Below are 57671 nucleotides of genomic sequence, written 5' to 3'. Positions count from 1 at the left end.
GACCGCGGACTTCCACCACGACGGCATCGCGGACGACGGCGAAGGCATCTTCGGGCGGCTGCTGGGAATGGTGCGCTCAGTCCGCAACTGAGCGGATCCGGAAAACAGAAAACCCCGGCCACCCATGCGGCCGGGGTTTTCTGTGCGTTGGGCGGTGCGGGAGCCTAGTCGGCGTCGCTCATGCTCTTGCGGGCATCCTCTTCGAGGCGGGCGTCCACCTTCGCCTGTGCGGCCTTGGAGCTCACCAGGCTGGCAATCACGGCGACGATGATGGTGCCGACGATGACGGCAAGGGACACGAACGTGGGGATTTCCGGGGCCCATTCGATGTGCTTGCCGCCGTTGATGAACGGGAGCTCGTTGACGTGCATCGCGTGGAGGACCAGCTTGACGCCAATGAACGCCAGGATGAAGGACAGCGCGTGCTTCAGGTAGATCAGGCGGTTCATCAGGCCGCCCAGCAGGAAGTACAGCTGGCGCAGGCCCATCAGGGCGAACAGGTTTGCGGTGAAGACGATGAACGGACTCTGCGTCAGGCCGAAGATCGCCGGGATGGAGTCAACAGCGAAGAGCAGGTCGGTCAGCCCGATCGTGACGAAAACGATCAGCATGGGGGTGAAGACCTTCTTGCCGTCAACCGTGGTGCGCAGCTTGCCGCCGTCGAACTTCTCCGACATCGGAATCACCTTGCGGAGCTTCGCGATCAGCGGGTTTTCCTTGTCCTCTTCGTCTTCACCCTCGTCCTGGGCCTGCTTCCACGCGGTCCAGAGCAGGAAGGCGCCGAAGATGTAGAAGACCCAGCTGAACTGCTCGATGACGATGGCGCCGAGCAGGATGAAGATGCCGCGCAGGATCAGCGCGATGATGATGCCCACCATCAACACTTCCTGCTGGTACTTACGGGGCACCGAGAAGCGCGCCATGATGATGATGAACACAAAGAGGTTGTCGATGCTGAGGCTGTACTCCGTCACCCAGCCAGCAACGAACTGCCCGCCAAATTCCGGGCCCGTGAAGGCAAACATCGCACCCGCAAAGACCAGGGCCAGGGCAACATAGAACGTGACCCACAGGCCGGCTTCCTTCATGGAAGGCTCGTGCGGGCGGCGCAGCACCAGGAGGAGGTCGAAAGCGAGGATGAGGCCGAGGACGACGAATGAGCCGACCTCAAACCAAACGGGTAAATCGAGCACAGGGATGCCTTTCGCAGGGTACAGAGATGCGGTGTAAGTCTCTCCGGCTTGCCTGTGCACTTGGTGCTGAATCGGCAGCCCGCTACGCCCGGCAGGGCATCTATGCCGTGCGTGTTGACGATCGTAGCGCTTGGGATACTCCCCTACGTGACAATAACTTTACCCTAGGCGTGCCCCGCTGCCTGCATCTGCCGCAGTTCCTTCTTCAACTCCCCTACTTCATCACGCAGCCGGGCCGCGAGTTCGAACTGGAGTTCGCCGGCCGCGGCGTGCATCTGTTCCGTCAGCTGCTCGATGAGTCCAACGAGGTCCTCCGCCGGCGCGGCCGCCAGACCGTCCGCGCGCACAGTCGACGGGCCCTTGCCCTTGCCGCGGGTCTTCCCGGAGGCGGCGAGCAGTTCGCGCGTGTCGGCGTCCTCTTTGGCGAGCTGGTCGGTGATGTCTGCGATCTTCTTCCGCAGCGGCTGCGGGTCGATGCCGTGTTCAGTGTTGTAGGCCACCTGGATGGCCCGCCGGCGGTTGGTTTCGTCGATGGCGTGCGCCATGGAGTCTGTGATGCGGTCGGCGTACATGTGCACCTGTCCCGAGACGTTACGGGCTGCGCGTCCGATGGTTTGGATCAGTGACGTGGAGGAACGCAGGAAGCCTTCCTTGTCCGCGTCCAGGATGCTCACGAGGGAGACTTCGGGCAGGTCCAGGCCTTCGCGGAGCAGGTTGATGCCCACCAGGACGTCGAAGACACCCATGCGGAGTTCCCGGAGGAGTTCCACGCGGCGGAGCGTGTCCACGTCGGAGTGCAGGTATTCCACCTTCACGCCGTGGCCCAGCAGGTAGTCGGTGAGGTCCTCGGCCATCCGTTTGGTGAGGGTGGTGACCAGGACGCGTTCGTTCTTCGCGGTGCGGGTCTTGATCTCGCCCAGCAGGTCGTCGATCTGGCCCTTGGTGGGTTTCACTACCACCTCGGGATCGATCAGGCCGGTGGGCCGGATGATCTGCTGCACGAATCCGTCGGACTTGCCGAGTTCGTACTTGCCGGGGGTGGCCGAAAGGTAGACGGTCTGGCCCACGCGCTCCTGGAACTCGTCCCACTTGAGCGGCCGGTTGTCCATCGCTGAGGGCAGGCGGAAGCCGAAGTCCACCAGGTTCCGCTTGCGGGACATGTCGCCCTCGTACATGGCGCCGATCTGCGGAACGGTGACGTGGGATTCGTCGATGACCAGCAGGAAGTCGTCGGGGAAGTAGTCGAGGAGGCAGTGCGGCGCGGTTCCGCGGGCGCGGCCGTCGATATGCGAGGAGTAGTTCTCAATGCCGTTGCAGAAGCCCATCTGCTGCATCATTTCGAGGTCGTACGTGGTGCGCATCCGGAGCCGCTGGGCCTCGACGAGCTTGTTCTGGCTTTCAAGCACCTGCAGCCGCTCGGCGAGCTCGTCTTCGATCCGCTTGATGGCCCGGCTCATGCGTTCCGGACCGGCCACGTAGTGCGACGCCGGGAATACGTACATCTCTTCCTCATCCCGGATCACTTCGCCGGTCAGCGGATGCAGGGTGTGGATGTTCTCGATTTCGTCACCGAAGAACTCGATCCGGATGGCCAGTTCCTCGTACATCGGAATGATTTCCACGGTGTCGCCGCGGACCCGGAACGTGCCGCGGTGGAAGTCCATGTCGTTGCGGGCGTACTGCATGGAGACGAACTTCCGGAGCAGGTCGTCGCGGTTCATCTCAGCCCCCTTGCGGAGGGTCACCATGCCGGCGATGTACTCTTCCGGCGTGCCCAGGCCGTAAATGCAGGACACGGTGGCCACCACGATCACGTCGCGGCGGGTCAGCAGCGCATTGGTGGCGGAGTGTCGGAGCCGTTCGACTTCCTCGTTCACCGAGGAGTCCTTCTCGATGAAGGTGTCCGTCTGCGCCACGTAGGCCTCGGGCTGGTAGTAGTCGTAGTACGACACGAAGTACTCGACGGCGTTGTTCGGGAGCAGTTCCCGGAATTCGTTGGCCAGCTGCGCGGCGAGGGTCTTGTTCTGCACCATCACCAGGGTGGGGCGCTGGACCTGCTCGATGAGCCAGGCCGTGGTCGCGCTTTTGCCCGTACCGGTGGCGCCAAGCAGCACCACGTCCTTTTCGCCGTTCTTGATGCGCTCCGTCAGCTCAGCGATGGCGGCCGGCTGGTCGCCTGCCGGCTTGAACTCGCTGATGACCTCGAACGGAGCCACGACGCGGTTGATTTCCTGGGCAAGACTCATGAATCTAATCTACCGCCGGGCACCGACATCGTGCCGTGATTCAGCTTTGGGCGGTACTGCCGGCTGTGCCTCCGCCTTCCCCGATGTCGGCTGGACCGCCGGCCACGCCGGCGGCTATGGGTGTGGCATACGACGGCGGCTGCCATCCCGTGCGCCGCACCCACGCGTCCATCCGTTCGGCGGCGTGCTCGGAAAACCATGCTTCCTTGTCCGCCGCGTAACCCGCGGTTGACTTGTCCACCCTGTGGAGCGCGGCAACCCTCCGCTTCTCCGCCAGGTAGTCGGCCCTTGCCGCAGCGTCATCGCGAAGCCAGTCCCGGAAAGACAAAGCGAACCGCCACCCCGGCGAGCCCGCGGGCCGGATGTGCAGGTTCACGGGACGGCCGGGGTCCGCGTTTCCGTGCAGGCGTTTGGCCCAGTCCGCCGGATCAGGGTGCGAGGGCTTGGGGCTGTCGGCAAAAACGCCGGCCCACAGCGGAAAGCCCGCCGCGGCAAGCAACGGTGCGATCCGGTCGGCCGTTGCCAGGTCCGCAACAGTCAACTGGAGGTCGATGATGTCCTTGGCATCGAGCCCGGGGACCGCCGTGGACCCGATGTGATCGACCGCCAGGATGTCCGCCGGGACGGCAGCCGCGATCCGGCCGGCGAGCCGCGCCGCCTGTGTTCCCCACGTGGGATCGGCCGGGGCAAGCACCGGGCCGCCCGTCCGCGGAGCCGGCCGCTCCTTGCTGATGTTGTCCGCATAGGGGGCCAGCCGGCTGGCCCACAGCACGTCGACGGCAGCCTGCAGTTCATCAACGGTTCCGGAGTTGTCCAGCACCACGTCCGCCGCGGCCACGCGGACGTCCCTGGCGGCCTGCGCCGCCATCCTGGACCGCGCCTGCTCCTCGGTCATGTCCCGGTATTCCACCATGCGCTGCACCCGTACCTCGTCCGGGGCATCCACCACCAGCACCAGATGGAAATTGCTACCCTGGCCCGTCTCCACCAGCAGGGGTATGTCCTGCACGACGACGGCGCCGCGGGGGGCGGCGCCGATCATCGCTGCGGCCCGCTCCCGGACCAGGGGATGAACGATGCTGTTGAGAACGGCGAGCCTGTCCGGGTCGCCGAACACCAGCGCGCCAAGCCGCGCCCGGTCCAGCCGGCCGTCGGCACCCAGCATGTCCTCCCCGAAGGCCGCCACCACCCGGGCCAGGCCGGGGGTACCCGGCTCCACCACTTCACGGGCCAGGGCGTCGGCGTCGACCAGCACGGCCCCCAGCTTCCGCAAATGCGAGGCAACAACTGACTTCCCTGAGGCGATACCGCCCGTCAACCCGATCTTCAGCACCCCACCAGACTAAACTGATCCGGTGGTGGAAGAGGCTGAACCCAGGGAAAGCAGGGCAACTGCCTACACGACCCTTGCGGCCGGGCCCGACTTCCGCCATGAGCTGGAGGTCAAACGGTCGCGGTTTATCACGGTGATCCGGCGCACCGGTGACGAGGACGGCGCGAGGGCGCTGGTGGCCGGACTGCGCAAGGAGTTCCACGACGCCCGGCACCACTGCTCGGCGTTCGTCCTGGGACCAGACCGGGACATCCAGCGTTCGAGCGATGACGGAGAACCGTCCGGAACCGCGGGCATCCCCATGCTGGAGGCCCTCCTCCGACGCGAAACCGCGCCGGGGGTGACCGACCTCAGCGACATCAGTGCCGTCGTCGTCCGCTATTTTGGCGGGATTCTCCTGGGAGCCGGCGGACTGGTGCGCGCCTACTCGGAGTCCGTGTCGTCCGCCCTGGACCTGGCACCACTGGTTCGGCGGAGCCGGCTGAGGATCTGTTCCGTGGAGGTGCCGCATTCGGCGGCCGGGCGCCTGGAAAACGACCTCCGCGCTGCCGGCTATGTGATGGCGGAAACCAGCTACGGGGCCATCACCACGGTCCTCAGGCTCGCCCTGCCCGATCATGCGGACGAACTTGAGCGGGCCGGCGAACGGCTTGCTTCCATGACTGCGGGCAGCGCCGCCCTGCGGCCGGGTGAAACGGAGTGGATCGATGTGCCCTTCTGAACCGATGTCTCCTTCTTCACAGTCATCCCTCGCAGGCTGCGTGGAGCTGCTGGACGTCACCGAGGAGATCCTGGCGAAGCTGCTGGACGTCGCCCTCACGGACGCCGCTGCCGACGACGTCACTCCCACGCTAGGTGCCACCCCCGGCTGGAACGCGGAGCGGATCGGCTGGTTCCTCAACTACCACCGCGCCGCGGCGGCCGGCCTCGACGGACCCGCCGCGCAGAAGTCCTGGGCGATCAGCTGCGATGGACGGCTTGCCGGTTCCATCCGGCTCAAGCGCGCCGGAACGGCAGCATCGGCCGTCACGGCGCTGGAAACCGGGCTCTGGCTGGGACGCAGCTTCCGGGGCCGGGGCATCGGCCGGGAGGCGTTGAAGCTCGTGTGCACCGTGGCTGCAGCTACAGGCGCCTCGGTGCTGCAGGCCGAAACGACCGCCGGAAATTCGGCGGCGCGGGCACTCTTGCGCTCGGCCGGTGCCGAGCTGGCCGGGGACGGCGTGACCACGCCCCTGACGGCCCGCATCAGTCTGCACTGACCCGGTCCTTCTCGGGGGTATCCCTGAGGCGTGAGTACACGAACATGTCCCGGCGCCGGCTGGCGTTTCCAGCACGGGCAGGTGGTTGGATGGACTGATAGTGCCCAACTGAGTTAGGGAGGCAACCCGTGGAAGATCCCTTCAACCTGGAACGGTTCGTGCAGGCCCAGGACGCCAACGGAACCTATCACAGGGCACTTGGAGAGCTAGCCGACGGGTCCAAGGAAAGCCACTGGATGTGGTTCATCTTCCCTCAGGTCTCCGGCCTTGGGCAGAGCCCCACCTCCCGGAGGTACGCGATCACGTCCCTGGCCGAGGCCAGGGCCTATCTGGGCCACCCCGTGCTCGGTCCGCGGCTGCTTGAGTGCGCCCGGGCCGTTGCTGCCCACACCGGGGTCAGTGCTGTCCGGATCTTCGGCGGGATCGACGCGCGGAAGCTGCAGTCCTCCATGACCCTCTTCCTGCGCGCAGACCCCGCAGAGCCGGTCTTCCAGGAAGTTCTGGACCGCTACTTCGGCGGAACCCCGGACCCTGCGACCGACCGGTTGCTGGGCTAAATAGAGGTGCCTGGATAAACAAAAGGGGGCCGCCCCCTTTCGGGGACGGCCACCTTCAGCGTGCTAACTGCCTGGGCCCTCCGGAATCAGGTCCGGAAGAGAACCGGGAAATTAGTTGCCGGTCAGCTTCTCGCGCAGTGCTGCAAGAGCCTCGTCCGAAGCAAGCGTGCCTGCACCGGTCTCGGCTGCAGCCGGCTCGGAGGAGTAGCTGGTGGTGCCGGAATCGCTGTCACCGGACGTTGCAGCTGCAGCGTCGTCGGCAGCGTGCTGGGCAACCTGCTTCTTGTGTGCTTCCCAGCGGGTCTGGGCGTCAGCGTACTGCTGCTCCCAGGCTGCGCGCTGGTTCTCGTAGCCTTCAAGCCACTCGTTGGACTCCGGGTCGAAGCCCTCCGGGTACTTGTAGTTGCCCTCTTCGTCGTACTCAGCGGCCATGCCGTAGAGAGCGGGATCGAATTCGGTGCTGTCGGCGTCAACGCCCTCGTTAGCCTGCTTGAGGGAGAGGGAGATGCGGCGGCGCTCAAGGTCGATGTCGATGACCTTGACGAACAGCTCGTCACCAACGGAGACAACCTGCTCTGCCAGCTCCACGTGGCGGACTGCCAGCTCGGAGATGTGAACGAGGCCTTCGATGCCGTCTTCGACGCGAACGAACGCACCGAACGGAACGAGCTTGGTGACCTTACCCGGAACAACCTGGCCGAGGGCGTGGGTGCGGGCGAAGGTCTGCCACGGATCTTCCTGCGTAGCCTTGAGCGACAGGGAAACGCGCTCGCGGTCCAGGTCGACCTCGAGAACCTCGACAGTGACTTCCTGGCCAACTTCGACAACCTCGGACGGGTGGTCGATGTGCTTCCAGGACAGCTCGGAAACGTGAACCAGGCCGTCTACGCCGCCCAGGTCCACGAAGGCACCGAAGTTGACGATGGAGGAAACGACGCCGGGACGAACCTGGCCCTTTTCCAGCTTGTTGAGGAACGTGGAGCGGACCTCGGACTGGGTCTGCTCGAGCCATGCACGGCGGGACAGCACAACGTTGTTGCGGTTCTTGTCCAGCTCGATGATCTTGGCTTCGATCTGCTGACCGATGTACGGAGCAAGGTCGCGCACACGGCGCATCTCGACGAGGGATGCGGGCAGGAAGCCGCGCAGACCGATGTCGAGGATAAGACCACCCTTGACAACCTCGATGACGGTACCGGTGACGACACCGTCTTCTTCCTTGACCTTCTCGATGTCGCCCCAGGCGCGCTCGTACTGAGCACGCTTCTTGGAGAGGATCAGGCGGCCTTCTTTGTCTTCCTTGGTGAGCACCAGGGCTTCGACCTGATCGCCAACGGAGACGACGTCTCCGGGATCAACGTCGTGCTTGATGGACAGCTCGCGGGAGGGGATGACACCTTCGGTCTTGTAACCGATGTCGAGCAGAACTTCGTCGCGGTCGACCTTGACGACGGTACCTTCGACGAGGTCTCCGTCGTTGAAGTACTTGATGGTGGCGTCGACTGCTGCGAGGAAGTCCTCAGCGGTACCGATGTCGTTAATCGCGACTACGGGGGTACCGGGCTTCTCGGTGGAGGTGATGGTCATGTAGTAGGGGCTCCGTTGTGGATAGTTAGTCGGTCAGGCGGACCGCCGCACACCCGTATGGACGGGGGCGCGGGTGATGGCTGACCACATGGGTCTGCCAGGTTCATCCTGATTTTGTGGATTCTAGACACGTGCACGTAGTACACGCCCGTTTATTCTAGTCGCCGCGGCCAACACCGGTCAAAGCGGCCGGCATGGTCGCCGGCCGCTTTGACGTCGCTCGTGCCGCGGGGGGCCGGCCGGTATCGGCTTAGAAATGCGTCAGGCAGTGCGGCGCCCGTTCGACGGCGAACATCAGCCGCGCCCGGACGGCGGCGCCGGGCGCGTGTTCCCGGATCCGTCCCGCCGCCTTCAAGGTCACCGGACACACAGCACCGAGGTAGATGGAGGCGAGGTCGGCCACGTCCATCGACAGCTCCGGCAGGACATCTGCCGGCGCCGCCGAGACACTGGCCTCGCCGCCGCTGACGTCCAGGATGAACGTGCCGCCGGCGAATCCCATGGCATCTTCAACAGCGAGCACCAGCCGGCCGTCAGCGGAGTAGCGGCGGGCGCCCAATGCCTTGCCGGCGTCCAGTATCCGCAGCCAGAGCATGTCCCGGTGGTCGGAGGCCTCAACACAGCGCGGGTCCGAGAGGGCCCACACCAGCGGATCATCCACCGGTGCGTCCGCCCAGCTGACCCGCTGGATCAGGTCGATGCTGCCCAGGAACTGCCAGAGCTCCAGGTACGCGGCATCCGTTCCTGCCACCAGGTCCACCACTTCCACCGTGTAGGGCTTGGTGTCCCAGCCGGCGAACTTGTACGAGACGTAGCCGTCCACTGCTCCAGCGGCGTCGTAGTGCAGCGCACACTTGATGGCTTCATCTTCGTTGCCGTCACGGCCCACCGTTCCGGATACGTTCTGCCGATAGGCGTCCTGGCGGACGATGGAACCCGGGGTGTGCCGGTGCACCCGCTCAAACACTTCAGGGGCCAGGTCGAGCAGCACCTTCCGGTCCGCGATCTCCACCGCGCCGGAGGGCTGGTGACGGAGCCCGAACCGTGGTCCGGTATCCACCTTGATGCTGCGTTCAAAGGTGGCAACACCGTAGCCGAACCTGCCGTAGATGGAACCCTCCGAGGCGGTCAGGGCGGCCATGGCCAGGCCGTCGCCCTTCGCCGCGGTCAGGTCCTCGGTCATCATCCGCCGCAGCAGCCCCTGGCGGCGGTGCGTTCCCCGCACAGTCACCGCCGTCACCATATGCGTCAGCAGCTGGCGTCCGTAGCCGACGTTCAGGTCCCTGCGGAGTGTCCCGAAGGTTGCCACCGGAATGCCTGCGCCCAAAGCATGCGGTGCGACCTCCCCCGTCTGGTAGACGCCGGTCAGCACGCGTCCGTCCGAGCGGTACATGGACATGATCTTGTCCACGAATTCATCGCTCCTGCGGGTGTCGTGGAATCCGAAGCCCACGGCCTGGATCCAGTCGGTTCCCTCTTCGTAGCCGGGCGCACCCTTCTCTGCCGCCCCGAACCGCCGGATCTCATACTTGTCTGCCACGTAATGCTCCCCCTTGAACCGAATGAATGACCCATGCAGGACGCCCGCGCAAGGCGTCCTGCATGCCTTGAGACTGCTTAGTGACCGGCGTCGTACCAGCTGGGCCCGACGCCGATCTGGACGTCCAGCGGCACGCTGAGGTCCGCGGCGGAGCCCATCTGCTCCGTCACCAGCTTTTCCACCGCTTCCCGTTCACCGGCGGCAACTTCAAGCACCAGTTCGTCATGGACCTGCAGGAGCATCCGTGATTTGAGGCCCTGGGCCTTCAATTCAGCATGCACGCCCAGCATGGCCCGCTTGATGATGTCCGCCGCGGAACCCTGGATGGGTGAGTTGAGCGCAATGCGTTCCGCGTTCTCGCGCAGCTGGCGGTCCGTGCTGGTGAGGTCCGGCAGGTAACGGCGGCGCCCCTCGATGGTGGCCGTGAAGCCGTCGATCCGGGCCTGGTCCACCACGCCGCGGAGGTAGTCGCGCACGGCTCCGAAGCGGTCGAAGTATTCCTTCATCAATGTCCGGGCCTCGTCAACAGAAATTTCCAGCTGCTTGGACAGTCCGAACGAGGTCAGGCCGTAGGCCAGGCCGTAGGACATCGCCTTGACCTTGGACCGCATGGCGCTTGTGACCTGGTCGGTGGGCACGTGGAAGATGTTCGATCCCACAAACCGGTGAAGGTCTTCGCCGTCCCGGTAGGCCTGGATCAGGCCGGCGTCCCCCGAGAGGTGGGCCATGATCCGCATCTCGATCTGCGAATAGTCCGCGGAAAGGAGGCATTCATAGCCCTCGCTGACCACGAAGATGCCACGGACGCGCCGGCCCTCTTCGCTCCGGATGGGGATGTTCTGCAGGTTGGGGTTGTTGGACGAGATACGGCCGGTGGCTGCGACATTTTGCGCATAGGTGGTGTGGATGCGGCCGTCCTCGGCGACGGACTTCTTCAGCGACTCCAGCATCTGGCGGAGTTTCGAGGATTCCCGGTGCGCCATCAGCTGGACCAGGAATTCGTGCCCGGTCTTTTCCAGGAGGTTCTTGAGCGATGCGGCGTCGGTGGTGTAACCGGACTTGATCTTCTTGGTCTTGGGCAGCTGGAGTTCGTCGAACAGCACGGTCTGCAGCTGTTTGGGTGATCCGAGGTTGACCTCGTGTCCGATGGCGGCGAAGGCAAATTCCTGGGCGTTGTCGATCACCTTGGCAAGGTCGGCCAGCTGCTCATCCATCCGCTGCATGTCGATGGCGATTCCGGCGAGTTCCATATCCGCCAGTACCCGGCTCACCGGAAGTTCCAGCGTGGACAGCAGCTCCTCGGCCTTGCGCTCCTTCAGTTCCGCCTCGAAGTAGCGGCTGAGGGCGTGGACGACGGCGGCAGCGTGGACGAGTTCACCGGCGGCGGCGGAGTCATCGCCGTCGAACGACAATTCCAGCTGCCCGGCCTTCGCCACGGCGGTGGAGATTTCGATGTTGAGGTGGTGCTGCGCCAGCTCCGCGAGCTCGTAAGTGCGGCGGTCGGGCTGGATGAGGTAACCGGAAATCGACGTATCGTCGACGACGCCTTCCAGTTCCAGTCCGCGGGCGCTCAGGGCCTTGAGGGCGGCCTTGAAGCCGTGCATGACCTTGGGCGCTTCCGGGTCGCGCAGCCAGGCCGCCAGGACGTTTTCGGCCTCGGCATCCTGGCCGGAAAGGTCGATGTATACCGCGGCTCCGTCCCGGACGATTGCCAGCGCGGCGGCATCCTCGCCGATGCGTCCGGGAACAAGGTCGACGGCGACGGCGGACCGCTGACCGGCGCCCGCAGCCAGGAATGCGCTCAGCTCGGCTGCTCCGGCGGGCGTGCTGTAATCCGGGATGTCGAGGCTCTCACGCTCGGCGAGGTCCACCTCTTCGGCGCCGTAGAGGGCAAAGAGCCGGGTGCGGATGGTCTTAAACTCCAGCTCGTCGAACAGCTGTTCCAGCGCCGCCTGGTCCGGCCGGGGGTCGGCGAGGTCGTCCAGGGTCACGGGAAGCTCGAGGTCGGTGTGGAGCCTGTTCAACCGGCGGTTCCGCTTCACGGCGTCCACGTTTTCGCGGAGGGAGTCGCCCACCTTGCCGCCGATCTTGTCGAGGTGTTCCAGCACGCCTTCCAGGCCGCCGTAGAGGTTGATCCACTTGGCGGCCGTCTTGGGACCAACGCCGGGCACGCCGGGAAGGTTGTCCGCAGACTCGCCCACCAGGGCGGCCAGGTCCGAATACTGGGCGGGGCTGACAAAGTACTTTTCCTGGATGGCGGGGGCATCCAGGCGGGGAATGTCGCTGACGCCCTTCCTGGGGTAGAGCACAAAGACGTTGTCCGTAATCAGCTGGAAGGCGTCGCGGTCGCCCGTCACCAGCAGCACTTCGTAGCCTGCCTTTTCCCCCATGGCGGCGAGCGTAGCCAGGACGTCATCCGCTTCGTAGCCGGGCATCTTGATGGTCTTGATGCCCCACGCGCCCATGACCTTGTCAATAAGGTCGATCTGGCCGCTCATCTCACGGGGAGTTTCGTTGCGGCCGCCCTTGTACTCGCTGTACTCGGCCTTCCGGTGGGTGGTCTCGTCAGAGACGTCGAACGCCACAGCTACGTGCGTGGGCTTCTGTTCCTTGATCAGGTTGATGAGCATGGACGTGAAACCGTGGATCGCGTTGGTGTGCTGCCCCGCGGCGGTGGAAAACTTGTCCGCGGGCAGCGCGAAGAACGCCCGGAAGGCCATCGAGTGCCCGTCCAGCACCAGGAGGCGCGGCTGGTCGGTGATGGGAATCACGGGGGCCTCGGTGGCGGAAACCGGCTCCGCGGTGCGTGTGGTTTTCCGGGCGGGTTTGGCCGCAGTCGCTGATTCGGCCTCAGCTGCCGGGAGGATGTCTGCAGCAGTGTCTGCCGAAAGGGGGGCAAGGGCCGGTTTGGTAGTTTCGCTCACAGGTGCCAGCCTAGTTCCCATGATGGACAATTTCACGCCCGGGCCGTTCGCTGACGAACTGGCAGCCGCCGGAATCCCGAAGGAAATGCATGAGTGGCTGGGCGAATACGGCGTCGGTGCGCTGGTGGTGAAGATGGGCATCCACTTCCTCGAAATGAGCCCCGAACGCACCGTGGCAACCATGCCGGTGGAAGGCAACACGCAGGTGGCCGGGATCCTGCACGGCGGCGCCCACGTGGTGCTGGCCGAGACGCTCGGCTCATTCGCTGCAGGCATGCACGCCGGCCCGGGACGGCAGGCGGTGGGCATTGAGGTGGGGGCAACCCATCACCGCGCCATTGCCTCCGGCACTGTGACAGGAACCTGCATCGCGATCCACCTGGGGCGCACGCTGACCACGCACGAGATCGTGATGACCGATGAGAAGGGCCGCAGGCTCTCCACCGCCCGCATCACCAACCTGATCCGGGACATCGCACCCTGAGGCTTGAGCCGGGCCGGTTCAGCCGAGCCTGTACCGCAGCTCGACAATTCCCCTGCCCATCGTGCTGGACGCCTCCAGCTCCAGCGGCCGGGTTGGCCCTGTTTTGACGGGCAGCACAGGCTTTCCGGCACCGAGGACCACCGGGATGATGGACACGATGATTTCGTCCAGCAGGCCTGCATCGGCGAATTGGGCCGCCAGCTCTCCCCCGCCAACCAGCCAGACGTTCTTGCCGCCGGCATCTGCCCTGAAATCGTCCATGAATTCTTGGACGTCGCCGCGGACGAACGTGACATCGGCTCCCCGGGGCGCGGAGTGTTCGTGGTGGGTAAAGACCCAACACGGAGTGTCAGGGTAGGGCCAGTTGTCCGGCTCGTGCTCCATCAGCCAGGCGTAGGTGTCGCCGCCCATGACGATGCAGCCGACCTCGGACATAAAGGCTTCGTAGCTTTCCCGGCCGCCTTCGAACCCGTCGAACTGGAGGAGCCATGCCAGGTTGTCATCGGACGTGGCGATGAATCCGTCGAGGGATGAGGCCACGAAATATTGGAGTCTGGACATGGCCCCAGCCTAGTCATTTGGACTCGGGGTTCCCATACTCCACGCGCATGCCCGGATCATCACGGAGCACCACCACCTTGCCGCTCCGAAGCGTCCAGCCCTCGTTGAGCAGGAAGACGCGGCCGCCGCTGACCACGAGCAGCCGCAGGCCGCTGTACTGGTACACCGGATGTTCCGCCGTGCCGCTGGATTGTTCGGTGACGTTGGGCGCACTGATTCCCAGCCGGTCCTTGCTGTACACAACGGCGGTGGGCAGGAGCGCGGACCGTTGCTCGTAACTGACCGCAAGTCCCCGGCCCAGCGCCTGGGCGTAGTCGGAAGTGCCCCAGAAGAGCAGCAGCGTCACCAGGCAGAAGATGAGCGTCTTTTCTGACCCGCGGGACAGTGCGGCCACGTTGCGCCCGGGTGCTTCGGCGGACCGCCGCCACAGGCTCAGTCCCCAGGCGGACAGGAGTACGCCGCCGGCCATGATGTACGGCACGAACAGCACGGTGCGTTCGGGCTGGAGAATCACCACGATCCACATGGCAGTCGCGCAGGCCAGTCCAGCAACCAGGATCACGGCGGCGAGCCTCCGGATGCCCGCACGCCTGCCGGCGTTGAGGCGTCCGGCGAGGAACCTGTCCACGGAAAGCCAGACTGAAGCCACGATCAGCAGCCAGACCAGCGGGATGAACAAAGACGGGATGCTCCTGAGGACAAAGTCCTGAACGGTGAAGCCGAAGAGGCTGACATCCAGCCCCATGGCCTTCGCCTGGGCATCCGTGCGCGCCCAGCCGAAGTAAACCAGCAAAGCAGTCGCGATGGTCAATGGCGGGCCGATGACCGCCAGCATGTCGACAGCGCGTTTCCAGCGGGGATCCGCCTCCGGTTCGCCGCTCATGATGTTGGTCCTGCCGACGCCCCGGACGGCGGCGGGGAAATGTCCGGCGGTGACGCGGGCGGTGTGGCCGGCGTGGACGGCGTCGGGTCAGCATAACGGAGCAGGGCTTCACCGGACACCGGGGGCGTTGCAGCCACTGTCACGGTGGCGGACGTGGCGCCTGATGCGGTCGGCGGCGCGTAAAACTCGAAGGGGCCGAACTGCGGGCCTTCGACGTCAACCGGATTGCCGTCCACCAGGACTTTGTCCACATTCACGAAGAACCCCTGGAGGCGCACCCGGGCTCCGCCGACGGAGGAAACGGATGGCGGGGCTGTGCCGGCAGAGGGCCCGTCGAGGACCGTCAGGCCTGTCAGTCGACGGGGGCAGTCGTCGCCTGCCCCTGCTGCGTTCACCACGAGCTTGACCCCCGGGTTGGCGGTCCGCAGTTCCACTGCCTGCTGCAGCGATTCCGTGACTTTGTTTTCCCAGCACCGTTCGGGCGGCAGGCCGGGAACCCCGGCCAACGCAGCCTGTGCCTGCTGCCAGTCCGCCGGCAGGTCCGTGGACAGTGCCTGGCAGGTGGCCTCCGCGGCCTTCCAGACGGCAGGAAACGCCGTGTTCAGCTTTGACTCGCGGAGGCCTGCGCAGTCGAGGCTGCGCAGGAGCTCGTACAGCGTCCCCTCGGGCGGATCGGTGGGTGCGGCCGGTCCAATGGGGACCCACCGGATGACAGGGGCGCCGGCAACAGGAGGTCCGTCAACCGGACCGGGCAACGGTGCAGCCGTGGGCGGATCATTCGGGGAGGAGGACGAAGCGGCCGGATCCGGGGCTGCGGGTGGTGCCGCCGTCGTCGAACTTGCCTGGGATTCCGGTGGCGGGGATGGCGGAGCGGCGCAGCCGCCCGCAAGGAGCAGCAGGCACCAAGCCGCGGCGATTCCTGGAAGTCCGGCTGCTAGCCGGGCTGCTGCCCCGGTTCGACTGTGCATGACAGACCCGCCTGCTTGCGGTTCCCGGCAGGGGAACCGGCCTGGATAAACCCTTCGGGATGGCTCCCGGCATCGGCCGGCTGCGGAGCCGGACCAAACACGCTGAAACAGTGTTAACTATTCCCCCGTTGGGTCATATCCGCCAGAGCAGTCCCGTGCGCTCCACAGGTAACTGCCTGAAGCTACTACTTGCTGAAGTACGGAATGATCAGGTACAAGCCGAACAGCACCGCCAGGCCGCACAGCCCGAAGCAGGCGTAGGCGAGCGATTTCATCCACCGGGGCGTGGCCTGCTCGGGATCACCGGCGATGGCCGTGAAACGAACGCCGATGGAGTAAAGGACCACTACCGTCACGGCGGCAAGGAGCGTGGCACCGGCCACCTGCACCAATTCCAACCACTTCACTTAGTTGCCATCCTTAAACTTGTTGGCGCGGCTGGCGGCCATTGCCTTCTTTTTACGGAACCGGACGGCCTGCCCTGCTTCCTCGACCTCCACGGCATTGTGGTGGCCCACATGGGACTTGCGGGACTGCACGAACATGAACAGCACGGCGCCGGTCCCGGCAACGGCGGCAATGACAACACCCACCGGTCCGGTCATCACGAGCAGGGCCGTCAAGGCGCCCACGATCCCGGCGGCCGGGAGGGTGAAAAGCCAGCCGACGGCGATGCGGCCGGCAGTGCCCCAGCGCACCGAGGTGCCCTTGCGGCCCAGCCCGGAACCGATCACGGAGCCGGAGGCCACCTGCGTAGTGGACAGGGCAAATCCAAGGTGGGAAGAAGCAAGGATGGCTGAGGCCGTGCTGGCTTCCGCTGCAAAGCCCTGGGCGGGCTTGACGTCGGTAAGGCCCGAGCCCATGGTGCGGATGATCCGCCAGCCGCCGGCGTAGGTGCCGATGGCAATGGCGAACGCACAGGCTGCAATGACCCAGAACTGCGGTCCGGATCCCGGCGCCTGCGTTCCGGCGGAGATCAGCACCAAGGTGATGATGCCCATGGTCTTCTGCGCATCGTTGGTTCCGTGTGCCAGGGCCACCAGGCTGGACGTGAAGATCTGGCCGGTCCGGAAACCGCCGCGCTTCTGCGTGAGCTTGCTGCCGGTCTCCGGATCGTGCCGGGATGTCAGCGCGTAGGCCAGGCGGGTGCAGACGTAGGCCACTGCGCCGGCGATGACCGGGGCGAAGATGGCGGGAAGGATGACCTTCTGCATGAGGGATTCGAAGTTCACCGAATGGATGCCGATGCCGGCGATGGCGGCGCCGATCAGGCCGCCGAAGAGGGCGTGCGACGAACTCGACGGCAGGCCTTTCAACCACGTGATCATGTTCCAGAGAATGGCGCCCATGAGGCCGGCGAAGATGATGTCCGGGGTGATCTGGATGCCGTCTGAACCCTCTTTGATGATGCCGCCGGACACCGTCTTGGCCACTTCCGTGGAGAGGAACGCTCCGACCAGGTTCAGGACCGCTGCCAGGGCAACTGCCGTCTTCGGTTTGATGGCACCGGTGGCAATGGGTGTAGCCATCGCGTTGGCGGTGTCATGAAATCCGTTGGTGAAGTCGAAAAAAAGTGCCAGCGCTATAACCAGCGCCACCATAAAGGTGATTTCCACCTGTTGCCCAATCTGCAGAGTCGACGGTCAGCAGTTCCACTTCCCCATTGCCCCTGACCGCACGCAAGTTACCGCGGCATTTGCCGGCAGTTAGTGCGGTGTTGTTCGGAAGGGGCTTGAAACCCTAACGATCGTACGCGTCAACGCCCTGAGGACAAAACACCGGGCGGTCAAAGGAAAGCACGGACTGCGTCCAGTTCAACCGGGGACAAGCCCCGCCTCGGATGCGGTGAAATCAGCAGCAGGCGCCCGCGGAGGACGGAGGCCCATGCGCGGGCCTCGGCTTCGTAATCGAGTTGGTCGTCGATCCACACGGCCCGGTCCGGAGCGCATGCCTCGAGGTCCCGTTGCAGGGCCTGCAGTTTCCACCAGCCGTCGCCTCCGCCCGGCCCGTCACTGGCAAGAACGGGCCATTCCCGCCCGGCCAGGCCGATGGCGGGGCACAGGTATTCCGGTGCCATCTCCTCCCAGCTGGTGAGCCAGACGCAGCGAAGGCCAGGTGTCATGGACAGCGTGTTGAGGGACTCCACGAGTTCACCGGCGTAGGTCACTTCGAGGAGGCCGGCATCGGACGTCCGCCAGCGGCTCCCCCAGTCCGTGGTGCCCGAGGCGCCGAACGGGCAAATCACGCCGTCCACGTCCAAATAAAGGGAGACATTCCTCACGGCGGCGTCCTTTCCTCCGGGAGCTCCACCCAAAACGTTACCGAGGGGCCGGAGGGCCGGCAACACACCGTGCCTAACGAAAAGTGCCGGACACGGAAGACGTGTCCGGCACTTTTCAGGGTGCAGAGCTAAGCCTGGACCGGTGGATCAGGCGGGGACTTTCACCGCGGTCTCCTTACGGACGGCGGCAGGAACTCCGTCGCCGGCCTGGCCGTACAGCCAGTCGTTGTACTGGAAGTCGTTGTCCTTCCGGCTCTTAAAGAGCAGGTTGCGCAGGGTCCGGGCCAGTCCGGAGACATGCCAGGATTCGCCCCAGACGCGGGCGGTGCGCTGGACCCGGGCGGTGCGGCCGGCGCGGATTGCGTTGAACTCCTTGATGGCGCCGTCCCAGGCTTCGGGGTTGACGCCGTCCGCGGTGAAGACGGTGCCGGCGCTGACATCCTGCAGCACGGCTGCGTCCTCGAGGGCCTGGCAAGCGCCCTGCGCCAGGTACTGCAGCATCGGGTGCGCGGCGTCGCCCATCAGCACCATGCGGCCGGCAACCCAGTTCTCGATCGGGTCACGGTCGTACATGGGCCAGCGGATGCCGGTGGCCAGGTTCTTCAGCGCTTCCTGAACCGCCGGGACGCAGTCCTTGTAGGCTGCCTCGAGCTCGTCCACTCCCCCGTACTGTTCGACGCCGGCTTCGAAGGACGGCGACTTGAAGACGGCCACGGTGTTCAGCAGTTCGCCCTTGCGCAACGGGTACTGCACCAGGTGGCAGTCCGGTCCGAGGTAGACGATGACGTCTTCAAGGTCGGCCTTGGGTGTGTTCTCGGTGATCGGCACCGTGCCGCGGTAGGCGACGTACGCCGAGGAGACGGGTTCGTCGTTGGCCACGAGCGGACGGAGGGTGGACCGGAGACCGTCGGCGCCGATAACGACGTCGGCCTCGTAGTCAACGCCTCCGGCGGTGTGGGCCACGCCGCGGCCGTTCACAGTCTCAACGCTCTCCACCATGACGTCGTTGACGAGCTTGACCCCGGCTGCTTCACAGCCCTCGAGGAGGACCCGGTGGAGGTCGCTGCGGTGGATCACGACATACGGCGCGCCGTAGCGTTCCTCGAATTCGGCGCCGAGCGTCTGGCGGGTGAGCTCTTCTCCGGTGACGGCGTCGCGGAAGACCAGGTGCTTGGGCTGGACACCGATTTCGAGCGCTTTCTCCAGCAGGCCCCAGCTCCGGAGGACGCGGGAGGCGTTGGGGGCCATCTGCAGCCCGGCGCCCACCTCGCCGAACTCCGGTGCCCGTTCCACGAGGGTGACGTCGGCACCGTTTTCGCGCAGCGCGAGGGCTCCGGCGAGTCCGGCCATACCCCCTCCGATGACGAGGACATCGGTGGACGTGGCGTGCTCAGACATTGATTGCTCCTGTTGATGAGTGTGAGGGTGAAATTGAGAGTTTCGACTTGAGTTTGAGGCCGACGGCGGCCAGCAGGACCGCTGCGATGGCGGCTGCACCGGCGAAGGCGAGGAAATTGGAATTGACGCCCAGTCCGGCTGCCAGCAGGAGTCCGCCCACCTGCGGCGCGACGACGGCACCGATGCGGCCCGTCCCGAGCGCCCAGCCCAGCGCGGTGCCCCGCAGGTGTCCGGGATAGTGGCTCGCGACGGCGGCAATGATCAGGCACTGCGTGCCGTGGGTGCCGACGCCGGCGAGGACCAGCATGAGGTACACGACGGTGACAGACGGCCCCGTGACGAGGACCACCAGCGCAGCGGCGGCGACGGCGGCAGCGGCGATCGCAGTCGGCACCGGACCGAAGCGGGTTCCGGCCCAGGCCGTGATGACCGAACCGGCCACCGCACCCAGGTTGAGGGCCAGCGCGAAGGTCAGGGCGGAACCCAGGTTGTAGCCCGCCAACTGCATCAGGTTGGGCAACCAGGTTCCCAGTCCGTACCAGGCGAACAGGGTGGCGATCGTCGCCAGGGCGAACAGCATGCTGACACCAAGGTACGGGGCACGGAGCAGGGACGAGAAGCCGGACGGTTCCTTGACCGCACTGGCATTGCCGGCTGCCGTGCGGGCAGCCTTCTCTGTTGCACTGCCTGTGGCCCGGACCGGGGCAAGCGTCTCCGGGAGGTATTTCACTCCCAGGGGCACCACGATCACCAGGGCCAGCACGGCCACCAGGAACATGGCCTGCCAGCCGAAGGCGGGAATCAGCTGGATGCCGACGAGGGCGGCGATGGATCCGCCGATCGGAACACCGGACATCATCAGGGTGGCGATGGTGGACCGCCACTTGGTGGGGACAAGTTCGGCAACAAGGGCGTTCGCCGAGGGCACCAGCCCGCCGAGCCCGATGCCGGCGAGGAGCCGCAGGCCGCCAAAGACGGTAGCGCTGGGAGCGAAGGCACAGAGGGCGGTGAAGATCGAGAACACGACGGCGCAACCCAGGATGGTGCGGCGGCGACCCCACGAGTCGGCCATCCGGCCGGCGAAGATCGCGCCGATCATCATGCCGAGGAAGGCCATGGAACCGATGGTTCCGGCGGTGGCCTTGTTCAGGCCCCAGCCGGTCTCGGAGATCAGCGAAGACTGGACAGTGCCGTAGACGATCAGGTCGTAGCCGTCGAAGACCACCAAAAGCCAGCAAACGAGGACGGCCGCGGCCGACGCTTTGGAGAACCGCGATGCAGGCCCATCAGCGGAAGTGGGGGCGGCGTCCCCGGGGGAGGACCGGTGCGGCGCTGCAGCGGATGTTGTGTGAGTCATGCCACTACTGTCATGACTGCGCGTGGCGAACGACAATATAATTCTGATGTGCAGAAACAGCCCAACGCCAATCCGGCGTCCAAATCAGCCCGGAAGCCCGTACAGAAGCGGCCAACCTACTCCATTGAGGCCGTGGACAATGCGCTGCAGCTCCTGCAGCTGCTTCGTGACGGCGGCGCGCTGCGCCTCAAGGACGCCGCCGAGGAGCTGGGCGTGGCCCCGTCCACTGCCCACCGCCTGCTGGCGATGCTGGTCTACCGGGGGTTCGCCGTCCAGGATGAGACCCGGCGCTACGTGCCCGGCCCGGCAATGGGCGTCGGGCCGGCAGGGCTGAGCTGGACCAGGCTGCTCCGCTCGCTCGCCCAGCCTCATATGGAGCTGCTCTCCGCGCAGCTGAACGAGACCGTCAACCTCATGGTCCGGGTGGGTACGAAAGTGCGTTTCCTGGCCACCGTGGAGGGAAATAATGTTTTGCGCGTCGGTGACCGCCAGGGGACGGTAATGCCTGCAAACAAAACCTCCGGGGGCAAGGCCATGCTCGCCGAACTGGAGACTCCCATGGTTGACCAGCTCTTCCGCAGCAATAATGCCGAGATCGGCGGGGACACCATCCCCGCCGTGGAGTACCCGGCGTTCCTGCGCGAGCTGGAGTCGATCCGCAACAACGGTTTCGCCGCCAATTTTGAAGGCACTGAGGAAGGTGTGAGCGCCCTCGGGATCGCCCTGCACAACAGGCACGGGAAGGTGGTGGGCGCGCTCAGCGTGGCCACGCCCGCGACCCGCTTCCGCAGGGTGTTCGATGCCGGACTTGTGCCTGCCCTGCGGGAAACCTGCCGGCAGCTGGAGATCGACATCGCGGCCAATCCGGCCGAGCCGGACTGAACGTCGGGGCCGGGCGCCCCGCCGGAACGGGCCAGGAATTCTGACTAGCAGAATATGCTGGGGGCCACATGTCGGCATCCGTAGAGTCGAGCTACGCCAAGAACTGTTCTGACCTACCGAGGAGGCCCACGTGTCCATCAGCGCCGAGAACACGACTCATGAATCAGTGGCCGCGGGGCACACTGCTCCGGAGCCGACGCCTGAAGAAGCTGCCCAGCTCAAGGAGCTGTACCGGGATTTTGACCGGGAGAACCTGATCCCGTTGTGGACTGAGATCGGTGACCTGATGCCGATGGTCCCCTCCCCGAAGGCGGTGCCGCATGTGTGGCGGTGGAGCGACCTGTACCCGCTGGCCGCCCGCGCCGGTGACCTGGTGCCGGTGGGCCGCGGCGGGGAACGCCGCGCCATTGCCCTCGCCAACCCTGGTTTGGGCGGCACGGCCTATGCCACGCCCACTCTGTGGGCAGCCATCCAGTACCTGGGCGGCCACGAAACAGCCCCCGAGCACCGCCATTCCCAAAACGCGTTCCGCTTCGTCGTCGAAGGTGAAGGCGTGTGGACCGTGGTGAACGGGGACCCGGTCCGAATGTCCCGCGGTGATTTCCTGCTGACCCCGGGCTGGAACTTCCACGGCCACCACAACGACACCGATGAGCCGATGGCCTGGATCGACGGCCTGGACATCCCGTTCGTGCACTACGCGGACGCCGGGTTCTTCGAGTTCGGCACCGAACGGGTCACCGACGAGGCCACCCCGGACATCTCCCGCTCCGAGCGGCTCTGGGCCCACCCGGGCCTGCGCCCGCTCTCCGGCCTGGATGACACCACCAGCTCCCCCATCGCCGCGTACCGGTGGGAATACACCGACCGTGCCCTGGCCGAGCAGCTTTTGCTCGAGGACGAGGGCCACCCGGCCACCGTGTCCCAGGGCCACGCCGCTGTCCGCTACACCAATCCCACCACCGGCGGGGACGTGATGCCCACCATCCGGGCCGAATTCCACCGCCTCCGGCCCGGCGCGTCCACCCAGGGCGTCCGCGAGGTCGGCTCCAGCGTCTGGCAGGTCTTCGAAGGGACCGGTGCCGTTGTTCTCAACGGCGAACCCCGGACCCTGGAAAAGGGCGACCTCTTCGTTGTCCCGTCGTGGGCTGAATGGTCCCTGCAGGCTGAGAGCGGGTTTGATCTGTTCCGGTTCAGCGACGCCCCCATTTTTGAACGACTGAACTTCAACCGCACCTACATCGAAGGACGCAAGAACGCATGAGACTCCTCACCCTCCGCACCTCTGTCGGAGACAAAACAGTAACGAAGGCTGTCCGCCAGGACGGGACCACCCTGACCGAAATCGACGGCTTCGCCGACGTCGGGGCACTCCTGAAAGACTCCGCGTGGGAATCCATCGCCGCCGCAGCGAACGGTGCGACGCATCCGCTCGAGGGCGCGGACCTCGCGCCGGTGGTGCCGTTCCCGGGCAAGATCATCTGCGTGGGCCATAACTACCGCAACCACATCAAGGAAATGGGCCGGGAAATCCCGGAGTACCCCACCCTGTTCGCGAAGTACCAGGAATCCCTGATCGGCCCGAACGATGACCTGGCGCTGCCGCAGGAATCGGACACCGTGGACTGGGAAGCCGAACTCGCCGTGGTGATCGGCAAGAAGGGCCGCCGGATCAGCGAAGCCGACGCCACGGATTACATCGCCGGGTACTCGGTGCTGAACGATGTTTCCATGCGCGACTACCAGTTCCGCACCATCCAGTGGCTCCAGGGCAAGACCTGGGAGAACTCCACCCCGTTCGGCCCCGCCCTGGTCACCCGGGACGAGTTCACCGCCGGCCCGCTGATGACCTCGGCCGTGGACGGCGAGATCCAGCAGTCCACCCCCACCGGGGACCTGGTCTTCACCCCGGAATTCCTGGTCTCCTACATCTCCACGATCATCACGCTGAACCCCGGCGACGTGATCGCCACCGGCACCCCGGGCGGAGTGGGCCACGCCCAGGACCCCAAGCGCTACCTGCAGGAAGGCCAGATCCTGGTCACCACCATCGAGGGCCTGGGCCAGCTGAACAACCGCGTGGTCAAGGAAGCCTGATGGTTGCCCGCCACGACCAGACCACCGACCCGCAACTGCTTGAGGGTCTGCTGCAGGCACGGCGGGGCACGGCGTTCTTCGCCCGCAAGCTCAACGAGCTCTCCGACGCGGACCTCGACGGAGACTCGCTCCTGCCGGGCTGGACCCGCCGGCACGTCACGGCCCACATCGGCTACAACGCGCGGGCCATCGCGCGGCTCATCGAGTGGGCAGCCACCGGCGTGGAGACACCCATGTACGCCTCCACGTCGGTGCGGGACCAGGAAATCAACTTCGGCGCCACCCTGCCCCCGATTGCACTGCGGCACCTGTTCGACCACTCCGCCGTGCACCTGAACGTCGAATGGCGGGACCTCCCGGCAGAGGCCTGGCACCACAGAGTCAAAACAGCCCAGGGCAGGATCGTCCCGGCCGAGGAAACCGTTTGGATGCGCACCCGCGAAGTCTGGGTCCACGCCGTGGACCTCGGCAACGGCGCCACCTTCAACGACATCCCCGCACCGGTCCTGGCCAGACTACTGGCGGACATCACCGCAGCCTGGCACACCCGAGGCACCGACACCGGACTGCTCATCAGAGTCACCGACCAGCCCGACGGGATGGTCTTCGGCGACACCGACGCCGAAACACCAACAGTGGTCTACGGCCCGCTCGCCGCCATCACCCAATGGGCCACCGGCCGCGGCACCCACGGCGTGACAGCGACAAGCACCGCGGCAACAGACTGCACAGCAGCAGAGGCCGCCCCACCGGCGTCGGACGCTGACCTGCCCGAGGTACCGGCAGCGCCAAAGTGGATCTAGCAACCACGGCCTGGCGCCCGCAGCGGCACTAAAGCGCGGGGCGAATCCCGCACATGGCTATGGCCCCCTCCACGGAGGGGGCCATAGCCATGCACTGACGGTGCCCGCTATTCCTCGTGCTTGACCTTGTGGACCCTGGTGACCACCGTGGGGCAAGGAACGCGCAGCAGAACCGCATGGGCCGTGGAGCCGAGGACAAGCCGGCTGAATCCCCCGCGCCCCCGGCTGCCGATCACCAGGAGGCGCGCGTTCGCCGCGGCCTCCACGAGGGCCTTGGCGGGGTCGGTGTCCTTGTCCAGCCGCTGGTTCACCACCAGGTCCGGGTACTTGTCCCGCAGGCCGGCCACCGATTCCGCGAGAACAATCTTGTCCTCTTCCTCAATGACTTCAGCCAGTCCGCTGGCAGGCATCCCGCTCTGCACCCAGCGGGCGGGGCGCCGGAAAGCCAGCACGGCCGTTAGTTCGTCGCCCTCGCGGTCGGCTTCCGCCGCGGCGAAGGCTACGGCCTGGAGGGACTCCTCCGAGCCGTCCACACCCACGACAACCCCGCGGCCCTCCGGCCCCTGGTCCTGCGGAATAACCGCCACCGGGCTGTCCGACGCAGTAACGACCTGAAGGGCCCGGTCCGTCATGGGTCCGCCGTCGGCCCAATGGCGGTGGTGTGACCCGATGACCACCATGGCGGCGTCCTTGGACATTTCCTTGAGCGCGGCGCCGGCGCTGCCGTGGCGCAACTGCACGTCGACGGCCACGTCGGGTTCCTTCTTGGCGGCATCCTCCTGCACCTGCCTCAGCAGCTCCATGCCTGATTCCCTGATCAGTTCGTGGTACTGGAAGTCCGGCGACATCCACCGGTCATCCACCGCATGGACGGCGATAACCGGCAGCTTGAGCCTGGCTGCCCGGTGGAGCGACCACGACATTGCGGCCTCACTTCCGGTGGAGCCGTTGATGCCGACGACGATTGGTTTGCTCATTCTGAATCCTGCTCTTCTCCATCGCGTTTTCGGATCAGCACGCCGGAGGCCGCTGACACCTTCAGTGTGCTCCGGCGGCAGACACGGGGGTTAGGGCCTTAAGCCCCTCACCCGGCGCTGGTGCCCCGCGTAGCGTCGGGGCCATGGAGCAGACCCGGGCCGGCGCCGCCGCCCCCTCGCGGCCCCAACCGTTCCTCCGCCGCTGGTTGCTGTGGGTCACCCTCGGTGAGAGTGCAGGCTTCCTGGTTCCCGCCGTCGTCGCAGTCTTCGTGATCATTCCGGACACCGCCGGCGGGATGGCCTGGCTGGTGGTGGCCGGCGTCGCCGAGGGCACAGTCCTGGGGCTCGCCCAGGCGCACGTGCTCCGAAGCCTGCTGCCCGGCCTCAGCGTGAGCAGGTGGACCATCCGCACCGCCGCCGGTGCGGCGCTCGCCTGGCTCCTCGGCCTTAGCCCCAGTACTTTCGCCAACCAGTGGCAGCTCTGGCCGCCTGCCCTGCAGATCGGCGTCGCGGTTCCCGGCGCCCTGCTGCTGCTGTGTTCGATCGGGCTGGCACAATGGCCGGAACTCCGCCGGCACGTCGCGCACAGCGGACGGTGGGTGGCCGGGAACGCGCTGGCATGGTGCGTGGGGCTGGGACTCTTCTTCGCCGTCGCACCTCCGCTGTGGCAGCCGGGACAGCCGCCGACGACGGTGATCACCATCGGCGTCGCTGCCGCCATCCTGATGGCCGCCGGCATGGCACTCGTAACCGGCCTGGTGATGAAACGGCTGCTTCGCTTTCCAGCGGCAGCTCAGAATCCGGTGGGCTCCGTTTCGAACTCCGGCTCACTCGGCGGAGCCTCGTGATGCAGCGGACGAAGCGCCGAGGTCTGTTCCATCCAGATGAGGGCGTCGTAACGCCCTCCCATCCGGGTGGGAACGTAGTTTCCGGATTCCCTGGCCGGGCGGTAGACAACACCGATGGCCCGGTGACCCAACCAGGCTGACAGCCACGGCCCGGACCTGTCCCCGCCGAATTCCAACAATGCCGGTGCGCCCAGGGCCCGGTGCAGCAGATCCTCGTGGCTGCCGGTCCGGGCTTCCGGCACAGTGAGCACCCGTTCCGGGGAGCCCCAGGCGTCCGCAGCCATGACTGTTCCCCGGTACGATCCGAAACCCACCAAAGTAACGCCTTCGGAACCGTGGCGCTCGCGGAGCAGCTGGCCAACGTTCACCAGCCCGTCCCGCGCCATGTCCGTGGCACGCGCATCGCCCACATGGGTGTTGTGCTCCCAGATGATCCCTTTGGATGCCGGGCCCAGATGCGCACTCAACCGGTCCACGGTGTCCGCCATGTGACGGTCCCGGACGTTCCAGGACTCGCGGCTCCCCTGCACCATGATGCGGTAGTAATGCTCGGCGTTGGCGGCAACCACAGCGTTCTGGACCGCGTCGAAAGCCTCATCGCTTTCGACGCGCGGTTCGTGGTCGCGCAGCGCAAATGCCCGGTTCCGCACCTCGGTGAGGAGTGCAACCACATCAGCCTCGCACGATTCGGGGACCAGCCGGGTGCTCCAGGCGTACTCGTGCGGGTCTTCGTGATGCGGAAGGAAACACCGCCACGCCCGCATGGCAGCGGGGACGGCGTCGGGCTCGTTTTCCTCGAGCCAGCCGATGATCTCCCGCAGGGAATCCCACAGTGAGTAGACGTCCAGCCCGTAGAAGCCAACCCGCTCTTCCATCGGACGCTCCAGGTTCCAGCCGCGGAGCCAGTCAAGGAAGCCTGCCACTTCCTCGTTTGCCCACATCCAGGTGGGCCAGCGCCCGAATCCGGCGAGCATGGTGTGCACTCCAGTGTCCTGGCCGCTTTGTCCCCGGACCCAGCGGTTGATCCGCCAGCAGTCCGGCCAGTCGCCCTCCACCCCGATCCAGCTGTAACCCTGCTCTTCGATCAGCCGCATGCTCAGGCGGGCACGCATGGTGTAGTACTCGTGCGTGCCGTGGGATGCTTCGCCGATGGCCACGAAGCGTCCGGCACCGGCCCCGTGGACCAGCCGGTCAAGGTCCCGGATCCCGGTGAGTGGCCGGGCCAGGGTGCGGATCTCGTCCAGCATGCTCAGGACAGCACGGTTTCCGTTGGTCATGTCGGGTCCTCGAGCGAGATGCCTTCAAGGTATTCCGGAACACGCACCCGCCAGCCGAGTTCGCGCTTGATGCGGATCCGGAGCGCATCGGACGCTTCCGGTTCGCCGTGGGTGATGTAGGTCATCCGGGGTTCCCGTGCGGCGGCCCGCATCCACTCGATCAGCCCGTCGGAGTCCGCATGCGCGGACAGGCTTTCCATCTGGATCACCTCGGCGCGGATGCGCACGTCCTCTCCGTAGATGCGAAGTTGCCGCACGCCGGCGGCGAGCGCGGCGCCGCGGGTTCCGCCGGCCTGGTAGCCGCTGAGGATGATGGCGTTTTTCGGATCGGGTCCGTATTCGGCGATGTGGTGCAGGATCCTGCCTCCGGTGAGCATCCCGCTGGCGGAAATAATCACCATTGGCCCGCCGCGGAGGTTGAGCAGCTTCGAGTCGTCCACCGTCCGGGTCATCTTGGCCACTTTGTACATGTCCTCATACTCCGGCTGTTTGAGCCGGTGTTCATCGGGATGGCGCTGGTACATGCCGGACGCGTCAATGGCCATGGGGCTGTTGAGGTACACGGGGATGTCCGGAATGGCGTTTTTGCTGCGGAGCCGGGACAGGTGCAGCATCAGTGTCTCCGCCCGTCCGACGGCGAACGCGGCGATCATGATCACGCCGTTCTTCTTCGCCACACGGGTGATGATCTCGCCCAACTGCAGTTCCGGATCCAGGCTCGAGTGTTTGCGGTTTCCGTAGGTGGATTCGGTGACAAGAATGTCAGCGGCGCCAAGTCCCCGGGGCGGAAACATCAGCGGATCATCGGTGCGTCCCAGGTCGCCGGTGAAATGGACGGAATGCTGGCCCACAGCGAGCCTGATCTGGGCTGCCCCCAGGATGTGGCCGGCGGGCAGGAACGTCGCGGCGATCCCCCCGCCGAGCTCCAGCGGGGTGTCGAAGCCGTGTTCCCGGAAACTGTCGAGCGAGCGGACAGCGTCCGCAGCCGTGTAGAGCGGAACCGGCGGGCTGTGCCTGGACGATCCGTGCTCGTAGGCGTACTTGGCTTCCTCTTCCTGCAGGTGCCCGCTATCCGGCAGGAGCAGGGTGCACAATTCGGTGGTGCCCTCCGTGGCGTACACCGGCCCGTTGAAACCGTCCCGGACCAGGGCGGGGACGTAGCCGGTGTGGTCAAGGTGCGCATGCGTCAGCAGGATGGCGTCAATGGAGTCCGGCCTCACGGGGAAGGGGATCCTGTTGCGGTCGCGGAGCACCTTGTAGCCCTGGAACAGCCCGCAGTCCACGAGGATGCGTTTACCTGCCGCCTCAACCAGGTACCGGGAACCGGTCACGCTGTCCGTGGCTCCAAGGAACCGGAGTTGCGGGTGTCGGTGTTTCATCATGCTCCCTGCTCCCGTCGCGCAGCGTTCCCGTTGCCGTCCGGCGGCAGCGGCAGCGCCAGGGCCCGGCAGGCGCATGCACTGCAACGCGCCGGAAAGCGCAGTCGCGATGTACGTCCCAGCTTCCGCTTCTTCCGGCAGCCCACCTAGGGCCGAAAGTCACGGCTGCCCGCTCGCTCCCGCCTTTTCGGGAGGCGGAGCCGGCAGTACGCTGGGACCATCCCTTGGAGACCTCGCATGGCTGAACAGGATTTGATCACCAGCGCCCGCGCGGCGTACGCCCGCAGGGACTGGCCCGCGGCCCGCAACGGGCTTCTTGCCGCCAGGAGCACCACCGGCCTGGAGTTGCAGGACCTGGCTGCCCTGGCCGACGCGATGTGGTGGCTGGGCGACATCCCCGAGTCACTCTCGGTAACAGAGGATCTCTACCGGGGCCTGGCCGGTTCCGGCGACCAGCCCGCCGCAGCGATGAAAGCCATCCTCCTGTCTCTGCAGTGGGGCACGCGGGGGGATCTCGTGGTTGCCTCCGGGTGGCTCAACCGGGCACGGCGCCTGCTGCAGGGCCTCCCTGAAGGGCCTGCACACGGGTACCTGCTGTACCTGGAGAGCGCCATGTCCCTGGACCTGGAGGAAGACCCCGGACCGGCGCAGGCAGCCGCAGCGAGGCTCGATGCCCTGGCGAACCGCCTGGCTGACCCCACCCTCGCCTGTTTTGCCCGGGTCGTTGCCGGACTTGGCGGGGTCCGGGCCGGGCGGACCGAGGACGGTTTCAGCGACCTGGACGAGGCCATGCTGCCGGTCCTGGCCGGTGCCGTTGCGCCCGTGTGGGCCGGAGACATCTATTGCACTGTCATCCACCTCTGCCACCAGCTCGGAGACCTGGCCAGGATGCGGGCCTGGACCGGCGCACTGGACCGTTGGACAGCGGGCTTGTCAGCCACTTTTGTGTACACCGGCGTCACCCGCATCCACGAGCTTCAGCTTGTCAGCGCCGAAGGGGGCTGGGATGCGGTGGAACGCGAGATCGGCGCCTCCAGCGACAACCTGGTCACGGCACACGGCTGGATGGCCGGGGCAGGCTACTACGAACTCGGCGAGGTCCGCCGCCTGCGCGGCAATACTGCCGGGGCGCTGGCCGCGTACCGCCGTGCACGGGACCTCGGGGTGGACCCGCAGCCGGGCGAGGCCCTGCTGCACTATGAAGCCGGCGACTCCATCCTGGCCCTTAACCAGCTCCGTGCCGCGCTGGGCGAGAGCCGGCTGCTGGACCGGGCCAGGCTGCTGCTGCCCGCCACCGAGCTGGCACTGGCCCGGCGTGACGCGGCGCTCGCCGAGGCACTGGCCGCCGAACTGGAAAGGACCGCCGCCCGGTTCGCCTCTCCGGGCCTCCAGGCGTGGGCATGCCAGGCCCGTGGCGCCGTCCTGCTGGCGTCCGGCCGTGCGGACAGCGCCCTGCCGTTCCTTGAGGCAGCCGTCCGGACGTACCGTGCGCAGCGTGCGCGCTACCGCACGGCCCGGATCCACGAGCTTCTCGCCGTGTCCCGGCGTGCCCTCGGCCAGGCCGGTGCGGCCGATGCCGACCTCGCCACAGCGCTCGCCATCTACCGCCAGCTAGGGGCAGTCCCCGACGTCGAACGGCTGGAGCGTGGCGCAGGCAGTGCCGGCGGCACCACCGACGGCCGGGGTGGCCTGACGGCCCGGGAGTGCGAAGTCCTGGCACTCATCACCACCGGTGCCAGCAACCGCCAGGTGGCGGATGCCCTGGTCATCAGTGAAAAGACGGTGGGTCGGCACTTGGCCAACATTTTCGGCAAGATCGGGGTCTCCACCCGGACCGCCGCGGCCGGCTGGGCCAGGGACCACGGACTGGCGTGAAGAACGACGACGACGACGGCGAGCGCCGTTTCCCCCGTCGTCGTGCGTCCGCCCGGCCGGCCCTTGCGGGGAGGTGCCCCCTGCATCATTCACCCCACAGCCCCGGTGAAAGATGCATGATCCGCCCGACGCGGCGTGCCCGGCCCCGGACGTACTTTCGAAGTAGCCGGACAGCGAGTCCGCCGAAGAAAGGAAACACAATGACCACCACCGACCTCCGCCTCACGGCAGGAGACGCGGCGGCCGCCCGCGACGCGAAAGCCGCGGAGGACGCCGCTGCCCGCCTGCTCGGCATCCTCAACGACAGCTCGGCCGCCGTCCTGGCCAGCATCGGCCACCAGACCGGGCTGTTCGACGTGATGGCCGGGCTGCCGCCTGCCTCGAGTGAGCAGATCGCCGACGCTGCCGGGCTTAACGAACGCTACGTCCGCGAATGGCTCGGCGGCATGGTGACGGCCCGCTTCGTCGAGTACCGGCCCGCCGCAGGCACCTACCGGCTGGACCCTGCGCTGGCACCGTCCGTCTGCGGCCAAGGCGTCGACAACCTGGCCCGGACGCTTCAGTACATCACCCTGATGGGTGGGGTGGCGGGCAAGATCGCGCACAAATTCCGGACGGGCGGCGGCCTGGGGTACGAGGACTATCCGGATTTCGTCGGCATCCAGGCCGCTGACAGCGCCTCGGTCCATGATGCATCCCTCGTGTCCGCCATCCTCCCGCTGGCCGGGTGTGTGGACAGCCTGCAGGCGGGAATCGACGTCGCAGATATCGGATGCGGAGCCGGGCACGCCGTCAACCTGATGGCCGGAGCTTTTCCCGCGAGCCGCTTCACGGGCTACGACTTCTTCGAGGACGCCGTGCTCGCCGGGCGGGCGGAAGCCCGGCGGCTGGGACTGGGGAACGTCCGGTTCGAGCTCCTGGACGCAGCTGACCTGGACATCGTGGAAGGCTTCGACGTCATCACTGTTTTCGATGCCATCCACGACCAGGCCCGGCCGGCGAAGGTGCTGCAAAACATCCACCGGGCGCTGCGCCCCGACGGCACGTTCCTCATGGTGGATATCAAGGCCTCGAGCGAACTGATCGACAATGTTGAGCTCCCGTGGGGGACGTTCCTCTACGCGATCTCAACATTCCACTGCATGTCCGTGTCCCTGGCACAGGGCGGGGACGGGCTGGGAACGGTTTGGGGTGTCCAGTTGGCTGAATCCATGGTCCGGGCTGCAGGCTTTGCCACCGTTGACGTGAAGGAACTCGAGGAGGACCCGTTCAACGCCTACTTTGTGGCCCGCAAGTAGGCGCCGAACGGCTCGGCTGCCCGGGCCCTGGGGTGCCGGGGGCCTGCGCTCCCGGGCCCCGTGCTGCCGGGGGCCTACTGCTTGGGTCCGGCGATGTTCACCAGCCAGGCGACGCCGAACTTGTCCGTGCACATTCCGAAGGTATCGCCCCACGGCGCTTGTTCGAGCGGCACCGTCACGGTGCCGCCGTCGGACAGCTTCTCCCAGTACCCGCGCAGTTCGGCGTCGTCATCGCCGCTGAGGGAAACGGAGAAGTTGTCGCCCGGGGTGAAGCTCATGCCGTTGGGCGTGTCGGCGCCCATGAGCACCATGCCGGATCCGGTGGTCAGCATGCCGTGCATGATCTTGTCCTGCTCGGACGCGTCTTCGCTGGCATGGAACTCGCCAAAGGTGCTCATTGCCAGTTCGCCTCCAAATACGGACTGGTAAAAGTTCATGGCCTCCCGCGCATTGTCCCGGAAGCCAAGGTAGGGATTAAGTGTCGTGGTCATCTTCAGGTGTCCTCTCGTGCCGGTCGATACCCGGACCACCCGTGGATCCGGTGGCCGCCCGGGCTTGGAACACTTCATATGTTGCCCCAGTCGTGCCGGACTGCATAGGGGCGGCGATGGCCCTCGGCCTCAGCTCCAGAGAGCAACGTGAACTTTGGATCCTCGTCGTTCAAGCCCCCGCGAGCCGCCCGGAGCAACCATGGCGGCTGTTGCATCCGGTGTGGTGACGAAGCGCTGCAGCGCCTTTGCCTTGGAGGTTGTCCGGCCGTGGCTAAGCGTGCTTGCCCACCACAGACCGGAAACTGGAGTTCCGACGACCGGTACGCGCACCAGGACTCCGGTTTGGAGTTCCGCCCGCACAATATGCCCCACGGCCAGTGTCAAACCCTCTCCCGCTCTGACCGCGGCGAGCGCGTCGGTTTCGCTGCTTAGCCGGATCACTTCGGGCACTACGCCCATCGACGACAGCCACCGCCCTTCATCCGTCTCCGACTGGATGCCGGAGGGGCCGGCGAACCACGGGCGGTCCAGTAGCCGGGCCAGTGGTACCGGCCCGTGCAGCACTGCGAGGGGATGCGACGCCGCCACCACAAAGACGCGCTGATACCGCAGGAAAGGGACCATCTCCAGTCCGACGTCGGCACCCGGGCCGGCTGGCTGCGTAGGCATGGCCCCGAGGGCTATGTCGAAGGCGCGGTCAAGCAGAAGAGACGCTATGTCAGCAGCGGACTCCACTACGACATCGACAGAGGCTCCGGGGACCCGTTTGGTGAAGAGGTCAAGCAGCCGTCCGGCCGCATGTTCAGCGAACGGAGCTGTTGCGACGATTCTCAGCAACCCCGCGTCTGTGGTTGCGTGGGAGACCTCCCACCGGGCCTGGTCAGCCAGGCCGACGATTTCCTGGGCATAGTCCGCCAGCGCCCGGCCGCCCGGCGTCAGGGCAATGCCTCCGGCAGCACGGACGAAGAGGGGGTCGCCAAGGTCCCTCCGGAGCGCAGCCAGGGCCGAGGAGACCGCCGGCTCGCTGACAGCCAGGGCCGCCGCGGCAGCGTGAAGCGACCCCAGTCTGGCCACGAGCGCGAAGGCCCGCAGCTGGCTCAAAGTCATCGACACGGCTTCATAACCCTTCGCTTATGACGATATTGACACTCCACTCGGGCCGGGACAAGACTGACTTCAAATCGGCGTCTTACAGTGTGCGGCGCCATGGAGTGAGGTAGGGACAATGCAGATTCCGGCTCCTTTTGATTACGTGCGGGCCAGCACGGTGAACGATGCCCTTGAGCTTCTTGCACGCCACGGCCCCGAGTCCCGGGTGATAGCCGGCGGGCACAGTCTGCTCCCCATGATGAAACTCCGCCTGGCCCGTCCCGAATGGCTGATTGACATCAACGACCTGTTCGAGCTCGACTTCATCCTTCTCGACGGGGATCACCTGCGGGTGGGCGCGCTGACTCGCCATACGGCCCTCCTGGAATCAGCCGAAGTAGCCCGACTCTTCCCGATTATTTCGGACGCCGAAGCGGTCATCGCGGATCCTGTGGTCCGCAACCGCGGAACCATTGGCGGTTCCCTGTGCCAGGCCGACCCGGCCGAAGACCTTTCCACGGTCTGCGACGTCCTGCGTGCTGTGGCGGTGGTCCGCGGTCCCGGCGGCGAACGCCTCGTCGACATGAAGGAGTTCCACCGCGGCCCCTATGAAACGGCGGTGGCACCAGACGAGTTGCTGTGCGAAGTCCGGTTCCCCGTTCGTCCGAGCTCGGGAAGCGCCTACGAAAAAGTGGAACGCCGGGTTGGCGACTGGGCCGTCGCCGCAGCCGGGGCGGCTGTCTCGCTGGCGGACGACGGTAGCGTCGATGCCGCGGCCATAGGTCTCACGGCACTGGGCCTCGACGGAACAATCGAGGAAGCCGCAGCCGTGCTCCTTGGACAGCAACCCCGCGAGGAGCTTTTCGTCGAGGCCGGCCGGCAGGCAGCCATCGCGTGCGATCCCGTCGCGGATCAGCGCGGACAGATCGACTACAAACGGCATCTGGCCGACGAGCTCACCCGCAGAGTCCTGCGGCTGGCATGCGCCCGGGCTGCCGGAACACAGGAAGGTTGAGCTCCATGCAGATCAGCATGACCGTGAACGGCAACGAAGTAGCCTCCGACATCGAACCGCGGGTGCTGCTGGTTCATTACATCCGCGAAGTCCTTGGCCTCACGGGCACGCACTGGGGGTGCGACACCACCAACTGCGGAACGTGCGTGGTCCTAATGGACGGCCAGCCCGTGAAGTCCTGCACCGTGCTCGCGGCGATGGCGGCCGGCCACGATATCCGCACCGTTGAAGGACTCGCCACGGCAGGCACTCTCGATCCGGTTCAGCAGGGGTTCATGGAGGAGCACGGGCTGCAGTGCGGCTTCTGCACCCCCGGCATGATGCTCACGGCACGCGCCTTGCTGGACAAGAACCCGTATCCGGACGACACCGAGATCCGGAAGGCCATTTCCGGGCAGATCTGCCGCTGCACCGGATATGCCACCATCGTCCGCTCAGTGCAGTGGGCTGCCGCCCACCCGGCAGGGGCGGCCGCTGACGTTGCTGCACCAGACGAAGTCATCGAGGGTACGGACACGGCGGTCCCGGACGTCGCAGACACAGAGGTGAAGGCATGACTGTTACCCACCATCGGCCCGGCAATCCGGCGGCCGGTGACGCCGACCGCCCGATCGGGTACGGGCGCATCCAGCGCAAGGAAGACCCCCGGTTCGTCCGTGGGATGGGCCACTACGTCGACGACATTGTGCTGCCGGGAATGCTGCACGGCGCCATCCTGCGCGCCCCGGTCGCCCATGCGCGGCTGGTCTCGATCGACACCACCAACGCGTTGGCCCACCCGAAAGTACTCGCCGTGATCACCGGCAAGGACCTGCTGGCGCTCAATCTGGCCTGGGCGCCCACGCTTTCAGCGGATGTGCAGGCCGTGCTCGTGACCGACAAAGTGCGCTTCCAGGGGCAGGAGGTTGCTTTCGTCGTCGCGGAGAACCGCTACGCCGCCCGCGACGCCTTGGAACTGATCGACGTCGAATATGACCTGCTCCCTCCGGTGATCGATGCGCGCAAAGCCCTGGACCCGGACGCCCCCCTGATCCGGGATGATCTCGAAGGCCGGACGGACAACCGGATTTTCGACTGGGAGATGGGCGATGAGGCGGAAACCGAGGCGGTATTCGCCGCCGCCGACGTCGTAGTGGCACAGGAGGTCGTCTACCCTCGAGTCCATCCGGCACCCATGGAGACCTGCGGCGCCGTCGCGGACTTCGATGCCGTCTCCGGAAAGCTGACGCTCTATGAGACGACCCAGGCCCCGCACGCGCACCGCACCCTGTTCGCGATTGTGGCCGGCATCCCGGAACACAAGATCCGTATCGTCTCTCCTGATATCGGCGGCGGGTTCGGTAACAAGGTGGGCATCTATCCCGGCTACATCCTCGCCGTCGTCGGATCGATCGTCACCGGCAAGCCGGTGAAGTGGGTGGAGGACCGCTCGGAAAACCTGATGTCGACGTCGTTCGCCCGGGACTACATCATGCAGGGCGAGATCGCCGCCACCAAAGACGGCAAGATCCTCGCTCTCAGGACCAGCGTGCTGGCCGATCACGGCGCGTTCAACGCCACCGCGCAGCCCACCAAGAACCCCGCCGGCTTCTTCTCGATCTTCACTGGCAGCTACGACCTGAAGGCCGCGTTCTGCAAGGTCAGAGGCGTCTACACCAACAAGGCTCCGGGCGGCGTTGCCTACGCGTGCTCGTTCCGGGTGACGGAAGCCGTCTACCTGGTGGAGCGGATGGTGGACATCCTGGCCCGAAAGCTGGACATGGACCCGGCGGAACTCCGGCTGAAGAACTTCATCAAGCCCGAACAGTTCCCCTACGCGAACAAAACCGGCTGGGTCTATGACTCAGGCAACTATGAAGAGGCCATGCGCCTGTCGATGAAGATGGCCGGCTACGAGGCGCTCCGGCGCGAGCAGGTAGAAAAACGCGAACGTGGCGAACTCATGGGCATCGGCGTCGCCTTCTTCACTGAGGTCGTGGGAGCCGGCCCGCGCAAGCACTTCGACATCGTGGGTCTGGGCATGGCCGACGGCGCCGAGTTGCGCGTCCACCCCACCGGCAAGGCCGTCGTGCGGCTTTCCGTCCAGAGCCAGGGGCAGGGCCACGAGACCACGTTCGCGCAGATCGTCGCGGAAGAGCTCGGCATTCCGCCGGAGAACATCGACGTCGTCCACGGCGACACGGACCAGACGCCCTTCGGCCTGGGCACGTACGGGAGCCGGTCGACACCGGTCAGCGGCGGGGCGGTGGCACTCGTTGCGCGGAAGGTCCGCGAAAAGGCGAAGCTTATCGCCGCAGCCATGCTCGAAACCCGGCCCGAAGACCTCGAGTGGGAGAAGGGCCGCTGGTTCGTCAAGGGCGATCCCGGCGCCGGGAAGACCATCGAGGAAATCGCCATGGCCGCCCACGGCACAATGACGCTCCCCGAGGGAATCGACGGCAACCTCGACGCAGAGGTCACCTACGACCCGCCGAACCTGACGTTCCCCTTCGGTGCCTACATCTGCGTAGTGGACATCGATCCGGGTACAGGCCACGTCAAGGTGCGGCGTTTCATCGCGGTGGATGACTGCGGGACCCGGATCAACCCGATGATTATCGAAGGCCAGGTGCACGGCGGCCTGACCGACGGCGTCGGCATGGCCCTCATGGAAATCATTGAGTTCGATGAGGCGGGCAACTGCCTGGGCGGCTCCTTTATGGACTACCTGATCCCCACGGCGATGGAGGTACCGGACTGGGAGACCGGATTTACAGTGACGCCGTCACCGCACCACCCCATCGGCGCCAAGGGCATCGGAGAGTCCGCCACAGTCGGCTCGCCCCCGGCCATCGTGAACGCGATCGTCGACGCCCTGGCACCTTACGGGGTGGTCCACATGGACATGCCGTGCACGCCCGCCCGGGTATGGGAGGCCATGCAGGGCCGGCCAAGGCCACCGATCTGACATGCAGGCCACGGGAGAAACCCTTGCGGCAAGGGCAACGGAACTCATCAGCCGCCGGGAGCCCTTCGTCCGTGCCACGGTTGTGCGGGCGCAGCGGCCCACGAGCGCACACGCCGGTGACAACGCCCTGATCCTGTCCACCGGGGAAATGAATGGCTTCGTGGGCGGAAACTGCGTCGAAGCCTCCGTGCGGGAATATAGCCTGAAGGCACTCGCAGCCCAGGAGCCATTGTTGCTCCGCGTTGTGCCCGGCGAGCCGTCGCACCGGAGCGAGGAAGGCGCCGTCGAGGTGTCAAACCCCTGCCTCAGCGGAGGAGCGGTGGAAATCTTCCTCGAGCCGCACATCCCGGCGCCGCGGGTCCTAGTGGTCGGCACAACCCCGGTGGCCCAGGCCCTGGCTTCACTCGGAGCCGGAGTCGGCCTGCAGATGGAACTGACCGACGGGCAGGCGGCCGACCCCCGGCCCGACGACGCCGCCCTGATCGTCGCTTCCCACGGCAGGGAGGAAGAAGGTGCGCTGGAAGGCGCCCTGCGTGCCGGGGTGCCCTACGTCGCGCTGGTTGCCAGCGAGGTGCGGGGCGCCGCCGTCCTGGCATCCCTGGACGTGGACGAATCTTTGCGCTCCCGTGTGTTCAGCCCGGCAGGGCTGGACCTGGGAGCCCGCACCCCGGGCGAGATCGCCGTGTCCATCCTCGCGCAGCTCATTGCCGAACGGGCCAAGGGACGGCACCCGGCGGCTGGACAAAGCGCACCGGCGACGGCCATTGACCCTGTGTGCGGGATGACTGTTGCCGCCGTCGAGTCAACGCTGCACCTCGAGCACGGCGGCACCACCATTTATTTCTGTTCCCGGGGATGCTACGAGGCATTCCGCAAAGATCCGGAACGCTATGACGCCTCCCGCTGAAGCCCAGCCGCGCCATGCACGCAGCCCTGACCCGCTGACACCTGGCCGTCCAACCGGAAAGCCCCGGATTGCCGGGCTGGTCCTGGCTGCGGGCGGATCTCGCCGGCTGGGACGCCCCAAGCAGCTCCTTCCCTACGGAGACGGGGTGCTGCTCGACGCCGTACTGGCCACCGCCCGGGCCTGCGGCTTCGCCCAGCTGGTGTTGGCGGTGGGCGGCTCGAGCGAAGAGGTGCTGAAAGGCGTGAACACGGCTGGCTGCGATGTCGCCGTCAACCCGGACTTCGGCACCGGGTGTGGATCGTCGATAGCCGCCGCCCTGCCGTCGCTTCATTCCGACACTGACGTGGTGGTCCTGTTGCTCGGGGACCAGCCGGGGGTCATGGCCCGGAATGTGTACAGGTTGCTGGCGGGACGCGGGCAGTCCGGAATCGCCGTCTGCCGCTACGACGACGGAATCGGCCATCCGTTTGCCTTTGCCCGGTCCGCCCTGCCGGCGCTCGCCGGACTGCACGGCGACAAGGCGGTTTGGAAGTTGCTGGAGGAGCGGGCGTCGGAGGTGGCCGAGGTAACCGTCTCCGGCGCTATTCCCCTGGACATCAACACCGATGAGGACTACGAACGGGTGCTCAACGCACTTCGGGGCGCACCGTGAACAACGCTGCGCGCAGTGGCGCGGAAGAAGATGTGCAGCAGCTGGTTCCTGACGTTCCGTCGCTAATGGCTGCACTTGACGACGTCGACTACCTAGCCGACGTCGGACTGGCCACGGCGCTGTTCCTGGCCGTGCGTTTGCCCCAGCCCATCCTGCTGGAAGGAGAAGCGGGGGTGGGCAAGACGGAGGCTGCGAAGGCGCTGGCCCACGTGCTCAACACTCCCCTGTTCCGGCTGCAGTGCTATGAGGGGATTGACGCAGGTGAAGCGCTCTATGAATGGAACCACCAGCGCCAGCTGCTCGGGATCCGGCTGGCAGAAGTCCGCGACGCAGCCCTGAACGAGTCGGACCTCTTCGGGCCGCAGTACCTGCTGCGCCGGCCGCTGCTCCAGGCAATCGAACATCCCGGACCGCGCCCGGCCGTGCTGCTGCTGGACGAGATCGACAGGGCTGACGCCGAATTCGAGGCGTTCACCTTCGAACTGCTGGCAGAGGCGGCTGTGACCATCCCGGAACTGGGCACCATCCGGGCCACGCATCCGCCGGTTGTGGTCCTCACGTCCAACCGGACGAGGGACCTGCATGACGCGCTCACGCGCCGCTGCCTCTATCACTGGATCGACTACCCCGTGCCCGCGCGGATTGCCGAGATCGTGCGGCGCCGTGTCCCCGGAAGCGCCGGTCCCCTGGCACAGGAGGCAGCGTCCGCCATCACGAAGATGCGTTCACTGGACATGGCCAAGCCTCCCGGGATCGCCGAAGCGATCGACTGGGTCTCCGCTTTGTCGGTGCTCGGCATCACGCACATCGATGCGCCCACCGTGGAGAAGACCTGGGGCTCGATCGTCAAGAACAGGGACGACCTTGAGCTCGTGGGAGCGCGTGGCGCGGCCTGGCTGGTCGGGGACGGCCATGGCTGAATTCGGCGCCGCCATCAGCCCGCCCGGAGTGGAGGCCGCTTCCCTGGCCGCCGGCCTTGTCACGGCGCTGCGCCGTGCCGGCCTGTCGACTTCCCCGGACCGCGCCGTTCGGCTGGCTGAAGCGCTCCGCCTGATCCCGCCCTTCGCCCGCGAACAGCTTTACTGGACGTGCCGGGTGGTCCTGGTGGCCTCCCGGGAGCAGGTGCCGGTTTTCGACGCCGTCTTTGCCGCCGTGTTTGACGGCCGGCTTGACCCTGCCGACAGCCGGGGCGCCACCAAGGCACCCCCGGCACTCATCTCCGGGGCGCGCCTCCGCCCGGCCCCGCCGTCAGGGCTGGCGAGTGCGCCGGCGGCCCTCCCCAAGGCTTCGCCGCCCGCTCTGCTTCCCGGCAGGGAACACTCCGACGAGGGGAACGGCCCTGAGCGCGAGGCCATCCTAGCCATGGCGTCGACGGAGGAAAGACTGCACGAAACGTCCTTCGCTGAGCTCTCCGCCGAGGAGGTGGTCGAGGTACGCCGGCTCGTTCGGGCGATAGTCTTCGCCACGCCGGTGCGCCTGAGCCGCAGGACCCGCAAGTCTTCGCATAACAACGCACGGCTGGACATCCGGAGCACCGTCCGTGCAGCCCAGCGCACCGGCTCCGATGCCACAAGGCTCATCTACGCCCATCGCCGGCCCCGTCCGCGGCAGCTGGTCCTGCTGTGCGATGTATCGGCGTCCATGGAGCCCTACACGAGGGTGTTCCTGTCATTACTGCAGGGCGCCGTGGCCGGAGCCCGGGCGGAGGCGTTCGTGTTCTCTACCCGCCTGACGCGGCTGACGCGGCAGCTGGCAGTCCGGAACCCTGATCAGGCGCTGGCCCGGGCCGCCGCGAGGGCGCCGGACTGGGCTGGAGGGACACAGATCGCGGAAAGCCTGCGGAGCTTCATTGATGCGCACGGCCGCCGCGGTTTGGCCAGGGGTGCGGTGGTGGTTGTGCTCTCCGACGGCTGGGCCCAGGATGATCCGGACCTCGTGGCCACGCAAATGGAACGCCTGAAGCGGCTCGCCTACCGGATTGTCTGGGTTAATCCGAGGAAGGCGGACGTGAACTACCGGCCGCTGGCGGGCGGTATGGCGGCGGCGCTCCCCTACTGCGACGCCTTTGTCAGCGGCCACAACTATGCGGCCCTCGCGGAAGTGGCAGCCGCGGTCCGGGACGGGCGCAGGACAACACAAGAGAGGCAGGGCAACAGCTAATGCAAATAGACAGCGCTTTCTCCGTAGTCGCTCCAATCGACAAAGTCTGGGACACGCTCATGGACTTCCAGCGCGTGGCCGGATGCGTTCCAGGGGCTCAGGTCCTGAACAAGCTTTCCGACGACGCCTATCAGATAGGGATGAAGGTGAAGCTGGGACCGGTTTCCATGCAGTACAAAGGGCAGATGTCCGTCCTCGAACGGAACGCCGGCGAACACCGCGCGGTGTTCCAGGGCCGGGCGCAGGAAACCCGAGGCCAAGGTACGGCCGAAGCCACTGTGACCCTGCGCCTGGCAGAGGCGCAAGGTTCGACGCAGGGTACGGTCAGCGCCGACCTGGCCCTGTCCGGAAAGGCCGCCGCAATGGGGAAAAGCGTCATCGGCGGCGTCACCGAGCAGATGATGGCGCTGTTCGCCGCCAACCTGCAGACGCTGCTGGCGGAACCTGCCGGGGAGGCACCGGGCGAGGCCGGGCAGGAAGCACCGCCGGCACCTCTTTCCGGGTCACTTGGGGCACCTGTTGCCGCACTATCCGCACCGTTGTCGCCGTCTGCCCCGTCGCCACCTTCGCAGCCCGACAACAGCCTGAATGCACTTTTGCTGGCTAAGAGAATGCTCAACGATCAGCTCAGCAACCCCGGGAAACTCATCGGGCTGCTTGCCGCCGTAGCGTTTTGTGCTTATCGGCTGGGCCGCCGTGCGGGGCTGCGCTCGGGCCGGCCCTGAGCCGGCGGTGGAGGACAGAGCAAAATGCGTGACGTTCTCGCCGCCATGACGCCGGGCTGGCTGCAGGGTGGCACCGCCGGTTTGGCTACCGTCGTGCGGACTTTCCGTTCCGCACCGAGGCCCCCGGGCGCTGCCATGCTGGTCACGGCCACCGGCGAAGTCTTCGGCTCGGTCTCGGGAGGCTGCGTCGAGGGTGCCGTCTACGAGCTTGCCACACAGGTGAAGGCCGACCACCGCCCGGTCCTGGTGAGCTACGGCGTCAGCGACGACGACGCCTTCTCGGTCGGGTTGACCTGCGGCGGCACTATTGAGGTGTTTGTAGAGCCAATTTCGCAGCAAACCTTCGCGGAGCTGGACCGGGTCCGTGAGGACATCGAGACATCCCGCCCGGTAGGAGTTGCCACCGTGATCGAGCACCCCGATCCCGGCTGGCTGGGCCGCCACCTCGTCGTCCGGCCCAGCGGATTCGAAGGCGGGCTGGGTTCGGTCCGGGCCGATCACGCCGTCGGCGACGACACCCAGGGCCTGCTGGCAGCCGGCCGGAATTCCGTCCTGACTTACGGCCCTGACGGCGAGCGCCTCGACACCGGCATGTCCGTGTTCTTCGCCAGTTACGCGCCGCGGCCGCGGATGCTGGTCTTCGGAGCCATCGACTTTGCCGCGGCACTGGCACGGTTGGGTACCTTCCTGGGCTATCAGGTCACCGTTTGTGACGCCCGCGCCGTATTTGCCACCCAAGCGCGGTTCCCCGACGCCGCGGAGGTGGTCCGTGCTTGGCCGCACCATTACCTCTCCGAGCAGCTCGCCCGGGGGCTTCTCGACGAGCGGACCGTGATTTGTGTCCTGACCCACGACCCCAAGTTCGATGTCCCGGTGCTGGAGGCGGCCCTTCGAGGCCGTCCCGTCGCATACATCGGTGCGATGGGCTCCCGGCGCACGCACAACGATCGGATGGAAAGGCTTCGCGCTGCAGGCCTGAGCGACGAGCAACTGCTGAAACTGCACAGTCCCGTTGGCCTGGACCTGGGGGCGCGCACTCCCGAAGAAACAGCGGTATCGATCGGGGCCGAGATCATCGCCCTGCAATGGGGTGGCAGCGGTGAGCCGCTGGGGTCCCGAGCGGAGCGGATCCATCACGACGAAACGCCCGGGCGGGCCACTGACACGGCAGTCCCCGCGCCACAGACGGATCCATAACTCATCCGCTCCGAGGCGACTGGCGTTGATTGACGACGAAGTCCTTCGCGGCATGATCGCCATTGGGCACCCCACCCTGCCACGCGGAGGTGGCTGTTCTCCGTGCAGAAATTAACGCAGGGCCATAAGCTCAGGGAATGGCGAGATACTTTGACGTGCACCCCGACGATCCCCAGCCCCGTGCAATTGGCCAGATAGTGGAGCTCTTGCGGTCCGGCGGACTGATCGCATATCCCACCGACTCCTGCTATGCCCTCGGTGCGCAGCTCGGTAACCGCGAGGCCCTGGACCGTATCCGTGCCATTCGGCAGCTGGACAACAAACACCACTTCACCCTGGTCTGCAAGGATTTTGCCCAGCTGGGCCAGTTCGTCCAGATCGACAACGATGTGTTCCGCAGCATCAAGGCAGTCACCCCGGGCAGCTACACCTTCATCCTTCCCGCCACGAAGGAAGTGCCCAAGCGCCTGCTGCACCCGAAGAAGAAGACCGTGGGCGTCCGCATCCCGGACAACGCCGTGGTCCAGGCGCTGCTGGCCGAGCTGGGCGAGCCCCTGCTCTCCAGCACGCTGCTGCTGCCCGACGAGGAGGAGCCGCTGACCCAGGGCTGGGAAATCAAGGAACGGCTGGACCACGTGGTGGATGCAGTGGTTGATTCCGGGGACTGCGGTGCGGAACCGACCACGGTCATCGACTTCTCGAGCGGTTCGGCGGAAGTAGTGCGCCACGGCATGGGCGATCCCTCCCGGTTCGAGTAGCCGCCTTCCGCCTGCGAACGTCCGGCACGGCCGGGTTTAGTCCTTCTTGCGGGCCCTGCTGGGCTGAACCCGCGGAGGTTCACCTGGCATCTTGGGGTAGTCCGGCGGGAACGGAAGCTCCCCCAGTCCGGAGCCGACGTCGCGCTCCCACCACTCGAGCAGCACGTCAATTTTTCCCGGGTTGGCGCTCATGTCCGCCCACGGGTCCCCGACAGTCCGGAGCCGTTCGGGGACGGTAAGAATGGTGAAATCCTTCGGGTCCGCGCTGCCCAGTTCGTCCCAGGTGATCGGGCAGGACACCGGGGCGTGGCCCAGTGCACGGGGGCTGTAGGCGCCGGCGATGGTGCGGTCGCGGTTTGCCTGGTTGAAGTCCACGAACACCCGTTCGCCGCGTTCTTCCTTCCACCAGGCCGTGGTGACCTTGTCCGGCATCCGCCGCTCCAGTTCACGGGCGGCGGCGATGACTGCGTGGCGGACATCCAGGAACTCAAAAGCCGGCTCCACCGGCGCATAGACGTGGAGGCCGCGGTTCCCCGAGGTCTTGATAAAGGTGGCGAGTCCGGCTTCCGCGAGCACCTCCTTCAGCTCCAGGGCTGCAGGGATGGCGTCGTCGAAGTCGGTTCCAGGCTGGGGGTCCAGGTCGATCCGCAACTGGTCCGGGTTGTCCGTGTTTTCGGCACGCGACGGCCAGGGGTGGAACACCACTGTGTTCATCTGCGCAGCCCAGACGGCGGCGGCCGGTTCGTCCAGGACCAGCATCGGGTGAGAACGCGCACTCGGAAAGACCACCTTCACCGACCGGATGAAGTCCGGCGTGCCCTTGGGCGGATTTTTGGAGAAGAACTGCTCGCCGTCGACGTTGTCCGAAAACCGCTGTAGGGCAACGGGACGCCCGCCGTTCGCCGCGATAAAGGCGTCACCCACCTCCGCGAGGTAGCGCGCAAGGTCCAGCTTGGTCAGCCCGAGATCCGGCCATAGGACACGGCCGGGACTTGAGATCCGCATATCGCGGGGGCCGTTCGGGCCCCCGACGGTGAGGGTGGTGGATTCGCTCGCCATGGTGACAACCTACCCCGCCCGGTCCGCTCCGTCAGCAGTTGGCTACCGAATGGAAGAAACTTCGGCCAGCTCACTGGGCACGCGACTTCCGGTCTGTAAGGATGTGAACTGGCCTATTCCCCACGTGGCGGCCAACCGTCGAAGGAGACCCGTTCCATGATTGAAGCCGCTGGTGTGGACCAGGCAGCGAGGCAACGTGCACTGAGCGCGCTGGCTGCGCAGGAGGACCTCATGTCCCGCGGACAGGACAGTGTGGACTTCCGGCGGCGCCTCGACCGTCATTTTCCTGACCTGTACCGGCTCTTCCACACCCTGTATGGCAGGCGCCCGGACTTTGAGGAGCAGTTGACGGCGCTGGTCCTCCAGACGGCCCGTTCCTGGAACGAACGCCCGGCGGACCTCAAAGCCCTGGACGCAGAACGGGAACACCATGCCGGGTGGTTCCTCGCCAACACCATGCTAGGCGGCGTCTGCTACGTCGCCCGCTATGCGGAGGACCTCGAGGGAGTCCGCGCCCGGATTCCGTATTTCAAAGAGCTCGGCCTCACCTACCTGCATCTGATGCCGCTGTTCCTGGCACCTGAACCGCATTCCGACGGCGGGTACGCCGTCTCCAGTTACCGCCAGGTCAACCCGAAACTGGGGACCATGGAACAGCTGCGTGAACTGGCCGCTGAGCTGCGGTCCAACGGCATCAGCCTGGTGGTTGACTTCATTTTCAACCACACCTCGGATGAGCACGAGTGGGCAAAGCGGGCCGCGGCGGGCGATTCCGGGTACAGCGATTACTACTGGATCTTCCCGGACCGGGCCATGCCGGACGCTTTCGAGCAGAATGTGCGCGAGATCTTCCCGGAGAACCATCCGGGGTCCTTCATCCAGATGGAGGACGGCCGCTGGGTCTGGGCCACGTTCCACACGTACCAGTGGGACCTGAACTACTCCAATCCGGACGTCTTCCGGGCCATGGCCGGGGAGATGCTCTTCCTGGCCAACCAGGGGGTGGACATCCTGCGGATGGATGCAGTCGCCTTCATCTGGAAGCAGCTCGGAACCCCGTGCGAGAACCTCCCCGAAGCCCACACCCTGCTGCAGGCCTTCAACGCCGTCTGCCGCCTGGCCGCGCCGTCGCTGCTGTTCAAGTCCGAGGCGATCGTCCACCCCGACGAAGTGGCGCTGTACATCGATCCGGCAGAGTGCCAGCTTTCCTACAACCCGCTGCAGATGGCGCTGATCTGGGAGTCGATGGCCACCCGCGATGTGTCGCTCCTGTCGCAGGCCCTCGAACGCAGGCACAACATTCCGGAAGGCACTTCGTGGGTGAACTACGTACGCAGCCACGACGATATCGGCTGGACCTTCGCGGACGAGGACGCCGCGGAACTGGGCATCAACGGCTTCGACCACCGACGCTTCCTCAACGCCTTCTACGTCAATCGCTTCCCTGGCAGCTTCGCGCGCGGCGTTCCCTTCCAGGACAACCCGCGTACGGGTGATTGCCGCATCTCCGGCACGACGGCGTCGCTCTGCGGTCTGGAGGGCGGCACCGGCCAGGCGGTGGACCGGATCCTGCTCGCCCATTCGGTAACCTTCAGCACCGGCGGCATCCCCCTTCTCTACCTTGGCGATGAGGTGGGACAGCTCAATGACTACGGCTACGCCCTCGAGGAAGGCCACGGCGCGGACAGCCGCTGGGTTCACCGCCCGCACTACCCTGCCGAGAGGTACGCAAAGCGCCAGGACCCGGCCGCACCCGAAGGTGCGGTGTTTGAGGGCATTCGCGCCATGATCTCGGCGCGGTCAGCAACCCCGGAATTCGCAGGAACCCGGCTGGTCCACTTCGACACCAATAACCGCGGCGTCCTGGGCTACCAGCGGCCGGGCGAAGGAACCCTGATCCTGGTCCTCGCCAACTTCAGCGACGGAAACCAGACCATCACCGCGCAGACCCTTTCCGGATTCGCGCCCGGGGCAGTGGACCTGCTGACCGGCAACCCGGTGCGGATAGAAGGAGGGGTCAGTCTCCGGCCACAGGAGTTCCGCTGGCTGCGGGTCACCCCGGCCGGCGGCTGAGCCCCGGCTGATCGGGCATCATGGATTCATGCCCGTACCCGAATCCCACTTAACCATCACCGTCGGCGATGTCCAGGTTTCCGGCATCTATGCCCGGCCGGAGAAGCCGTTCGCAACACTCGTGCTGGCACACGGTGCCGGAGCCGGCATGGAGCATCCCTTCATGGCGGGCTTCACCAACGCGCTGAACGACGACGGCGTCGCCACCTTGCGGTTCAACTTCCCCTACCGCGAGGCCGGACGGAAATTCCCTGACCGGCCGCCGCTTGCCATCGCCACCTGGCGTGCCGCCATGGCGGAGGCCGGAGCCAGGGCCGCGGCGCACTCGGACACGGGCCCGGTGTGGGCCGCCGGCAAGTCGTTCGGCGGCCGGATGGCCTCCATGGCCGTGGCCGAGGGAATGCCGGCGGCCGGGCTGGTGTACCTCGGCTATCCGCTGCATCCGCCGGGCAAGCCGGAGAAACTGCGCGACGAGCACCTCTACGGGCTCACCCTTCCAATGCTGTTCATGCAGGGAACGCGGGACACGTTTGCCACGCCTGAGCTGCTGGAGGGTGTGGTCGCCCGTATCGGGCCAACCGCTACCCTGCACTGGTACGAAGGCGGTGACCACTCGTTTGCGGTCGCTGGCAAAAAGCGGAGTGCGGAGGAGATCGGCGCCGCCGTTGCGGCCCCGGTTGCTGTGTATCTGCGCTCACATGGCTAGGTTCAGGTAGCCGGGAGCTCACTGCCTCGGAGCCGTGTGGGCCATGTTCGGGGGCAGGGGCTCGTGGCGAAGGTAGGTCCGCCGGAAACGGCCCGTGCCCGCCGTCAATGCCCGCAAGTCCACCGCATAGCGCAGCAACTCCTGTTCCGGTATCTCTGCACTGATTTCGGTGCCGCTGCCGTCGGCCGAGGCCGTTCCGGTCAGCCGCCCGCGCCGGGAGGAGAGATCGCTCATCACCGCCCCTACATAGTCTTCCGCGACGCTGATGGTTACCGCCAGGACGGGTTCGAGAAGCTGGATCCGGCCCGCTGCCGCGGCTTCCCGCAGCGCCAGCGCCCCCGCCGCCTGGAAGGCCGCGTCGGAGGAATCGACGCTGTGCGCTTTGCCGCCGGTGAGCGTCACCCGGATGTCCACCACCGGGAACCCCGCTGCCACGCCCTTCTGCATTTGCGCCCGGACACCTTTCTCGACCGAGCCGATGTACTGCCCCGGGATGACCCCGCCCACGGTCTTGTCAACGAACTCGAAACCCGCGCCGCGTTCGAGGGGCTCAACATCAATGTCACAGATGGCGTACTGGCCGTGGCCTCCGGACTGCTTGACGTGCCGGCCGTGGCCCGATGCCGGCGCCGCGAACGTTTCCCGCAATGGCGTGACCACGTCCACGGTCTGCAGCTTGACCCCCTGCTCGCGCAGCCTGTCCAGCACCACCTCGCCGTGTGCTTCGCCCATGCACCAGAGGATCAGCTGATGGGTTTCGGCGTTCCGTTCCACGCGCAGGGTCGGGTCACCGGCGGCCACCTTCCCCAGGGACTTGGCCAGGGCGTCCTCGTCGCTGCGGGTTGCGGCCTCCACTGCCACGGGCATCAGCGGCTCCGGCATCTCCCACGAAACCACCAGCAGCGGCGCCTCCCTGGCTGAGACGGTGTCGCCGGTCTCGGCATTGGCCAGCTTGGCGATTGCGCAGATATCCCCCGCCACGCAGTACGGCACCGGCCGCAGGGTGGACCCCACCGGCGAGTAGAGGTGGGTGAGGCGTTCGTCGCTGTCGTGGTCCTCGTGGCCCCGGTCGGCCAGCCCCCGGCCGCTGACATGCACTGCGGAGTCCTCGCGAAGCGTGCCGGAGAAGACCCGCACCAGGCAGACGCGGCCGAGGAACGGGTCGATGGTGGTCCGTACTACCTCGCCTGCGAGGGGGCCCGCGGGATCGCACGCCAGTGGCGGGGCCGGCTCGCCGCCCAGACCGGTTACCTGCGGCAGGGTGCGTTCCAGCGGAGACGGAAAGGCGCGGGTCAGCATTTCCAGGAGTTCCGCCACGCCCAGGCCCGTTTCGGCGGACGTTGCCAGCACCGGGAAGAATGTTCCACGGGCGACGGCGGTCTCCAGGTCGCTGACGAGGGCATTGACGTCGATTTCCTCGCCGTCAAGGTAGCGGTCCATGAGGGTTTCATCTTCGCTCTCCGAGATGATGCCCTCAATGAGCGTGCCACGGGCGCTTTCGGACGCCGCGATCTCTTCCGCGCCGGCTTTCCGCACTTGGGGTGTCGGCGAGCCGGCGGAGTAGTCCGACACCGTTTGCGAGAGCAGTCCCAGCAGCCCGGTGGTGGCGTCTCCGGTGCGCACAGGGAGGTAGGCCGGCACCACCGAGTCGCCGAACGAGCGCTGGCACTCGGCCACCGTCGCCTCGAAGTTCGCGCGCGGATGATCCAGCCGGCTGATCACAACGGCCCTGGGCATCCCCACCTGGTCGCACTCGCCCCAGAGTGCGGTGGTGGCGGCGTCGATGCCCTCGATGGCAGACACCACGAAAAGGGCCGCGTCGGCTCCCCGCAGTCCTGCGCGGAGTTCGCCGGTGAAGTCACCGTAGCCCGGAGTATCCAGGAGATTAACCTTGATGCCGTCCACCACGAGGGGGGCTATGGAGAGCACTACGGAGCGTTGTTGGTGAACTTCGGAGGGTTCGGCGTCGCTGACTGTCGTCCCGTCGGTGATCGATCCCATCCGTGAGATCACGCCGGTTGCGGCAAGCAGTGCTTCCACCAGCATTGTCTTACCGGCACCGGAGTGGCCGACGAGAACCACGTTGCGGACTTTCTCCGGCGAATCGGCGGGAGCGCCGGCGGAGGCGTCCGCCCGCCGGGAATCAGAGGTGCTGCGGGCCGGGCTCTTGGCCCGGCCGTTTGGGCTTTTTACCGACATGAGCAACTCCAGGCGTCTTAGTCGTGAGCCGCCATGCGGCCTGTGTAAGACGATTCGACACCCTGAGGCCGCCGAACTTCAAGAGGGTGACGTGCAGCCCCTGCCCGCGGGGTCAGCTTTCGTCGTGCCACCACCCTTCCCAGGGGGTGGATGTGAGTTGCCCGCTGGGGAAAGCGCCCATGGAGCCAGCCCCGCCGGCATGCGGATCCTTGTCCTTCCAGCCGGAGTGAAGGGAGAGTGTCAAAGTGCTCAAAAGAGTCATCATGGTGTGTCCTTCCGTTCGCTGCATGGACCGCTGTGTCCAGGTAGGACTGAGCGTATCCGTGCAATGTTTCGCGGCAACGACGCGAGGTTTCCGGTGTGTATCAGTTACCTCACTGGGACACTCTGCGGGCTTGGAGATCTACTCTGCAAGGATCAGGTACAGCGCCCGGCGGGCTTCGTCGTCGATCTTTTCGACGGCGGCCAGAAGCTGTTCGTCCCTAGCCGCAACCCGGAACTGATGAATGACGCCCATGAGCTTGCCTACGCTCTGATGAAACGCCGGACCCGTGCCCTCGGCGTCGGTGTTCCAAGCGTTGCCCAGCTCATCCTGGTGGCTGGGGCGCCGCGCTCCGGACGTCTTTTCCGCGATTGTCTTGATCAGCCCGTACCCGTTAGAGGGTGCTTCCGCCAGCAGGGAAAGAATTGCCGCGCGGACATCGCCCCTGTTGGCCCTGCGCGGGCCGCCCGGCCCGAAACCCGGCCCGAACCCTGGCCGGCGGGGAACCAACACCTGGCGGCTACATCCTGTTCTTGGTCCGGGCGGTGGCCGGCGCGGTCCACGGGTCTTCCGGCCAGGGATGCTTCGGGTAGCGGCCGCGCATCTCCGCCCGCACCTGCGCGTATGGTCCTGACCAGAACGACGCAAGATCGTCCGTCACCGCCAGGGGACGCCTTGCCGGCGACAGGAGATGAAACAGCACCGGCACCCGGCCGCCCGCCAACCGCGGTGTTTCGGCCCAGCCAAAGCATTCCTGCAATTTGACCGCTACAATCGGACGGCCGTCGTCGTGCTCCGCGTCCGGGTAATCGATCCTGACGCGCGAACCGCTCGGAACCTCCAGCGTCTCCGGCGCCAGCTCCCCGAACCGGGCCGCGTCCGGCCACGGCAAGAGTCGCCGCAGCGGTTCCGTGAGGTCGATGCCGGCCGTGGCCGACCCGCCGGCAAGCGCTTCGAGTTCGGGCGCCAGCCAGTCATCAAGCCGGGACAACAGCGCACCCTCGGACACGTCCGGCCAGGGGCTGCCCAGTTCGCGGTGCAGCAGCGCGAGACGGCGGCGCAAGGCGTCCGCCGCCGTCGACCATCCAATGGTTCCCAACCCTTCCTTCGCCAGTGCGCGGGCCACGGCCGCCCGCCCCTCGGCGGCTGACGGCCGCACCGGTGTCGAGGAAAGCACGATGGCACCCAGACGGCGTTCCCGCCGGGCGGTGACCCGACCCTGGGCGAACCCGGCCTCCACGCTTTCACGCAGCAGGTGCCGGGTCGCAGCCTCCGCCGTGTCAACGGAAAGCGGCGCCGCAGAGCGGATGACGGCGCCTGTTCCCGCCGCGTCGCGGCCTTCCGCGCGCGAGACTTCAGCAACCGCCAGCCACTCGTGGCCGGACAGCGGGCTGCCCGCCGGGAGGCCCGCCCGGGTACCGGAAGAGAGCAGGTATCGCTCCCCCGCACCGGGCACGCGGCGCGCCACCCGGTCAGGGAAAGCGAGGGCGACGACGAACCCGACCGCCTCCGCGGCGGTCACCGGCGCGACACTTCGCGAGCGGTCAACGACAGCGACTTGCTTACGGACGATCCCTTCCATCCGCCCGACGTCATCTTTCCAGCGCCGCGCCGCCGGATCCTTGCCTGAACGCAGTGTGGCCAGCAACCGGGTGAGGTCGGCGCCGGGAGCGCGCTGGTCACCGGCGACGACGGCGACAGTCTCCGCGGCAGTCCGCTGGCCCACGGTTGCGGCGCCGTCCAGCAAGGCCCGGGCCAGTCGCGGATCGGCCGGAATCCTGGCCAAGGTCTTTCCCAGCTCCGTGGCGAGGCCATCCTGTCCCACGGCGCCCAGCTCGCGGAGGACCTCCACGGCCTCATCCATCGCTGCTGCGGGCGGAGCGTCCGGGAGGGCCAATCCTCGTCCGCGCGGTGATCCCCAGCAGGCCAGGACCAACGCCGCTGCGGTCAGGTCGGCCACCACGATTTCCGGGGTCTGGTGCGCAGGGGCAGCTCCGAAGGCCTTCTGGTCATAGCATCGGACCACCCGGCCCGGACCCTGGCGTGCGGCGCGTCCGGCGCGCTGTTCAGCGGACGCACGGGAGCAGGACACAGTCACCAGGCCGGACATGCCCCGGTTTATGTCGCGCCGCGGTTCGCGGGACAGCCCGGAGTCGATGACCAGACGGACCCCCGGAACAGTGAGTGAGGATTCGGCGAGCGCCGTGGAGACGATGATCCGGGCACGTCCGCCGGGGTCCCGCCCCGACACTGCCCGGTCCTGTTCCGCCGGGCTTGCCTGGCCGTGCAGCTCCAGCACTTCGGCGTCCACCCTGCCCCGGAGGCGGCTGGCAACGTGCGAGACCTCCCGGGCGCCCGGAAGAAAGACCAGCGCATCCACGCCCGGGTCCGCCGCCAGCGATTCGGCGTGTGATGCGGCGGCGGTGTCTGCCACATGGTCTAGGAACGCACGGCTCACGCCCCGCGTGTCCAGTCGCGCCACGGCGGCGGGCGCCCACTCGGTTTCGAGCGGGTATAGAGCGGAAGGACAGTCGACGACGGGAGCCGGGCCGCCGCCGTCGTGCGTCCCTTCGGTGCCGGTCCCTTGGTTCCCCGTCCCGATGAGTGCAGCGAAGCGCGGCGCGTCCAAGGTGGCGGACATGGCTACCAGCATGAGGTCGCCGCGCAACTCGCGGACCTCGGCGAGCATACCGAGCAGCAGATCGGTCTCCAGCCCCCGCTCGTGGACCTCATCGAGGATCACCGCGTCCACGGTCTCCAGGCCCGGGTCGGACAAGAGCCGCTGCAGCAGGATGCCGGGCGTGACGAACTCGATCACGGTCCCCGCACCGCCGACGCGTTCCCCGCGGACGGTGTAGCCGACGCGGTCCCCGAGCCGGCTGCCGTCCAAGTCGGCCAGGCGGCGTGCCGCGGAGCGCGCGGCGACACGGCGCGGCTGGGTGACAACAACCCGCGGGCTCCGGGCTCTTCCGCCGGCAGCCCCTGCGCCACCGGGCACCGCGGCGGCTGCGATGTTGGCGAGCAACGGCGGAACCAGGGTGGTTTTGCCGCTACCGGGTGGCGCCTGGACAACGGCGGTCCCGGCCGCGCCGCCGGCGCGCAGGGCATCTGACAGCTCCCCCAGCGACGCGGCAAAGGCCAGGCCCGCACCGATGACCCCTAAATCGAAGGGTGGATCGGAGCGGGCGGCGGCCGAAGCGAGCGGAGAAGTCACGCCTCCATTGTGCCTACAAAGTTCACACGGTCCTTCTCAGTGCCGGGCGGGGAGCAGACGCGCGATGCCCGCCCCTCGACGGGCGGGACTCAGGTCGCGGGTGCGCTGACCTGTGCGCTGACCGCGATGAAGGCGCCCTGGGGGTCGCCGACCACAGCGTTCCGGAAACCCGGCGTGTCCATCGGCGCCATCAGGATGGTGCCGCCCAGCGCTTCAGCGTGCCGAGCGACGGAATCCACATCTGTGACCGCGAAATTGACGCTCCAATGGGGAGGAACCGCGACGCCGTCAGTGGCGGTGACGACGGCCACCACCTGACCGGAGCGGCGCCATAGCGCAAAGGGCGCATCCGCCACCGGTTCAAGTTCCCAGTCGAACATGGCGCCGTAAAACGCCCGGGCCTTCCCGACGTCGGTAGTGTGCAGCGAGCTCATTGCCCAGGCGTTCGGCTCATCGGCCAGCACGGCGCCGTCGCCCTCCCCGGCCTGCCACAGGCAAAACGGCACCCCCGTGGAGTCCGCAACCACGGCCAGAACACCATGGGTGCCGCCGCCAAACGGGCCTGCGACGAGGCTACCTCCGGCATGCTCGGCAAGGGCGAGCGCCTGTCCGACGTCGTCGACACGCACGTGGGTGTTCCACGTGGGCCGGAACATCGCCGGTGCCTGGCCGATCCCGGACACCAGCCGACCCTGCAGGCGTGCAGCGTAGTAGTTGCCCTCGAGTCCGGCCGGCATAGGGGCGGGATCGTCAAAACTCCAGCCGAAGAGCGGGCCGTAGAAGTCCATGGCCGCCCGGGGATCCGGCTGGAAAGTATCGACCCGGCACGGCACGCCGACCGATTGGGTATCACGGGTTGTCATTAAGGCGCCTTCCAATTCTTCTGGACCTCACTTCTTTTGTGCAGCGTATGCAGCCAGGGACACTGCTTCAAGCCTTTTGTGGGCGTTCCCACCGAGTGGCGATCCGCGGCCGCCATTGCCCTCCAAGCAAGGCTAGGATCTCGATATGGGGTCCACGGACGATTTGTTCGAGGGGCCGGCCACCGAATTGCCCGGACCGATCTCACGCGGCGGAGCACTTTATGCGGAAGTGGCCGGCCGCGAAGCCCGGGTCAGGCATGTCGCGGGCTACTCCGCGTTCATCGGTTTCTCCGCCCGCCACGGCGTGAGGGCATATGAGCTGGCCGCGGACCCGGCGCGGCTCATAGCCACACGGCTTGAGCGGTCGACTCAGGCGCTGATCCCCGTCCGGCGGCCTCACACGCGACCGGCTTAGGGCAGGGAGAACCGGCCGCGGGTAAAACGGGCGAAGCCGGCGTGAACGTCACGGACAATGACGGTTCCGGGGCCGAGGAGCTGTGCCTTCTCTCGAAGTTGCGCCACAAGGTCCTCGCTAGGGCGGCCGAAGACTTCGATCGTCTTCATCTTGATAAGCGGCGCAACTGGCGGGAACTTGGGCCCCGCCACCTTCATGTGGAACTCCAACGAGGCCAGATCAGGATGAAAGTGGAGGACACTCATGGTGGAGCCGTCCTCTGAGAACCAGACGCTGTAGGAGATGATCCGAGGCTCATTCTGTTCAACGAACTCGGCAAGTTCTGCCATGGCCGCCTTAAGTTCCTCAAGTTTGCCGGAGCGGACCTCCGAAGTATCAAGGTAAGCGACGAAGTTATCCATGTCATCTCTCCCGTTGAAGGCCCGGGCTGAATGCCTGGACAAGGTTCTCTACACACAATTTTCCTCCCGATCCGCTAGGGAAGCGCATTGGATTCCTGGCTCCAGGATTTGGCCAGCCGGCCGGGACTTCCCCGGCGTTCACGGTGGCATCCCGGCGGAAGGTGGCAACATGGGGACATGACTCCTGCTCATGGTTTTTCCGGACTCTTTCGGCGTCCCCAGCCCGTCAAACCCACAGCCGGTCAAGAGTCGGTGTGGGACTACCCGCGGCCGCCAAGGGTCGAGCCCCGATCGGAACGGGTTGTCGTCCGGCTTGGCGGGCAGGTGATTGCCGACACCATTGATGCAGTGCGTGTCCTGGAGACGAGTCATCCGCCGGTCTACTACCTGCCATTGGACGCATTCCCCGCCGGTGTACTCGTCCCGGTCGAGGGCACCACCTTCTGCGAGTTCAAGGGAGAAGCACACTACTTCGACGTCGTCGCCGGCGGAGTCGTCGTTCCCCGTGCCGGGTGGACCTACCCGGCACCCGCCCGAGGTTTCGAGGCGCTCAGCAGCCGAGTTGCCCTCTACCCGGGCCACATGGATTCCTGCGAGGTCAACGGCGAGCAGGTGACCTTCCAGGAAGGTGACTTCTACGGCGGTTGGATCACCACGAAGATCGTCGGCCCGTTCAAGGGTGGCCCGGGCACTGCCGGGTGGTGAGCACATCGCTCGTGCGTTCCGGCAAGCCTTACCCGGAGAGTACCTGCTCCACTTCTATGACGTCGGTCGCAGACACCAAAAACCCTACCAGCGCCAGCGCCAGCGCCAGCGCCAGAAGCTTGGCCATGTGGACGCCGTCACCAACCGCCGCGCGTGGGCGTATGGCCCTTTCGGGCATCCTCGGGCATTGCCATTTCGGCCCGCATGCCCAGGAGCCGGATCGGGCGGCCCGCTTCAATTCCGGCTGCGAGGTCCAATGCCCGCGCGAGGATTTCGTCCCTATCGAATGTTTCGGGGATCTTCTTCGCGTGGGTCTTGGTGAAGAACGGCGCATACCGAACCTTGAGGGTCAGCCCGACCACGGGCCGCCCCTCGGCCTCAACATCCTCAAGAACACGGGCTGTCAGCTCCCTGACTGCGTCGTCCACCTGGGCGGGCGCAGTCAGGTCCTGTTGGAAGGTGGTCTCCCGGCTATGCCCGCGGGCAACCCACGGGGTGTCGTCCACAACGCTGGCGCCGTCCCCGCGTCCGAGCTCCGCGTACCAGGGACCCATCCTGGGGCCGAACTCCGGAACGAGGTCCCGGGGGTCGGTGGCGGCGAGCTCGGCGACTGTGTGGATGCCGAGTTTGGCCAGCCGGGCAGACACTTTGGTTCCAACGCCCCACAGGTCTTTGGTGGGCAGGTCGCCCATGACCTTGAGCCAGTTAGCTGAAGTGAGGCGGAAGACGCCGGCCGGCTTGCCGAAACCGGTGGCGACCTTGGCCCGGATCAAAGTGTCGCCGATGCCTATGCTGCAATGCAGCTGCGTTCGCTCCAGGACAGCGGCCTGCACCTGCCGGGCGTAGGCTTCCGGGTTCTCCGTCTCAGTGCCTACAAAGGCTTCATCCCAGCCCAGCACCTGCACGGTGGCGCCCGGCTGCGCGCGCAGGGTGGCCATCACCGTTTCGGACGCCGCGAGGTAAGCCTCCTGGTCGACGGGCAGGATCACAGCGTCGGGCACTTTCCGGGCCGCAATGCGTAACGGCATTCCGGAACCCACGCCGAACGCCCTTGCTTCGTAGGACGCGGTCGCCACCACAGCTCGTTCCGCAGGATCGCCCCGACCGCCGACAATGATCGGCTTGCCCGCAAGCTCCGGCCGCCGGAGCACTTCGACCGCCGCAATGAACTGGTCGAGATCGACGTGCAGCACCCACCGGATTCCGCTCACGCCACCAGTCTGCCCTAAACATCGCCCACAAGCATCGGCTCTCCACCGAGTTTGGCCGGAATGGCGGTGCCAGCGCCTGCTACGGGTTTCGACGGTGAAAATAGCGACGCCACGTCGAACGCAAAGGATCACCCCTGGCCGGCGTGGAAGGAGAGCCGGTCCTGGGTGATCCTTGAAGTTCGCGCTTCGGAAAAGGGCCGGGTCCCTGGCAGCGCTCTTGCGTGGCGGTGCAGTGGAGCGGCGCGCGTTGCGAATAGGCGATGATCCCGGTGATCATCATTCGCCGCCCCACTGCGGTCTGGTGCCGTCGGACTCGGTGTGTCAGCGCCGTCGAACTGGCTCCGGGCTGAAGCTGCGTCGCTGTTCGGCTACATAATGCCGGTGGGTACCAGCAGGACCCAGGCCAGGGCCGGGGCGAACAGCACCACTCCGCCGGCGTAGGCCATCAGCTGCCGGTAGACGCGCTGCCGATCGTCGTCGCGGGCGTTTGCTACCACCAGCGCGCCGTCGGTGGAGAAGGGAGAGACATCCACCACCGTGGCAGCGATGGCAAGTGCCGCGACCGTTCCGGAGGCACTCAGCGAACTCGTGGCAAGCAGCGGACCGGCCAGTGGA

At 66.5% G+C, this 57671-nt stretch carries 52 protein-coding genes and 1 pseudogene (1 of these 53 running past the window's edge); 25 read left to right on the top strand and 28 right to left on the bottom strand.

Annotation, left to right across the window (positions count from 1 at the left end):
* Window positions 1–91, top strand: partial view of an alpha/beta fold hydrolase gene (locus JOE41_RS00265; RefSeq protein WP_209753488.1) — the 3' portion only. The gene continues 1262 nt to the left of window position 1, outside the view; 91 of the gene's 1353 nt are visible here — the last part of the coding sequence; its start codon lies beyond the left edge, outside the window; the stop codon is at window positions 89–91.
* 73 nt (window positions 92–164) lie between these two features.
* Here the strand turns inward: JOE41_RS00265 and JOE41_RS00260 are convergent, their stop codons facing one another.
* The 3 genes from JOE41_RS00260 to coaE form a co-directional block, all read right to left on the bottom strand.
* Window positions 165–1193, bottom strand: coding sequence for a TerC family protein (locus JOE41_RS00260; protein WP_043429752.1), 1029 nt, complete (start codon window positions 1191–1193; stop codon window positions 165–167).
* 164 nt (window positions 1194–1357) lie between these two features.
* The gene (gene uvrB, locus JOE41_RS00255) at window positions 1358–3439 is read right to left on the bottom strand and encodes an excinuclease ABC subunit UvrB (RefSeq protein ID WP_209750284.1); all 2082 of its coding nucleotides are present in this window, start codon (window positions 3437–3439) and stop codon (window positions 1358–1360) included.
* A 40-nt stretch (window positions 3440–3479) separates the two neighbouring features.
* Complete coding sequence (gene coaE / locus JOE41_RS00250; protein ID WP_209750283.1) at window positions 3480–4772, bottom strand: dephospho-CoA kinase; 1293 nt, start codon at window positions 4770–4772, stop codon at window positions 3480–3482.
* A 22-nt stretch (window positions 4773–4794) separates the two neighbouring features.
* Here coaE and JOE41_RS00245 point away from each other — a divergent pair, with 22 nt between their 5' ends.
* The 3 genes from JOE41_RS00245 (at window position 4795) to JOE41_RS00235 (ending at window position 6588) form a co-directional block, all read left to right on the top strand.
* Complete coding sequence (locus JOE41_RS00245; protein WP_209750281.1) at window positions 4795–5493, top strand: YigZ family protein; 699 nt, start codon at window positions 4795–4797, stop codon at window positions 5491–5493.
* Between the two features lie 4 nt (window positions 5494–5497).
* On the top strand, window positions 5498–6031 hold the full coding sequence (locus tag JOE41_RS00240) for a GNAT family N-acetyltransferase (RefSeq protein ID WP_209750279.1): 534 nt from the start codon (window positions 5498–5500) through the stop codon (window positions 6029–6031).
* Window positions 6032–6159: 128 nt separating this feature from the next.
* A complete protein-coding gene (locus JOE41_RS00235; protein ID WP_209750277.1) occupies window positions 6160–6588 on the top strand; it encodes a DUF1810 domain-containing protein in 429 nt (142 codons plus the stop codon).
* A gap of 111 nt (window positions 6589–6699) precedes the next feature.
* Here JOE41_RS00235 and rpsA read toward each other — a convergent pair whose 3' ends face one another.
* From rpsA to polA, 3 genes are all read right to left on the bottom strand, one after another.
* The gene (rpsA, locus tag JOE41_RS00230; protein WP_011691911.1) at window positions 6700–8175 is read right to left on the bottom strand and encodes a 30S ribosomal protein S1; all 1476 of its coding nucleotides are present in this window, start codon (window positions 8173–8175) and stop codon (window positions 6700–6702) included.
* A 250-nt stretch (window positions 8176–8425) separates the two neighbouring features.
* Window positions 8426–9715 carry a GNAT family N-acetyltransferase gene (locus tag JOE41_RS00225; RefSeq protein WP_011691910.1) on the bottom strand — a complete coding sequence of 430 codons (1290 nt, stop codon included), beginning with the start codon at window positions 9713–9715 and terminating at the stop codon, window positions 8426–8428.
* Between the two features lie 77 nt (window positions 9716–9792).
* Window positions 9793–12435 (bottom strand): DNA polymerase I, encoded by a 2643-nt coding sequence (gene polA / locus JOE41_RS00220; RefSeq protein ID WP_245200786.1) that lies wholly within the window; start codon window positions 12433–12435, stop codon window positions 9793–9795.
* Window positions 12436–12658: 223 nt separating this feature from the next.
* On the opposite strand from polA, the gene JOE41_RS00215 reads away from it, so the two are divergent.
* Window positions 12659–13123 (top strand): hotdog fold thioesterase, encoded by a 465-nt coding sequence (locus tag JOE41_RS00215; RefSeq protein WP_011691908.1) that lies wholly within the window; start codon window positions 12659–12661, stop codon window positions 13121–13123.
* Between the two features lie 18 nt (window positions 13124–13141).
* Here JOE41_RS00215 and JOE41_RS00210 read toward each other — a convergent pair whose 3' ends face one another.
* From JOE41_RS00210 to JOE41_RS00175, 8 genes are all read right to left on the bottom strand, one after another.
* On the bottom strand, window positions 13142–13684 hold the full coding sequence (locus tag JOE41_RS00210; protein ID WP_011691907.1) for a dihydrofolate reductase family protein: 543 nt from the start codon (window positions 13682–13684) through the stop codon (window positions 13142–13144).
* 13 nt (window positions 13685–13697) lie between these two features.
* On the bottom strand, window positions 13698–14567 hold the full coding sequence (locus JOE41_RS00205) for a hypothetical protein (RefSeq protein WP_011691906.1): 870 nt from the start codon (window positions 14565–14567) through the stop codon (window positions 13698–13700).
* Window positions 14564–15535 (bottom strand): hypothetical protein, encoded by a 972-nt coding sequence (locus tag JOE41_RS00200; RefSeq protein ID WP_209750275.1) that lies wholly within the window; start codon window positions 15533–15535, stop codon window positions 14564–14566. Before JOE41_RS00200 ends, JOE41_RS00205 begins: the two co-directional genes overlap by 4 nt.
* A 185-nt stretch (window positions 15536–15720) precedes the next feature.
* Complete coding sequence (locus JOE41_RS00195; RefSeq protein WP_011691904.1) at window positions 15721–15942, bottom strand: hypothetical protein; 222 nt, start codon at window positions 15940–15942, stop codon at window positions 15721–15723.
* Window positions 15943–17151: an inorganic phosphate transporter gene (locus JOE41_RS00190; protein WP_043429747.1), complete on the bottom strand. Its 1209-nt coding sequence runs from the start codon at window positions 17149–17151 to the stop codon at window positions 15943–15945. It abuts the gene before it with no gap.
* A 170-nt stretch (window positions 17152–17321) separates the two neighbouring features.
* The gene (locus JOE41_RS00185; protein WP_011691902.1) at window positions 17322–17816 is read right to left on the bottom strand and encodes an HAD domain-containing protein; all 495 of its coding nucleotides are present in this window, start codon (window positions 17814–17816) and stop codon (window positions 17322–17324) included.
* A 147-nt stretch (window positions 17817–17963) separates the two neighbouring features.
* On the bottom strand, window positions 17964–19214 hold the full coding sequence (locus JOE41_RS00180) for an FAD-dependent oxidoreductase (protein ID WP_209750273.1): 1251 nt from the start codon (window positions 19212–19214) through the stop codon (window positions 17964–17966).
* Window positions 19207–20571, bottom strand: a complete 1365-nt coding sequence (locus tag JOE41_RS00175) for an aromatic acid/H+ symport family MFS transporter (protein WP_209750271.1) — start codon at window positions 20569–20571, stop codon at window positions 19207–19209. Before JOE41_RS00175 ends, JOE41_RS00180 begins: the two co-directional genes overlap by 8 nt.
* A 48-nt stretch (window positions 20572–20619) precedes the next feature.
* Between JOE41_RS00175 and JOE41_RS00170 the strand changes: the two genes are divergently transcribed.
* The 4 genes from JOE41_RS00170 to JOE41_RS00155 all read left to right on the top strand — a co-directional run bounded on the left by JOE41_RS00170 (window position 20620) and on the right by JOE41_RS00155 (window position 24353).
* Window positions 20620–21453, top strand: coding sequence for an IclR family transcriptional regulator (locus tag JOE41_RS00170; protein ID WP_209750269.1), 834 nt, complete (start codon window positions 20620–20622; stop codon window positions 21451–21453).
* A gap of 130 nt (window positions 21454–21583) precedes the next feature.
* Window positions 21584–22717 (top strand): cupin domain-containing protein, encoded by a 1134-nt coding sequence (locus tag JOE41_RS00165; RefSeq protein WP_209750267.1) that lies wholly within the window; start codon window positions 21584–21586, stop codon window positions 22715–22717.
* Window positions 22714–23550, top strand: a complete 837-nt coding sequence (locus tag JOE41_RS00160) for a fumarylacetoacetate hydrolase family protein (protein WP_209750265.1) — start codon at window positions 22714–22716, stop codon at window positions 23548–23550. Before JOE41_RS00165 ends, JOE41_RS00160 begins: the two co-directional genes overlap by 4 nt.
* Complete coding sequence (locus tag JOE41_RS00155) at window positions 23550–24353, top strand: maleylpyruvate isomerase family mycothiol-dependent enzyme (protein WP_209750263.1); 804 nt, start codon at window positions 23550–23552, stop codon at window positions 24351–24353. The genes JOE41_RS00160 and JOE41_RS00155 overlap by 1 nt, the downstream gene beginning before the upstream one ends.
* Window positions 24354–24460: 107 nt before the next feature.
* Here the strand turns inward: JOE41_RS00155 and JOE41_RS00150 are convergent, their stop codons facing one another.
* Window positions 24461–25330: a universal stress protein gene (locus JOE41_RS00150; protein WP_209750255.1), complete on the bottom strand. Its 870-nt coding sequence runs from the start codon at window positions 25328–25330 to the stop codon at window positions 24461–24463.
* Between the two features lie 143 nt (window positions 25331–25473).
* Here JOE41_RS00150 and JOE41_RS00145 point away from each other — a divergent pair, with 143 nt between their 5' ends.
* Window positions 25474–26178, top strand: coding sequence for a hypothetical protein (locus JOE41_RS00145; RefSeq protein ID WP_209750254.1), 705 nt, complete (start codon window positions 25474–25476; stop codon window positions 26176–26178).
* Here the strand turns inward: JOE41_RS00145 and JOE41_RS00140 are convergent.
* On the bottom strand, window positions 26124–27455 hold the full coding sequence (locus tag JOE41_RS00140; RefSeq protein ID WP_209750252.1) for an erythromycin esterase family protein: 1332 nt from the start codon (window positions 27453–27455) through the stop codon (window positions 26124–26126). The two genes, JOE41_RS00145 and JOE41_RS00140, sit on opposite strands and share 55 nt — an antisense overlap.
* A complete protein-coding gene (locus JOE41_RS00135) occupies window positions 27452–28837 on the bottom strand; it encodes an MBL fold metallo-hydrolase RNA specificity domain-containing protein (RefSeq protein WP_011691892.1) in 1386 nt (461 codons plus the stop codon). Before JOE41_RS00135 ends, JOE41_RS00140 begins: the two co-directional genes overlap by 4 nt.
* A gap of 234 nt (window positions 28838–29071) precedes the next feature.
* Here JOE41_RS00135 and JOE41_RS00130 point away from each other — a divergent pair, with 234 nt between their 5' ends.
* The gene (locus JOE41_RS00130) at window positions 29072–30709 is read left to right on the top strand and encodes a helix-turn-helix transcriptional regulator (RefSeq protein ID WP_209750249.1); all 1638 of its coding nucleotides are present in this window, start codon (window positions 29072–29074) and stop codon (window positions 30707–30709) included.
* Between the two features lie 200 nt (window positions 30710–30909).
* Window positions 30910–32007 carry a class I SAM-dependent methyltransferase gene (locus JOE41_RS00125; RefSeq protein ID WP_209750247.1) on the top strand — a complete coding sequence of 366 codons (1098 nt, stop codon included), beginning with the start codon at window positions 30910–30912 and terminating at the stop codon, window positions 32005–32007.
* Between the two features lie 74 nt (window positions 32008–32081).
* On the opposite strand, the gene JOE41_RS00120 is transcribed toward JOE41_RS00125, so the two are convergent.
* Together JOE41_RS00120 and JOE41_RS00115 are read right to left on the bottom strand one after the other, a co-directional pair.
* Complete coding sequence (locus tag JOE41_RS00120; RefSeq protein WP_043429744.1) at window positions 32082–32498, bottom strand: VOC family protein; 417 nt, start codon at window positions 32496–32498, stop codon at window positions 32082–32084.
* 129 nt (window positions 32499–32627) lie between these two features.
* Window positions 32628–33605 (bottom strand): LysR family transcriptional regulator, encoded by a 978-nt coding sequence (locus JOE41_RS00115; protein WP_209750245.1) that lies wholly within the window; start codon window positions 33603–33605, stop codon window positions 32628–32630.
* Between the two features lie 118 nt (window positions 33606–33723).
* On the opposite strand from JOE41_RS00115, the gene JOE41_RS00110 reads away from it, so the two are divergent.
* The 10 genes from JOE41_RS00110 (at window position 33724) to JOE41_RS00065 (ending at window position 43948) form a co-directional block, all read left to right on the top strand.
* Entirely contained in the window at window positions 33724–34602 is an 879-nt protein-coding gene (locus tag JOE41_RS00110) for a xanthine dehydrogenase family protein subunit M (RefSeq protein ID WP_011691887.1), read from the top strand.
* Window positions 34603–34607: 5 nt separating this feature from the next.
* A complete protein-coding gene (locus tag JOE41_RS00105) occupies window positions 34608–35159 on the top strand; it encodes a (2Fe-2S)-binding protein (RefSeq protein ID WP_011691886.1) in 552 nt (183 codons plus the stop codon).
* Window positions 35156–37549, top strand: a complete 2394-nt coding sequence (locus tag JOE41_RS00100; RefSeq protein WP_011691885.1) for an aerobic carbon-monoxide dehydrogenase large subunit — start codon at window positions 35156–35158, stop codon at window positions 37547–37549. Before JOE41_RS00105 ends, JOE41_RS00100 begins: the two co-directional genes overlap by 4 nt.
* Window position 37550: 1 nt before the next feature.
* The gene (locus tag JOE41_RS00095) at window positions 37551–38456 is read left to right on the top strand and encodes an XdhC family protein (RefSeq protein ID WP_011691884.1); all 906 of its coding nucleotides are present in this window, start codon (window positions 37551–37553) and stop codon (window positions 38454–38456) included.
* On the top strand, window positions 38440–39108 hold the full coding sequence (locus JOE41_RS00090; RefSeq protein ID WP_011691883.1) for an NTP transferase domain-containing protein: 669 nt from the start codon (window positions 38440–38442) through the stop codon (window positions 39106–39108). Before JOE41_RS00095 ends, JOE41_RS00090 begins: the two co-directional genes overlap by 17 nt.
* A complete protein-coding gene (locus tag JOE41_RS00085) occupies window positions 39105–40028 on the top strand; it encodes a MoxR family ATPase (protein ID WP_011691882.1) in 924 nt (307 codons plus the stop codon). The genes JOE41_RS00090 and JOE41_RS00085 overlap by 4 nt, the downstream gene beginning before the upstream one ends.
* Entirely contained in the window at window positions 40021–41268 is a 1248-nt protein-coding gene (locus JOE41_RS00080; RefSeq protein ID WP_209750243.1) for a VWA domain-containing protein, read from the top strand. Before JOE41_RS00085 ends, JOE41_RS00080 begins: the two co-directional genes overlap by 8 nt.
* Entirely contained in the window at window positions 41268–41993 is a 726-nt protein-coding gene (locus tag JOE41_RS00075; RefSeq protein ID WP_011691880.1) for an SRPBCC family protein, read from the top strand. The genes JOE41_RS00080 and JOE41_RS00075 overlap by 1 nt, the downstream gene beginning before the upstream one ends.
* Before the next feature lie 24 nt (window positions 41994–42017).
* Entirely contained in the window at window positions 42018–43190 is a 1173-nt protein-coding gene (locus tag JOE41_RS00070; RefSeq protein ID WP_011691879.1) for an XdhC/CoxI family protein, read from the top strand.
* 137 nt (window positions 43191–43327) lie between these two features.
* A complete protein-coding gene (locus tag JOE41_RS00065; protein ID WP_011691878.1) occupies window positions 43328–43948 on the top strand; it encodes an L-threonylcarbamoyladenylate synthase in 621 nt (206 codons plus the stop codon).
* A 36-nt stretch (window positions 43949–43984) separates the two neighbouring features.
* Here JOE41_RS00065 and ligD read toward each other — a convergent pair whose 3' ends face one another.
* The gene (ligD, locus tag JOE41_RS00060) at window positions 43985–45007 is read right to left on the bottom strand and encodes a non-homologous end-joining DNA ligase (RefSeq protein ID WP_209750241.1); all 1023 of its coding nucleotides are present in this window, start codon (window positions 45005–45007) and stop codon (window positions 43985–43987) included.
* A gap of 156 nt (window positions 45008–45163) precedes the next feature.
* Between ligD and JOE41_RS00055 the strand changes: the two genes are divergently transcribed.
* Window positions 45164–47080, top strand: a complete 1917-nt coding sequence (locus JOE41_RS00055) for an alpha-amylase family glycosyl hydrolase (protein WP_209750239.1) — start codon at window positions 45164–45166, stop codon at window positions 47078–47080.
* Between the two features lie 28 nt (window positions 47081–47108).
* Window positions 47109–47786, top strand: a complete 678-nt coding sequence (locus JOE41_RS00050) for an alpha/beta family hydrolase (RefSeq protein WP_209750237.1) — start codon at window positions 47109–47111, stop codon at window positions 47784–47786.
* Window positions 47787–47804: 18 nt separating this feature from the next.
* On the opposite strand, the gene JOE41_RS00045 is transcribed toward JOE41_RS00050, so the two are convergent.
* The 6 genes from JOE41_RS00045 to JOE41_RS00020 all read right to left on the bottom strand — a co-directional run bounded on the left by JOE41_RS00045 (window position 47805) and on the right by JOE41_RS00020 (window position 55140).
* Window positions 47805–49985, bottom strand: coding sequence for an elongation factor G-like protein EF-G2 (locus JOE41_RS00045; RefSeq protein WP_209750235.1), 2181 nt, complete (start codon window positions 49983–49985; stop codon window positions 47805–47807).
* A 112-nt stretch (window positions 49986–50097) separates the two neighbouring features.
* Entirely contained in the window at window positions 50098–50250 is a 153-nt protein-coding gene (locus JOE41_RS00040; RefSeq protein ID WP_198011555.1) for a hypothetical protein, read from the bottom strand.
* A gap of 138 nt (window positions 50251–50388) precedes the next feature.
* Window positions 50389–50829, bottom strand: a complete 441-nt coding sequence (locus JOE41_RS00035; RefSeq protein WP_307800735.1) for a PadR family transcriptional regulator — start codon at window positions 50827–50829, stop codon at window positions 50389–50391.
* The gene (gene hrpB, locus JOE41_RS00030; protein ID WP_209750233.1) at window positions 50768–53461 is read right to left on the bottom strand and encodes an ATP-dependent helicase HrpB; all 2694 of its coding nucleotides are present in this window, start codon (window positions 53459–53461) and stop codon (window positions 50768–50770) included. The genes JOE41_RS00035 and hrpB overlap by 62 nt, the downstream gene beginning before the upstream one ends.
* A gap of 89 nt (window positions 53462–53550) precedes the next feature.
* Window positions 53551–54324 (bottom strand): VOC family protein, encoded by a 774-nt coding sequence (locus JOE41_RS00025; protein ID WP_043429741.1) that lies wholly within the window; start codon window positions 54322–54324, stop codon window positions 53551–53553.
* Window positions 54325–54735: 411 nt separating this feature from the next.
* Window positions 54736–55140: a hypothetical protein gene (locus tag JOE41_RS00020; protein ID WP_209750231.1), complete on the bottom strand. Its 405-nt coding sequence runs from the start codon at window positions 55138–55140 to the stop codon at window positions 54736–54738.
* Between the two features lie 177 nt (window positions 55141–55317).
* Here JOE41_RS00020 and JOE41_RS00015 point away from each other — a divergent pair, with 177 nt between their 5' ends.
* A complete protein-coding gene (locus tag JOE41_RS00015) occupies window positions 55318–55845 on the top strand; it encodes a DUF427 domain-containing protein (protein WP_209750229.1) in 528 nt (175 codons plus the stop codon).
* A 137-nt stretch (window positions 55846–55982) separates the two neighbouring features.
* Here JOE41_RS00015 and JOE41_RS00010 read toward each other — a convergent pair whose 3' ends face one another.
* The gene (locus JOE41_RS00010; protein ID WP_209753486.1) at window positions 55983–57038 is read right to left on the bottom strand and encodes a DNA polymerase IV; all 1056 of its coding nucleotides are present in this window, start codon (window positions 57036–57038) and stop codon (window positions 55983–55985) included.
* Window positions 57039–57424: 386 nt separating this feature from the next.
* Window positions 57425–57671 (bottom strand): annotated as a pseudogene (locus JOE41_RS00005) (C4-dicarboxylate ABC transporter); the annotation flags it as partial.

Source organism: Arthrobacter sp. PvP103 (assembly GCF_017833075.1).
Taxonomy (GTDB): domain Bacteria; phylum Actinomycetota; class Actinomycetes; order Actinomycetales; family Micrococcaceae; genus Arthrobacter.
Note: the sequence above shows the minus strand (reverse complement) of the source record. Positions and strands in the feature narration are given on the sequence as shown.

Coding starts and splice junctions, on each gene's coding strand:
- JOE41_RS00155 (WP_209750263.1), top strand. CDS start 23,550: ATGGTTGCCCGCCACGACCAGACCACCGACCCGCAACTGCTTGAGGGT.
- JOE41_RS00070 (WP_011691879.1), top strand. CDS start 42,018: ATGCGTGACGTTCTCGCCGCCATGACGCCGGGCTGGCTGCAGGGTGGC.
- ligD (WP_209750241.1), bottom strand. CDS start 45,007: ATGGCGAGCGAATCCACCACCCTCACCGTCGGGGGCCCGAACGGCCCC.
- polA (WP_245200786.1), bottom strand. CDS start 12,435: ATGGCCTTCCGGGCGTTCTTCGCGCTGCCCGCGGACAAGTTTTCCACC.
- uvrB (WP_209750284.1), bottom strand. CDS start 3,439: ATGAGTCTTGCCCAGGAAATCAACCGCGTCGTGGCTCCGTTCGAGGTC.
- JOE41_RS00040 (WP_198011555.1), bottom strand. CDS start 50,250: ATGATGACTCTTTTGAGCACTTTGACACTCTCCCTTCACTCCGGCTGG.
- JOE41_RS00125 (WP_209750247.1), top strand. CDS start 30,910: ATGACCACCACCGACCTCCGCCTCACGGCAGGAGACGCGGCGGCCGCC.
- JOE41_RS00055 (WP_209750239.1), top strand. CDS start 45,164: ATGATTGAAGCCGCTGGTGTGGACCAGGCAGCGAGGCAACGTGCACTG.
- JOE41_RS00100 (WP_011691885.1), top strand. CDS start 35,156: ATGACTGTTACCCACCATCGGCCCGGCAATCCGGCGGCCGGTGACGCC.
- JOE41_RS00025 (WP_043429741.1), bottom strand. CDS start 54,324: ATGACAACCCGTGATACCCAATCGGTCGGCGTGCCGTGCCGGGTCGAT.
- JOE41_RS00050 (WP_209750237.1), top strand. CDS start 47,109: ATGCCCGTACCCGAATCCCACTTAACCATCACCGTCGGCGATGTCCAG.
- JOE41_RS00200 (WP_209750275.1), bottom strand. CDS start 15,535: ATGCACAGTCGAACCGGGGCAGCAGCCCGGCTAGCAGCCGGACTTCCA.
- JOE41_RS00075 (WP_011691880.1), top strand. CDS start 41,268: ATGCAAATAGACAGCGCTTTCTCCGTAGTCGCTCCAATCGACAAAGTC.
- JOE41_RS00140 (WP_209750252.1), bottom strand. CDS start 27,455: ATGACCAACGGAAACCGTGCTGTCCTGAGCATGCTGGACGAGATCCGC.
- JOE41_RS00145 (WP_209750254.1), top strand. CDS start 25,474: ATGGAGCAGACCCGGGCCGGCGCCGCCGCCCCCTCGCGGCCCCAACCG.
- JOE41_RS00095 (WP_011691884.1), top strand. CDS start 37,551: ATGCAGGCCACGGGAGAAACCCTTGCGGCAAGGGCAACGGAACTCATC.
- JOE41_RS00160 (WP_209750265.1), top strand. CDS start 22,714: ATGAGACTCCTCACCCTCCGCACCTCTGTCGGAGACAAAACAGTAACG.
- JOE41_RS00105 (WP_011691886.1), top strand. CDS start 34,608: ATGCAGATCAGCATGACCGTGAACGGCAACGAAGTAGCCTCCGACATC.
- JOE41_RS00115 (WP_209750245.1), bottom strand. CDS start 33,605: ATGACTTTGAGCCAGCTGCGGGCCTTCGCGCTCGTGGCCAGACTGGGG.
- JOE41_RS00015 (WP_209750229.1), top strand. CDS start 55,318: ATGACTCCTGCTCATGGTTTTTCCGGACTCTTTCGGCGTCCCCAGCCC.
- JOE41_RS00130 (WP_209750249.1), top strand. CDS start 29,072: ATGGCTGAACAGGATTTGATCACCAGCGCCCGCGCGGCGTACGCCCGC.
- JOE41_RS00020 (WP_209750231.1), bottom strand. CDS start 55,140: ATGGATAACTTCGTCGCTTACCTTGATACTTCGGAGGTCCGCTCCGGC.
- JOE41_RS00090 (WP_011691883.1), top strand. CDS start 38,440: ATGACGCCTCCCGCTGAAGCCCAGCCGCGCCATGCACGCAGCCCTGAC.
- JOE41_RS00065 (WP_011691878.1), top strand. CDS start 43,328: ATGGCGAGATACTTTGACGTGCACCCCGACGATCCCCAGCCCCGTGCA.
- JOE41_RS00210 (WP_011691907.1), bottom strand. CDS start 13,684: ATGTCCAGACTCCAATATTTCGTGGCCTCATCCCTCGACGGATTCATC.
- JOE41_RS00150 (WP_209750255.1), bottom strand. CDS start 25,330: ATGAGCAAACCAATCGTCGTCGGCATCAACGGCTCCACCGGAAGTGAG.
- JOE41_RS00205 (WP_011691906.1), bottom strand. CDS start 14,567: ATGAGCGGCGAACCGGAGGCGGATCCCCGCTGGAAACGCGCTGTCGAC.
- JOE41_RS00080 (WP_209750243.1), top strand. CDS start 40,021: ATGGCTGAATTCGGCGCCGCCATCAGCCCGCCCGGAGTGGAGGCCGCT.
- JOE41_RS00110 (WP_011691887.1), top strand. CDS start 33,724: ATGCAGATTCCGGCTCCTTTTGATTACGTGCGGGCCAGCACGGTGAAC.
- JOE41_RS00240 (WP_209750279.1), top strand. CDS start 5,498: ATGTCTCCTTCTTCACAGTCATCCCTCGCAGGCTGCGTGGAGCTGCTG.
- JOE41_RS00180 (WP_209750273.1), bottom strand. CDS start 19,214: ATGTCTGAGCACGCCACGTCCACCGATGTCCTCGTCATCGGAGGGGGT.
- rpsA (WP_011691911.1), bottom strand. CDS start 8,175: ATGACCATCACCTCCACCGAGAAGCCCGGTACCCCCGTAGTCGCGATT.
- JOE41_RS00135 (WP_011691892.1), bottom strand. CDS start 28,837: ATGATGAAACACCGACACCCGCAACTCCGGTTCCTTGGAGCCACGGAC.
- JOE41_RS00215 (WP_011691908.1), top strand. CDS start 12,659: ATGATGGACAATTTCACGCCCGGGCCGTTCGCTGACGAACTGGCAGCC.
- JOE41_RS00045 (WP_209750235.1), bottom strand. CDS start 49,985: ATGTCGGTAAAAAGCCCAAACGGCCGGGCCAAGAGCCCGGCCCGCAGC.
- JOE41_RS00175 (WP_209750271.1), bottom strand. CDS start 20,571: ATGACTCACACAACATCCGCTGCAGCGCCGCACCGGTCCTCCCCCGGG.
- JOE41_RS00120 (WP_043429744.1), bottom strand. CDS start 32,498: ATGACCACGACACTTAATCCCTACCTTGGCTTCCGGGACAATGCGCGG.